At 74.0% G+C, this 57671-nt stretch carries 42 protein-coding genes and 1 tRNA gene (1 of these 43 running past the window's edge); 29 read left to right on the top strand and 14 right to left on the bottom strand.

Annotated elements, in window-relative coordinates; translation table 11 throughout:
* Window positions 1–231: 231 nt before the first annotated feature.
* From OO48_RS21145 to OO48_RS21165, 5 genes are all read left to right on the top strand, one after another.
* Window positions 232–1674 carry an FAD-dependent monooxygenase gene (locus OO48_RS21145; protein ID WP_033218642.1) on the top strand — a complete coding sequence of 481 codons (1443 nt, stop codon included), beginning with the start codon at window positions 232–234 and terminating at the stop codon, window positions 1672–1674.
* Between the two features lie 126 nt (window positions 1675–1800).
* The gene (locus OO48_RS35285; RefSeq protein ID WP_051732389.1) at window positions 1801–4098 is read left to right on the top strand and encodes an MFS transporter; all 2298 of its coding nucleotides are present in this window, start codon (window positions 1801–1803) and stop codon (window positions 4096–4098) included.
* 173 nt (window positions 4099–4271) lie between these two features.
* Window positions 4272–4709, top strand: coding sequence for an HAD family hydrolase (locus OO48_RS21155; RefSeq protein ID WP_033218645.1), 438 nt, complete (start codon window positions 4272–4274; stop codon window positions 4707–4709).
* Window positions 4710–4820: 111 nt separating this feature from the next.
* Window positions 4821–5459: a YoaK family protein gene (locus tag OO48_RS21160; RefSeq protein ID WP_033218647.1), complete on the top strand. Its 639-nt coding sequence runs from the start codon at window positions 4821–4823 to the stop codon at window positions 5457–5459.
* Between the two features lie 260 nt (window positions 5460–5719).
* Entirely contained in the window at window positions 5720–6355 is a 636-nt protein-coding gene (locus OO48_RS21165; RefSeq protein ID WP_033218649.1) for a carbonic anhydrase, read from the top strand.
* A 97-nt stretch (window positions 6356–6452) separates the two neighbouring features.
* Here OO48_RS21165 and OO48_RS21170 read toward each other — a convergent pair whose 3' ends face one another.
* The gene (locus OO48_RS21170; protein ID WP_033218651.1) at window positions 6453–9677 is read right to left on the bottom strand and encodes a glycosyl hydrolase 115 family protein; all 3225 of its coding nucleotides are present in this window, start codon (window positions 9675–9677) and stop codon (window positions 6453–6455) included.
* 351 nt (window positions 9678–10028) lie between these two features.
* On the opposite strand from OO48_RS21170, the gene OO48_RS36485 reads away from it, so the two are divergent.
* The 14 genes from OO48_RS36485 to OO48_RS21240 all read left to right on the top strand — a co-directional run bounded on the left by OO48_RS36485 (window position 10029) and on the right by OO48_RS21240 (window position 31776).
* A complete protein-coding gene (locus OO48_RS36485) occupies window positions 10029–10820 on the top strand; it encodes a PASTA domain-containing protein (protein WP_081952270.1) in 792 nt (263 codons plus the stop codon).
* Between the two features lie 194 nt (window positions 10821–11014).
* Window positions 11015–11626: an Rv1352/Rv1906c domain-containing protein gene (locus tag OO48_RS35290; protein ID WP_051732390.1), complete on the top strand. Its 612-nt coding sequence runs from the start codon at window positions 11015–11017 to the stop codon at window positions 11624–11626.
* Between the two features lie 266 nt (window positions 11627–11892).
* A complete protein-coding gene (locus OO48_RS21185) occupies window positions 11893–12660 on the top strand; it encodes a hypothetical protein (RefSeq protein ID WP_033218653.1) in 768 nt (255 codons plus the stop codon).
* A gap of 9 nt (window positions 12661–12669) precedes the next feature.
* Window positions 12670–13191: a hypothetical protein gene (locus tag OO48_RS35295; RefSeq protein WP_051732391.1), complete on the top strand. Its 522-nt coding sequence runs from the start codon at window positions 12670–12672 to the stop codon at window positions 13189–13191.
* Window positions 13192–13272: 81 nt separating this feature from the next.
* Complete coding sequence (locus tag OO48_RS35300; protein WP_051732393.1) at window positions 13273–14061, top strand: hypothetical protein; 789 nt, start codon at window positions 13273–13275, stop codon at window positions 14059–14061.
* A 212-nt stretch (window positions 14062–14273) separates the two neighbouring features.
* Window positions 14274–15437 (top strand): FAD-dependent monooxygenase, encoded by a 1164-nt coding sequence (locus OO48_RS21200; protein ID WP_033218658.1) that lies wholly within the window; start codon window positions 14274–14276, stop codon window positions 15435–15437.
* Window positions 15438–16272: 835 nt separating this feature from the next.
* Complete coding sequence (locus OO48_RS21205) at window positions 16273–16467, top strand: MbtH family protein (protein ID WP_033218659.1); 195 nt, start codon at window positions 16273–16275, stop codon at window positions 16465–16467.
* A gap of 50 nt (window positions 16468–16517) precedes the next feature.
* Window positions 16518–21572 carry a non-ribosomal peptide synthetase gene (locus OO48_RS21210; RefSeq protein ID WP_167346466.1) on the top strand — a complete coding sequence of 1685 codons (5055 nt, stop codon included), beginning with the start codon at window positions 16518–16520 and terminating at the stop codon, window positions 21570–21572.
* A complete protein-coding gene (locus OO48_RS40750) occupies window positions 21569–26005 on the top strand; it encodes a MupA/Atu3671 family FMN-dependent luciferase-like monooxygenase (RefSeq protein WP_051732397.1) in 4437 nt (1478 codons plus the stop codon). Before OO48_RS21210 ends, OO48_RS40750 begins: the two co-directional genes overlap by 4 nt.
* A gap of 73 nt (window positions 26006–26078) precedes the next feature.
* Window positions 26079–28421 (top strand): type I polyketide synthase, encoded by a 2343-nt coding sequence (locus OO48_RS21220; RefSeq protein ID WP_051732400.1) that lies wholly within the window; start codon window positions 26079–26081, stop codon window positions 28419–28421.
* The gene (locus OO48_RS21225; protein ID WP_033218661.1) at window positions 28406–29260 is read left to right on the top strand and encodes a 3-hydroxyacyl-CoA dehydrogenase family protein; all 855 of its coding nucleotides are present in this window, start codon (window positions 28406–28408) and stop codon (window positions 29258–29260) included. The genes OO48_RS21220 and OO48_RS21225 overlap by 16 nt, the downstream gene beginning before the upstream one ends.
* Entirely contained in the window at window positions 29257–29553 is a 297-nt protein-coding gene (locus tag OO48_RS21230) for an acyl carrier protein (RefSeq protein WP_033218663.1), read from the top strand. Before OO48_RS21225 ends, OO48_RS21230 begins: the two co-directional genes overlap by 4 nt.
* On the top strand, window positions 29546–30682 hold the full coding sequence (locus tag OO48_RS21235; RefSeq protein ID WP_051732401.1) for an acyl-CoA dehydrogenase family protein: 1137 nt from the start codon (window positions 29546–29548) through the stop codon (window positions 30680–30682). Before OO48_RS21230 ends, OO48_RS21235 begins: the two co-directional genes overlap by 8 nt.
* Window positions 30679–31776, top strand: a complete 1098-nt coding sequence (locus OO48_RS21240; protein ID WP_033218665.1) for an HAD-IIIC family phosphatase — start codon at window positions 30679–30681, stop codon at window positions 31774–31776. The genes OO48_RS21235 and OO48_RS21240 overlap by 4 nt, the downstream gene beginning before the upstream one ends.
* Window positions 31777–32042: 266 nt before the next feature.
* Here OO48_RS21240 and OO48_RS21245 read toward each other — a convergent pair whose 3' ends face one another.
* From OO48_RS21245 to OO48_RS21265, 5 genes are all read right to left on the bottom strand, one after another.
* Window positions 32043–32705: an O-methyltransferase gene (locus OO48_RS21245; protein WP_033218667.1), complete on the bottom strand. Its 663-nt coding sequence runs from the start codon at window positions 32703–32705 to the stop codon at window positions 32043–32045.
* A gap of 8 nt (window positions 32706–32713) precedes the next feature.
* Window positions 32714–33532, bottom strand: a complete 819-nt coding sequence (locus tag OO48_RS21250) for a class I SAM-dependent methyltransferase (protein ID WP_209439523.1) — start codon at window positions 33530–33532, stop codon at window positions 32714–32716.
* Complete coding sequence (locus OO48_RS21255; protein ID WP_157845501.1) at window positions 33529–34890, bottom strand: helix-turn-helix domain-containing protein; 1362 nt, start codon at window positions 34888–34890, stop codon at window positions 33529–33531. Before OO48_RS21255 ends, OO48_RS21250 begins: the two co-directional genes overlap by 4 nt.
* 358 nt (window positions 34891–35248) lie before the next feature.
* Window positions 35249–35920 carry an NAD(P)H-binding protein gene (locus OO48_RS21260; RefSeq protein WP_033218670.1) on the bottom strand — a complete coding sequence of 224 codons (672 nt, stop codon included), beginning with the start codon at window positions 35918–35920 and terminating at the stop codon, window positions 35249–35251.
* Window positions 35921–36147: 227 nt separating this feature from the next.
* The gene (locus OO48_RS21265; protein ID WP_033218671.1) at window positions 36148–36699 is read right to left on the bottom strand and encodes an ArsR/SmtB family transcription factor; all 552 of its coding nucleotides are present in this window, start codon (window positions 36697–36699) and stop codon (window positions 36148–36150) included.
* Window positions 36700–36781: 82 nt separating this feature from the next.
* On the opposite strand from OO48_RS21265, the gene OO48_RS21270 reads away from it, so the two are divergent.
* The 4 genes from OO48_RS21270 (at window position 36782) to OO48_RS21285 (ending at window position 42313) form a co-directional block, all read left to right on the top strand.
* Window positions 36782–38107 (top strand): M20/M25/M40 family metallo-hydrolase, encoded by a 1326-nt coding sequence (locus tag OO48_RS21270; protein ID WP_209439524.1) that lies wholly within the window; start codon window positions 36782–36784, stop codon window positions 38105–38107.
* Entirely contained in the window at window positions 38104–39849 is a 1746-nt protein-coding gene (locus OO48_RS21275) for a S9 family peptidase (RefSeq protein WP_033218673.1), read from the top strand. The genes OO48_RS21270 and OO48_RS21275 overlap by 4 nt, the downstream gene beginning before the upstream one ends.
* 237 nt (window positions 39850–40086) lie before the next feature.
* A complete protein-coding gene (locus OO48_RS21280; protein ID WP_051732403.1) occupies window positions 40087–41559 on the top strand; it encodes an MFS transporter in 1473 nt (490 codons plus the stop codon).
* A gap of 160 nt (window positions 41560–41719) precedes the next feature.
* Window positions 41720–42313 (top strand): NADPH-dependent FMN reductase, encoded by a 594-nt coding sequence (locus OO48_RS21285; RefSeq protein WP_033218677.1) that lies wholly within the window; start codon window positions 41720–41722, stop codon window positions 42311–42313.
* A gap of 145 nt (window positions 42314–42458) precedes the next feature.
* Here OO48_RS21285 and OO48_RS21290 read toward each other — a convergent pair whose 3' ends face one another.
* Both OO48_RS21290 and OO48_RS38450 read right to left on the bottom strand, forming a co-directional pair.
* Window positions 42459–43277: an MBL fold metallo-hydrolase gene (locus OO48_RS21290; RefSeq protein WP_033218679.1), complete on the bottom strand. Its 819-nt coding sequence runs from the start codon at window positions 43275–43277 to the stop codon at window positions 42459–42461.
* 493 nt (window positions 43278–43770) lie between these two features.
* Window positions 43771–43850 (bottom strand) — tRNA-Ser (locus OO48_RS38450).
* Between the two features lie 761 nt (window positions 43851–44611).
* On the opposite strand from OO48_RS38450, the gene OO48_RS38970 reads away from it, so the two are divergent.
* Entirely contained in the window at window positions 44612–44767 is a 156-nt protein-coding gene (locus OO48_RS38970) for a DUF6131 family protein (protein ID WP_167346467.1), read from the top strand.
* 347 nt (window positions 44768–45114) lie between these two features.
* Here OO48_RS38970 and OO48_RS21300 read toward each other — a convergent pair whose 3' ends face one another.
* Complete coding sequence (locus tag OO48_RS21300; RefSeq protein WP_051732405.1) at window positions 45115–45630, bottom strand: DUF5994 family protein; 516 nt, start codon at window positions 45628–45630, stop codon at window positions 45115–45117.
* On the opposite strand from OO48_RS21300, the gene OO48_RS21305 reads away from it, so the two are divergent.
* The 3 genes from OO48_RS21305 (at window position 45630) to OO48_RS21315 (ending at window position 49527) form a co-directional block, all read left to right on the top strand.
* Window positions 45630–46712 (top strand): HTTM domain-containing protein, encoded by a 1083-nt coding sequence (locus OO48_RS21305; protein ID WP_051732407.1) that lies wholly within the window; start codon window positions 45630–45632, stop codon window positions 46710–46712. The two genes, OO48_RS21300 and OO48_RS21305, sit on opposite strands and share 1 nt — an antisense overlap.
* Window positions 46709–47119, top strand: a complete 411-nt coding sequence (locus OO48_RS21310) for a thiol-disulfide oxidoreductase DCC family protein (RefSeq protein ID WP_033218682.1) — start codon at window positions 46709–46711, stop codon at window positions 47117–47119. The genes OO48_RS21305 and OO48_RS21310 overlap by 4 nt, the downstream gene beginning before the upstream one ends.
* 527 nt (window positions 47120–47646) lie before the next feature.
* A complete protein-coding gene (locus OO48_RS21315; RefSeq protein WP_033218683.1) occupies window positions 47647–49527 on the top strand; it encodes an amidohydrolase in 1881 nt (626 codons plus the stop codon).
* A gap of 222 nt (window positions 49528–49749) precedes the next feature.
* Here OO48_RS21315 and OO48_RS21320 read toward each other — a convergent pair whose 3' ends face one another.
* Both OO48_RS21320 and OO48_RS21325 read right to left on the bottom strand, forming a co-directional pair.
* Window positions 49750–50472 carry an alpha/beta fold hydrolase gene (locus OO48_RS21320; protein WP_033218684.1) on the bottom strand — a complete coding sequence of 241 codons (723 nt, stop codon included), beginning with the start codon at window positions 50470–50472 and terminating at the stop codon, window positions 49750–49752.
* A 73-nt stretch (window positions 50473–50545) separates the two neighbouring features.
* Entirely contained in the window at window positions 50546–51517 is a 972-nt protein-coding gene (locus OO48_RS21325; protein WP_106970378.1) for a hypothetical protein, read from the bottom strand.
* Window positions 51518–51884: 367 nt separating this feature from the next.
* Between OO48_RS21325 and OO48_RS21330 the strand changes: the two genes are divergently transcribed.
* On the top strand, window positions 51885–52721 hold the full coding sequence (locus OO48_RS21330) for an alpha/beta fold hydrolase (RefSeq protein ID WP_033218688.1): 837 nt from the start codon (window positions 51885–51887) through the stop codon (window positions 52719–52721).
* 168 nt (window positions 52722–52889) lie between these two features.
* The gene (locus OO48_RS21335; RefSeq protein ID WP_033218690.1) at window positions 52890–53327 is read left to right on the top strand and encodes an SsgA family sporulation/cell division regulator; all 438 of its coding nucleotides are present in this window, start codon (window positions 52890–52892) and stop codon (window positions 53325–53327) included.
* Window positions 53328–53360: 33 nt separating this feature from the next.
* Here OO48_RS21335 and OO48_RS21340 read toward each other — a convergent pair whose 3' ends face one another.
* The 3 genes from OO48_RS21340 to OO48_RS21350 all read right to left on the bottom strand — a co-directional run.
* A complete protein-coding gene (locus OO48_RS21340) occupies window positions 53361–55619 on the bottom strand; it encodes an ATP-binding protein (protein WP_033218692.1) in 2259 nt (752 codons plus the stop codon).
* A 413-nt stretch (window positions 55620–56032) separates the two neighbouring features.
* On the bottom strand, window positions 56033–56935 hold the full coding sequence (locus OO48_RS21345; protein WP_081952274.1) for an alpha/beta hydrolase: 903 nt from the start codon (window positions 56933–56935) through the stop codon (window positions 56033–56035).
* Window positions 56936–57171: 236 nt separating this feature from the next.
* On the bottom strand, window positions 57172–57671 hold the final stretch of the coding sequence (locus tag OO48_RS21350; RefSeq protein WP_081952275.1) for an AraC-like ligand-binding domain-containing protein. It continues 556 nt past the right edge of the window; the window shows 500 of its 1056 coding nt (coding positions 557–1056); its start codon lies off the right edge, out of view; its stop codon occupies window positions 57172–57174.

The following is a 57671-nucleotide window of genomic DNA, read 5'->3' on the forward strand; positions in this document are numbered from 1 at the left end:
CCTTCGTGCACGCCCTCCTGATGGAAGCGGCCACCCGCCTCGCCCCGGCCCTGTGAACCCCGCCCCCCGCCCCCTGCCCCCCCGCTCCCCCGCCACTTCCAAGGTACCGCGCACCGGGGGCCTTGCCGCAAGGCCAGGTGGGTGGCCCAGAATGTCCGGCTGGTAGGGGGAAAGCGGAGAGAAGTCCGCAAGCTGACGGAAAATCACTTGTCGGGCGATTTCGGAGGGTTGATGATCGACGTGCTGGTGGTCGGCGGCGGGCCGACCGGGCTGATGCTGGCGTGCGAGTTGCGGCTGCACGGGGTGGAGGTGGTGGTCCTCGAGCGTCTGACGGCGCCGACCGGGGAGTCCCGGGGGCAGGGGCTGCACGCGCGCAGCGTGGAGGTGATGGATCAGCGCGGGCTGCTGGAGCGGTTCCGGGCGGTGAGCGAGGAGTTCAGGGTCGGCGGGCTGTTCGCGGGCGAGGCGCGGCAGTGGCCGGAGGGGATGGACACGGCGCACCCGTACGGGCTGGCGACGCCGCAGCCGGTGACGGAGCGGCTGCTGTGGGAGCGGGCCGAGGAGTTGGGCGCGGAGCTGCGGCGCGGCCGCGAGGTGGTGGGGCTGGTCCAGGACGAGGAGGGGGTGGAGGCCGAGCTGGCGGACGGCTCGCGGTTGCGGGCGCGCTGGCTGGTGGGGTGCGACGGCGGGCGCAGTACGGTGCGCCGGTTGGCGGGCGTGGCGTTCCCGGGCGAGCCGGCGACGGTGCAGACGCTGCTGGGGCAGATGGAGGCGACGGAGTCCCCGGAGCGGATCGCCGAGGTGGTGACCGAGGTCCGGCGCACCGAGCTGCGGTTCGGGCTGCACCACGAGGGCGGCGGGGTGTACCGGGCGATCGTTCCGGCGGAGGGGGTCTCGGAGGACCGGGCGGCCCCGACGCTGGAGGAGTTCCGGGAGCGGCTGCGCGCGGTGGCGGGCACGGACTTCGGGGTGCACTCGCCGCGCTGGCTGTCCCGGTTCGGGGACGCGACGCGGCAGGCGGAGCGGTACCGGACGGGCCGGGTCCTGCTGGCGGGGGACGCGGCGCACGTCCATCCGCCGACGGGCGGCCAGGGGCTGAACCTGGGCGTGCAGGACGCGTTCAACCTGGGCTGGAAGCTGGCCGCCGAGGTCGCCGGCTGGGCTCCGCCGGGCCTGCTGGACACGTACCACGCGGAGCGCCACCCGGTGGGCGCGGCGGTGATCGCGCACACCCGGGCGCAGATGGCGCTGCTGGGCACCTCGCCGGGCGCGGTGGCGCTGCGCGGGGTGTTCGCCCGGCTGATGGACTTCCCGGACGTCAACCGGTACATCACGGGCGTGATCTCCGGGGTGGACGTCCGGTACGACTTCGGCCCCGGCCCGGCCCTGCTGGGCCGCCGGCTGCGGAGCGTGCGGCTGGTCGACGGCCCGGCGGCGGGGCGGCTGTACGAGCGGATGCACGCGGGTCGGGGGCTGCTGCTGGACCGGACGGGGCTGCTGTCCGCGGCCGGCTGGGAGAACCGGGTGGACGTGCTGGTGGACGGCTGCCCGGAGCTGGAGGCCCCGGCGGTGCTGCTGCGCCCGGACGGGCACGTGGCCTGGGTCGGCGAGGAGCCGGAGGTCCGGGAGGGGCTGTCGGAGGCGCTGGCGCGCTGGTTCGGTCCGGCGGGGTAGGTCGCCGGTCGGCGCTGTTCAGCCGGGCGCCCGAACCGAAGCTCCTGTCCCTTTTATCCGTTTTCGCCGATCCGACCTGGCACAGTGGGATGGTCCTTCCTCCCGCCGAGAAGATCGAGGTTCCCGATGGCCGCGACCCCCACGGCCTCCCCCTCCCCCGCGCCGGTGCCCGTGGGCACCCCGTCCGTACTGGGTCGGGTGGGGGTGGGGCGGTCGGTGGGGGTGCTGCTGGCGGCGGCCGCGGTCTTCTACGTGGTGTCGCCGGTGCTGCAGGGCGCGGCGCTGCCGGCGGTGCGGGCCCGCTTCGGGCTGGGCTCGCAGCAGGTGGTGGCGATGAAGGTGGGCGGCGGCGCGCTGATGGTGCTGTCGCTGTTCGCGGCGGGCCGGGCGGGGGACGCCTGGGGGCGGCGCCGGGCGCTGGCGTGGTCGCTGGGCGTGCTGGCGGCGGGGCTGCTGGTGGAGACGGCGGCGTTCTCGGACTGGTCGTACCTGCTGGGCCGGACGGTGGTGATCGTCGGGGTGTCGGCGTCCTTCGCGGGGTGCCTGGCCTCGGTGGCGGCGCTGAACCCGCCGGGCCGGATGCCGCAGGTGCTGGGCGGCTGGCTGGCGGTGATGTCGGCGGCGTTCTTCGCGGCGGCGAACCTGATCCCGCGCGCCCCGTCGATGCCGGGCCTGCGGGTGAGCGCGGGCCTGGGGGCGCTGGTCGCGGTGGGCCTGCTGGTGCTGGCGCTGCGGCGGCTGCCGGAGGCGGGCGATCCGCCGGTGCCGCTGGACCGGCTGTTCCTGGGCGCGCTGGCGGCGCTGCTGGCCGTGTCGGTGGCGACGCTGCAGGTCGGCCCGGTGTGGGGCTGGACCGATCCGCGGACGCTGGCGCTGCTGGCGCTGCTGCCGGTCGCGGCGGCAGTGGCGGGCCGGCGCCGGCGGCGGCACTGGTTCACGGTGCCGCCGCGGATCACCTCGATGGCGCTGGCGACGGGCGTGGCGGTGGGGTTCACCCAGATCGCGCTGCTGCTGGCGCTGCCGGTGCTGGCGACGGCCTCCGGCATCGGGGTGACGCCGACGGCGCTGATGGTCTCGGCGTACGGGGCGGGCGGGGTGGCGGGCTGCCTGCTGGTGCGGGAGCGGCGGATCTCGCCGGTGACGGGCTGCTCGCTGGGCCTGCCGCTGGCGGTGATCGGGCTGGCGCTGTGCCACGTGCTGCCGGCGGGCGCGGCGACGGGCCTGCCGCTGGGCCTGCTGGCGGCGCTGCTGACGGGGGTGGGCGTGATGATGGCGCAGGTGCCGCAGATGGCGTGGTTCCTGTCGGCGCTGCCGCGCGGCCGGCTGGGGACGGCGGCGGCGTTCCACCCGGTGTCGGTGCTGCTGGGGACGGCGGCGGCGCAGGCGCTGCCGTACACCTCGGCGGTGAGCGCGGGGGCGACGGGGCGACAGGCGGAGAACCTGCTGTGGGTGGCGGCGGCAGTGGCGGCGGTGGGCGCGCTGATCGCGGGGCTGCCGGCGGTGGTGCTGGGGGTGGTGGGGGCGGCGGCCGGCGAGTGGCTGCTGGTGCGGGCGCTGGCGGGTCCGGAGCTGGCGCAGCGGCCGCTGGCGCAGGCGGCGGCGCTGGCGGTGGGGGTGCTGACGGGGCTGGCGGTGTGGGGGCGGCGGCAGCAGAGCGAGCGGCTGGCGGCGAGCCGGGCCAGTGCGGCGGCGCTGCAGGAGGCGGTGCTGCACCCGATCCCGGAGCGCCTGGGCGGCCTGCGGCTGGCGTCCCACTACCAGCCGGCCCGGGCGGGAACGGGCATCGGCGGGGACTTCCTGGAGGCGGTGCGGACGCCGCACGGGACGCGGGTGCTGATCGGGGACGTCCGGGGCAAGGGCCTGCAGGCGGTGCAGACGGTGACGGACCTGCTGGGGTGCTTCCGCTCGCAGGCGCACGAGACGGCGGACCTGGGCGAGCTGGCGGCCCGGCTGGACCGCCACACGGCGCGCAGCGCGGCGGCGCGCGGCGACCAGGAGCTGTTCGCGACGGCGCTGCTGCTGCAGCACCGGGCGTCGGACGGGTACGTGGAGGTGGTGAACTGCGGGCACCTGGCGCCGCTGGCGCTGGACCGGTCGGGGGTGCGGGAGGTGTCGGCGCCGGCGCTGCTGCCGCTGGGTTTCGGCGCGCTGGGCGAGGACGTGCCGGCGCCCCGGCGGCTGCCGCTGCCCGCCGGGGAGGTGCTGCTGCTGTACACGGACGGGCTGACCGAGGCGCGCAACGCCTCCCGGGAGTTCTATCCGGCGTCCGAGCGGCTGTCCGCGGCGTTCGGCCCGGACGGTGCCGACGACCCGGACGGCGCCGCCGGCCCGGCGGAGGTGCTGGCGTTCCTGGAGCGGGACGTGCGGGACTGGAGCCACCACCTGGCCGACGACATCGCGCTGATCGCGCTCACCCCGGAGTGACGTCCGCCGCCCGGCCCCGGCCCCGCTCCCGCCCCGGCCACCGGTCATCACCCCATGGAGTTAATCGATCACCGAACGTGGCGCAACCGGGTAAGCGTGCCGGCCCGGCCGACTCCTCCCGTGCGAACCCGCCGGAGAACCGGCCCGACCGCACCCGAAGGAGACCCGGTCCCATGACCGTCGTTCCGCTCGACCCCGCCTCGCCCGCCTCGCACGCCGTCGGCATCGACTTCGACCAGACGCTGGTCGCCCACGACGACGGCTGGCAGGACGGCCGGATCTACGGCAAGCCGATCCCGGGGGCGATCGAGTCGCTGCGCGCGCTGAAGCAGGTCCGCTCGGTGTTCGTCATGACCGCCCGCCCGCGCCGCTTCCACCCCGCCGTGGCGGGCTGGCTGCGCGAGCACTCCGGCCTGGAGGCGCTCGTCGACGAGGATCCGGAACGCGCCTACTGGCAGGGCGACTGCCTGCTGGTCACCAACAAGAAGCTCGGCGCCGCCGTGTACATCGACGACCGCGCCGTCCGCTTCACCGGCGACTGGGACGCCGCGCTCGCCCAGGTCCGCCACGCCATCGGCCTCCCGGCGGCACCCGTCCCGCACCGCTGCTGACGGCCGCAGGCGGCTGCCGGCGGCCACGCCCGGAAGTGCCGGACCCGCCGTCCCCCCGGCGGGTCCGGCACACTGCTGACCAGTCGTCGGCAGCCGTGCGGGAGGAGCGACGTGAGCACACCGAAGGCCGTCGGGGCGGGCACCGGGGACGGTGATCCGCTGGCGCTGGCGCTGTTCGGGCTGACGGTGGTCAGCGGGCTGATCGACGCCGTCAGCTACCTCGGGCTCGGGCACGTCTTCGCCGCCAACATGACGGGCAACGTCGTCGTCATCGGCTTCGCCCTGGCCGGCGCGCCCGGCTTCTCCGTCCTGGGGTCGGTCACCTCGCTGGCGGCGTTCCTGCTCGGCGCGAACCTCGCCGGACGGTCGACCGCCGGGCGGCTGCGGCCGGCGCTGGCCGCCGAGACGGCGCTGCACCTCGCGGCGGCGGTGGTGGTATTCGCGGCCGGCACCGGCGGAGCCGTCCAGTACCCGGTGATCGCGCTGCTCGCCCTGGCCATGGGCCTGCGCAACGCGACGGTCCGCGCGCTGGGCGTCCCCGACCTGACCACCACGGTGCTGACCATGACGCTCACCGGCCTCGCCGCCGAACCCGGCTCGCCCCGCCGACGGCGCCGCGTCCTGGCGGCGCTCACCATGCTGGCGGGGGTCGTCCCGGGCTCCGTGCTCGTCCTGCACGGGATGGCCGGCTGGGCGCTGGTGGCCTCGGCCGCGATCACGGCCGCCACCGGGGCGCTCTACCGGGAGTGAGCGGGCGGGCGGGGCCGGGTCCCGGCACCGGCCCCGCCTCGGCGACCATGTCGGCGTCCGCGTCGACGCCGACCGGCGCCGACCGGCACCGGCCGGCACCGGCCGTCCGGGACGGATGCGATTATCGCCCTCGCGGTACCGGTATCCGGACGGTTTCGGCCGCTATCCACCATTTGATCATGGGTTGCTCCCCGGGCCGGGTAGTCCGGAAGGTGACCCGGGCGCGACCTGCGGCCCGCCGGGGACGTAGTCTGCGGGACATGACTGACGTCGCGCACCTCACTCCCCAGGCCGCCTTCGAGATGCTGCTGGCGGGCAACGACAGGTTCGTCGCCGGTACTCCGCAACACCCGAACCAGGACGCCGCCCGCCGCGCCCAGACCGCCCCCTCCCAGGCCCCGTTCGCAGTGCTGTTCGGCTGCTCCGACTCCCGCCTGGCCGCCGAGATCATCTTCGACCGGGGCCTCGGCGACCTGTTCGTGGTCCGCACCGCCGGCCACGTGCTCGGCCCCGAGGTGCTCGGCAGCATCGAGTACGGCGTGAGCGTGCTCGGCGCCCCGCTGGTGGTCGTCCTGGGCCACGACTCCTGCGGCGCCGTCGGCGCCACCCGCGAGGCGGTGGCGGCCGGTTCCAGCGGCGACGGTTTCGTCCGTGACGTCATCGAGCGGGTCACCCCCAGCGTGCTGGCCGCCAACGCGGCCGGTTACACCGACAACGCCGACTTCATCGACGAGCACATACGGCACACCGCCGCCCTGCTGCTCGACCGCTCGCACACCCTCGCCGCCGCGGTCGCCGCGGGCACCACCGCCGTCGTCGGCCTCTCCTACCGGCTCGTCGACGGCACCGCCCGCCTGGTCACCACCCGCGGCCTCGACCTCCCCGCCGCCGCCTGAACCCGTCGTCCGACCCGCTGCCACCGTCCCGCGGCCCCGCTCCGGTACCGACCGGAGCGGGGCCGCGGGCGTTCACCGCCGGGCCGGGGCCCGGGGCTCAGTCGGCGCGGTGGCTCTCGGGCGGACCCAGCAGGCTGGGGCGCAGGCCGCCGGTGTCGATCACCAGGCGCTGGAGCACCACGGTCGGGTCGACCATCCAGAAGGTGAGGCGGTGCACGCCGGGTTCGGTGACGGTGTGCACGGTGGCGCTGCGGCGGACGTTGTCCGAAGTGCCCAGGGCCCACTGGACGTTCATGGTGCCGGAGTCGGCGCCGCTCTGCGCCTCGGTCCGGACGGTCTGCGGCGGCTGGCCGTCGAAGGAGACGGCGTAGGCCGGTCCGCCGGTGGCGAGAGTGTCGTTGCGCGGGGAGAGGTACGCCCAGACGGTGACGCGTCCGGTGGTGAACAGGGTCACCTGGTACTCCAGTCGCGGGCCGGTCCCGCCGGGAGTCCGCGGGGACGCGGTGACGGGGACGGGGGTCAGTCCGGCGGTGGTGCGGCCGATGCCGGGGATCAGCCGCCAGGAGACGCCGTCCGCCGCGACGGCCCGGGTGTGGTGCTCGGCGTCGATGGCGACGTAGCCGTTGGCCTCGACGTGCCCGGCCGGCCTGTTCCTCGAAAGTTCCGGACGGTTCACCACCGCCCTGACGACGACGCTCGCGCCGCCCGGCCCGCTGACGGTGACGGGCACCTCGGTGGTGCCGTACGGGGCCCGCGCCCAGTCGACGGTGAGGACGACCCGCTGCTGCTTGTCGACCCGTCCGGCGGGCCGGTCGGCGGTGAGCCAGGGCGCGCCGGTGTCGACGCGGTAGTCGAAGGGGCGCCTGCCGCGGTTGAACACCTCGACGTACTGGGCGGGTTGGCTCTGGTAGGGGCTGAACTCGGGCAGGACGGCGGGGGTCCGCTCGTGGGGCCACCAGGCGGCGGAGCCGTCGACCGCGACGCCCATCTCGGCGGTGTCGGGCAGCTCGATCCGGGCGACGGCGGGGAACAGCACGTCGGGGAGGGCGACGTTGTCGCGTTCCGGCTGCTGCCAGGGCGCGTTGGGGCCGTACCGGTCGACGTCGCCGTAGTCGATGTGCGGCTGGGTCTGGAACCCCTGCCACTTGCCGCCCGCGACCCGGGTGTTGAAGCGTTCGGCGAGCTCGAAGTCGTCGGCGAGCCTGGCCTCGGCGGTGGCGGCGAGGTCGTTGGTCAGGGCCCTGCCCTGCGGCGCGTAGTGCAGGTTGGTGAACTGCGCGGCGCGCAGCGCGTACAGGTTGGCGGTGGCGGCGACCTCGTAGCCGACGAGTTCGTACCAGGCGTCCTGGACGGCGGCGGGCAGGCGGCGCCCGATCCGTTCGGCGTCCTCGGCGAGCGCCTGCCAGCGGGCGGTGACGGTCTCCAGTTCGCGGTAGTCGGTGAGCGAGAAGGGGGTGGCCCGGTCGTCGTAGACGATGGCGGACGGGTCGGTGGCCGGGTCCTTCGCCGGATCGACGGTGATCCGCCGGTTGAGCAGTTCGGGCTTGCGGATCGACTGCAACTGCCCGTACGCGGAGAGCACTTCGGCGATCTTCCGGGCCTGGGCCTCGCCGAAGTGCTGCCGGGCGTAGCCGGTCTCCCACTCGGTCAGCCGCTCCAGCGGCCAGCGTTCGGGCCGCCAGGCGTAGTCGAGGAAGAACTGGGTGGGCAGTTCGTTGCCCTTGAGGTCGCCGACGTTGGCGACCCAGAGCGTGCGGTTGCCGTGCGCGTAGGACTGGTCGAGCTGCTCCCACATGTTGGGCAGGCACGTGGTGTCGACCCACTTGTAGTTGCGGCCGACGCCGACGTAGTCGAAGTGGTAGTAGAGGCCGTAGCCGCCGGCCCGGGCGCCCTCGGCGGGGTCGGGGAGCTTGCGGACGTTGCCCCAGTTGTCGTCGGTGAGCACGACGGTGACGTCGTCCGGCACCCGCAGGCCGCGGTCCCAGTACCGCTGGACCTCCTTGTAGAGCGTCCAGACCTGCGGGATCGCGGCCGGGTCGCGGCCGGTGACCTCGGCGAGGATCTCCCGCTGGGCGGCGATGATCTCCGTCATCAGCTCGATGCCGTCGCCGTCGGGCAGGCTGACGTCGCCGTTGCCGCGCATGCCCAGGGTGACCACGCCCTCGATCCCCTGCTCGACCATCCGCCGCACGCCGTCGGTCCAGTACGCCTTCACCGCCTCGGCGTTGCGGCGGAACGACCACTCGCCGGTGCCGCCGTACGGATCGTGGCCGGGGGTGGTGACGTTGCCCGCCGAGTCGCGGACGGCGGGGGTGGCGTGCCGGTTCCACTCCTCGATGCCGCGCATCATCGGGGCCTCGTGCGAGGTGCCCATGACGATGCCGTACGCGGTGGCGGTGGCGTGGTTGAGCGGGTCGTCCTCGGCGAAGGCGCGGCCCCAGACGGCGGGCCACAGGTAGTTGGCGCGCAGCCGCAGCAGCGCCTCGAAGACCTTGGCGTAGAAGTCGGCGTTGAAGCCGCCGGGGAAGCCGGGCGCCTTGCCGGGGCCGAAGAACGCGGGCGCCCAGGTGCCGAGCGCCGGGTTCTCGTCGTTGATGAAGACGCCGCGGTACTTCACGGCGGGGGTGCCCTGGGTGTGCCGGCCGGGCCGCGCGTACACCGCGTCGCGGCGCTGCGGGGGGACGTCGTCCCACCAGTACCAGGGCGAGACGCCCATGCCCCGGGAGGCGTCGTACACGCCGTAGATCGTGCCGCGCTGGTCGCTGCCGGCGATCACCAGGGCGCGGTCGACGCCGGGCAGCGGGTGCTCCACGACGGCCTGCAGGGAGGTCTCCCAGCGGCCCGCGATGCCGCTCACGTCGAGCCGTCCGGCGGCCACCAGCTGGTCGACCAGCGGGCTGCGGCCGACGGTGCCGACGATCACCGCCGTGCGGCCGCGCGGGACGCTGTCGCGCACGACCCCGGGCCGGACGCCGGTGACGCGCTCCAGGTCGGCCGCCAGGTCGCCGGCGACCCGGACCACGCCCGGGTGGTCCGCCCCGCTGACCACGATCGGGGCGGCCCGGCCGTCCTCGACCAGCGGGAGGGAGCCGGCGCTCGGGGTGAAGGCGATCCAGTTGCCCGGATCGGTCGGCCGGGCGCCGCCGCCTCCGTTGCCGTTGCCGTTCCCGTCTCCCGGCCCGCTGTCGCCGCCCGCGGCGGCCCAGGCGTCGGCGCTCAGGCCGAGGACCTGGCCGAGCGGGGTGGCGGCGAGGCCCAGCCCCAGGCCCAGCCCGAGGGCGGCCCGGCGTCCGGTGGTGGACTGCGGTGCTGGTCGATCCATGGCAGCTCTCCCGGCGGCAAAGGGTTTCGAAAATTTCGAAACAAGATCTTTATATTTCGGAGCCACCTTTGGGTACGACTCGGCCGGGGGTCAACCCCCCTGCACCGGGAATCTGCGGAAGGGGACCACGCCCGAAGGCCCGCACGTCACCACCCCAAGGACATCTTCCGGGCCCGCCAACAAGATTGACGCATCATCAGGCAAGGCCGAACGCGGTACGGACGCTCGGCCGACGTCCAGACACCCTCGCCCCCGATTTCGAAACGTGAATAACGGCTTCGCAACTCCCCCATCGTTCCTCCACGCCCCCTGCAAGTGTGTCCGGGCCACCACACCCGCAAGGAGCAGCACATGAGTCGGCAGCACTTCACCACCCCCCAACCGCCCGAGTGGGGCGGCCCGAAGCCGTCGAAGCGGTCGTTCGTCGACCGGGTGAAGCAGCATCCGAAGCTGTCCGCAGCAGCTGCCGGCGTCGCGGTGCTGATCGTCGCCGCCGTCCTCACCGGTGGAACCGACCAGCGTCCCGGTGCCGGCCCGGCCGGGGCCCCCGGGCCGGCACCGACCGCATCCGCGGCAGAACCGCCCGCGGCGTCGTCCCCGGCAACGCCGCCCGCGGCCCTGCCTCCGGCAGAAGCAGCGCCGACGCCCGCACCGGTGAAGGCGGGCACCGCAGACCTGCCGGACTTCGTCGGCATGGGCCTGCAGTCCGCGCAGGACAGGGCGCAGGCCGCCGGCTTCTACCTACTGACCAGCCACGACGCACTCGGCCGGTCCCGCACGCAGATCGACGACCGGAACTGGAAGGTCTGCGCCCAGAACCCGGCCGCCGGCCCGCAGGAGACCGGCACGAAGATCGACATGGGTGCGGTCAAGCTCGACGAGGCCTGCCCCGCCGCCGATCAGGGCTCCGCGACCCCGAAGGCCGGTCCGACGATGCCCGACTTCAAGGGCAGGGCCGCCGCCTCGGTCCGGGACGCCCTGAGCCGGTCGACGAGCCTCTCCACGAAGGACCTGCTGCGGGGCCGTGCGGTGATCGTCGAGTCGAACTGGCAGGTGTGCACCCAGGATCCGGCACCGGGCACCGCGTTGGACGGCCGGCCGGTGGCACTGGGCGTCGTCAAGTTCGAGGAGAAGTGCCCGTAGCCGCAGACGACTTCGCCCCGCTGCCGCGTGCGCGACAGGACGGCTCGCGGCGGGCGAGACAGCGGCGCCCCCTGGACAGCGAAGGTCTCGGACGGCAGCCGACGGATCGGTAACGATTCCCGACATGACCGACTTACCGTCAAGTACCTCTGTAGACCTGCCACCTGCACACGATCACTCCACAGAGGACACCCATGAGCACCCAGGACCGGCAATCCACTGCGCCCGACCCCGCGTGGGCCCCGCCCCGCCCGACCGCGGCGCCCGACACCCAGCAGTCCGACCCGCAGCGGTCCGGCTCCGGCGAGCGGGGTGTCCCGAAGGCCGTGAAGATCGCGCTCGGCGTCCTGGGCGGTCTGCTCCTGGTGGGCTTCGGCGCCGCGGTCGGCAGGGGAAGGGACGACACCGACCGGACCGGCGCGAGTGCCGGGCCCACCGTGACCGCGACCGTGACCGCGAGCCCCGTCCAGGCCCCGGCCACCGTGACCGCCACCGTGACCGCCGTGGTCACCGAGACCGCGACGGTCACGGCCGAGCCGCCGGCGGCTCCGGCTGCGGAACCCGGTGGCACCGTTCCCGGCAGCGGGACCTTCCTGGTCGGCGACGACGTCGAACCCGGCACGTACAAGACGGCCGGGCCCGGTTCCCTCGGGATGTGCTACTGGGAGCGGGCCAAGGACAGCAGCGGGGACTTCGAGTCGATCATCACCAACGAGACCCTGACCGGCCAGGGCGTGGTCACCATCAAGAAGACCGACAAGGTGTTCAAGACCCAGGGCTGCCAGGAATGGGTGAAGACCGGCTGAGCCCCGCGCGGCGGCCGTGGTGTGCCTGGTGGAGGCGCTGCCGGTGCGGGCCCTGGTCCGGACGGCCCCGGACGTGACGGCGCGGAGGCGCGGGACGCGGGGGCGCTCGGCGGAGGCGTGACCGCTCGGCCGGCGGGGTGACCCTCCGTCACCAGGGCCGCGCGGCGCGGCGGTGTCCCGCCGACGGGGGCCGACGATGGAACGGGAGTCGACGGTGGGGAGCCGGCGATGGACCTCCGGGAACCCCTGAGAACGGAATTCGCCGTATGGACAAGTCAACTCTCCTGCAGCTCGCCGCCGACGAGCTGGAGACGCGGGAGCTCCGAACGAGCCGCATCGAGATCATCGACTACGCGCCCAGCGACCGAGGTCTGCGCGTCCTGACCCCGCCGGGGTCGGTCGTGGTGTTCCTGGACCACGCCGGCGAGCCGATGCTCGACCGCATCCGGGAGACCGTCCTGAGCGGCAGCGGTGAGGACGTCCGGCTCGCGCAGGAGATCCAGGAGCTGTTCCGGGCCCGTACGAGGGTGAGCGAGTACCGCGCCTACCGCCTGCTGTGCGAGGCGGAGAGCTTCGCCACGATCCGCTACGGCGCCCGCACGCTCGCCACGCACGTCTTCCCGCCGCCCGGGCCCGGTCTGGTGGCGATCGAGAACCCCTACAACGGGGGCCGCCTGGCACCCGACGAGCTGACGCTGGTGGAGCACCTGGTCCCGGGCACCGACGCCGGGCTGGCCGCCGTCGCGGTCCGCCACATGCCTTCCCTCACCGAGGCGGAGCGGGCCGCCGTCGAGCAGGTTCCCGAGGACCAGTTGGAGATGAACCTCACCCTCCGGGCCGACTGCTGCGACAACTGGACGCACGTCGCGGAGGTGATCTGCCAGATCACGTACGCGAACTACCTGGCGATGGAGGCTCCCGTCCAGGACGCGGTCTCCCTCTCGCCCGAGCAGATCGCCCGGCTGGGGCCGGCCGCGTCCGCGCGCAAACTGCTCGACCTGCGGCGCGAGCTGCTCGGCCACGACCACCGCTGAGGTGCCGGGGTGCGCGAGCTCGCCGAATTCGCCTTCGCGGCGGTGTGCTGCCTGTGGATCGTGCTGACGGTGGTGTGCCAGGTCCCGTCGCGGGCGGCGGGCAGGATCCGCGGGCGCGACGTCTTCGCCCTGGTCCCGCAGTGGTCCTTCTTCGCTCCGACGCCCGGCATGCAGGACATCGTCGTGGTCCACCGGTACCGCACGGTGGACGGCGGTCTTTCGCGGTGGCGCGAAGTGGCGGCCGGCGCTCCCAGCGGACAGCCGCTGTGCGCGGTGTGGAACCCGCACCGCCGGCACGCCAAGGCCGTGCTCGACGCGACCAAGAACCTCATGCAACTGGCCGCCGAGGGACGCCGGCCGGAGGAGATCCAGCTGTCCGTGCCCTACCTGGCGCTGCTCACGTACGTCTCGGCGCAGCTCTGCCCGCAGGAGCGGCGTGCCACCCAGTTCGCCCTCGTGGTGCAGCGGAGTTCGGCGTTCCAGGACCCCCCGTCGGTGGCCTTCGTCTCGGCCCTGCACGCGATCGACTGAGCGGCCGGCAGCACCGGCGGCACCGGTAGCCGTGCCCCGTTCGCAACGGGGCACGGCCGGAAAGGACTTGGAGCGGACCTCGTGGATGCCGACCTGGCCGTGCGCCTCACCGTTTCGATCGCCGGTGTCGGCGTCGCCGTCTCCGCCTGGGAGTACCTGACGCGCCCCGCCCTGCTGGCCGACCGCTCGCTCGCCAGTTGGCCGGTGGGCCGCTCCAGCCGGCCCTGGCGGCTTCCCCGGCCGGTGGACCGGGCCGTCGATCTGCTGTTCCGGTACCCGAACGTCCTCGTGCTGGTGCTGCTGAGGTTCGTCGCGGCGGTGGCGACCGTGATCGGCGACCTGGCCCCGGCCGTCCTCTGCCTGGGCGTGATCGCCGCGACCTCCGTCCTCCTCGGTCTGCGCTCCCCGTACGGGACCGACGGGGCGGACCAGCTCTCGACGATCATCTTCGTCGTCGCCTTCTTCGCCACGGCGGTCGGCACCGAGGGGGCGCGGCACGTCTTCCTCTGGTTCGTGGCGGCGCAGGCGTGCTGCGCGTACTTCACCGCGGGCTTCGCCAAACTGGTCTCGCCGGTGTGGCGCAGCGGCCGGGCCCTCGGCGGCATCCTCGGAACGGCCTCCTACGGGTACCGCGGGCTGGGCCCCGTCGTCGCGTCGCACGCCCGGTCGGCGCGGCTCGCCGGGTGGTGGGTGATCGCGCTCGAATGCGCCTTCCCCCTCGTCCTCGTGGGCGTGCCCCGGGTGACCTACCTGCTGCTGGCCCTCGCGTTCTCGCTGCACCTCGGCGCCCTGGTGTTCATGCGGCTGAACACCTTCCTGTGGGCGTTCTCCGCCACCTATCCGAGCATCCTCTTCTGCACCCTCCAGTAGGGCGGAGCCCGTGCGGACGGGCCGGAGCGCCGGCCGGCGACCGGGGTGTCCGGGCGTTCGCGGCTTTCCTGACGGGCGTCAAGTCGCCTGCCGGTCAACGGGGTCGGGTGGTTCCCGTCCGGGAGATCGTTCGCCGTCCGGCGGGTCCGGGCCGCCCGCTCTGCGAGGATGGAACCGTCGGTGACGGCACGGGCACGACAGGGGAGCGGCTCATGGCTCGGATCGTGGTGGTGGGCGGCGGGATCGCCGGAACGGCGGCCGCGCTGGCCCTGCACAAGGCCGGCCACGAGCCGACCGTCCACGAGGCGCACCCCGGAACCGACGAGGACATCGGCGCGTTCATGACCCTGGCCAGCAACGGCATGCGCGCCCTGGCCGGGTTCGACGCCGCCCGGGCTGTGGCCGGTGTCGGCTTCGACGTCACCCGGATGAACGCCCTCGACGCGGCCGGGACCGAACTGGCGTCGATGCCGCTCGGCGAGCACGACCGGCCGCTCGCCCGTTACCGCTGTCTGCGCCGGGCCGAACTCGCCGCCGTGCTCCGGGCCGAGGCCCGCCGACGCGGGATCGGTCTGCGGCACGCCGCCCGGCTCACCGGGGTCACGGAGACCGACGGCGACGTCACCGCCCGCTTCGCCGACGGCACCCACGCCACCGGAGACCTGCTGGTCGGCGCCGACGGCCTGCGCTCCGCGGTACGGGCCTGGCTCGACCCGCACGGCCCCGGCCCCGCCTACGCCGGGCAACGCGTCTTCTACGGCTACAGCGACACCGCACCGCGACCCGCCGCCGAGCCCGGCCTGATCACCATGGTCCGCGGCAGCGCGGCCGCCTTCGGTTACCTGGTCCCGCCCGCCGGCCGGACCCACTGGTTCGCCCGCGTCCCGGGCCCGCCCCTCGACGCGGAGGAACGCGCCCGCACCGCCCCCGCCCAGTGGCGCGCCCGGCTGGAAGCGCTGCTGCGCCCCGACCGCACCCCCTGCGCCGACATCGTGGCGGGCACCGGCGACGACCTCATGGTCACCGACGCCCTCCACCTGCCGCCCGGGGGCCGCTGGCGCGGCCGCCGCGCGGTACTGATCGGCGACGCCGCGCACGCCGCCTCCCCGGCCACCGGGCAGGGCGCCTCGATGGCGCTGGAGGACGCCCTCGTCCTCGCCAAGGCCCTCCGGGACACCCCCTCCCTCGAAGCCGCGCTCGCCCGCTACGAACACCACCGCCGCCCCCGGGCCGAGCAGAACACCGCGGCCAGCGCCCGTCTCACCGCCGCCCGCCCGTCCGAGGACACCCGGCGCGGCGCGGACACCCGGCGCGCCGCGGACGGCGGGGCGGACGAGGCGCTGCTGCGCCTGCTCGACTGGGACACCCCGCTCTGAGCCCCGGCCCTTCCGGGGACTGGACTCCGGTGACGGTGCCGTCGGAGTCGACGTTCCACTGCTGGTTGGTACCGCCGTGGCAGTCCCACGACTGGGCCTGGGTTGTGAACAGGGGACTGCGTTTCACGGGCTCTTCCTTCACTGTGGGTGGACAGGAGCTCAGGGCGCCGGCCGGCGGAACCTCGGTGCCGTGCGCGGGTGGGAGCCGCCTGGTGCGCGCGAAGGCGGGCCGGGGACGGGGTTGGGGGCCACCGTCGTGTTAGCGCTAACAATCGCGGGCGGACTTCCTCCTCCGAAGTGGAGGTGTTTTGAAGGCGACGTCCGCAGCGCGCATCACTCCGTACACGCAGTCAACCCTTTTCGCACCGGCCCGGCACCGGCTGTCTTCCCTGTGGCGCCCGGGGCGGGTGTGGTGAGTGTGATGGGTGTGACGGTTGTGATGCGGGGTGATGACTGGTCTGTTTTCGGGGGCGGTTTTTTGTGGTGTTCCGGTTCAATTCTCGTTTTAACGGGCGGGGGGAGTAATCGCTTTACTCTATCGGCGGGTGGGGCGGCGATCCATGCTGACGGAGTGGAACGCGTGGGGACGGCGGTTCGCCGGCGGTCGTGGTTCCCGGGGGTCCGCGTGTGGCCGGTACGTGCCGGTTGCCGGAACCGTTCGGGGGTCGGGACGGTGTCCGGGCGGGCGGCTGCTCGCACGTGCTCTTCGGCCTGCCCGATGCCGGCCGTGCCCGTCCTTCGTACCCGCCGTGCCGGTTCGGCACGCGGTTCGGCGGACGTGCGGGCGTGCGGGTGGTGGGTGTCGTCGCGTCGTTCGCATACCCGGAGGAACCCCATGGACGATTCTCCCCAGTCGTACACCGTCGTGTTCAACGACGAGGAGCAGTACTCGATCTGGCCCGCCGACCGGGAGCTGCCCGCCGGTTGGCAGCCCGCCGGTGTCACCGGCACGAAGACCGACTGTCTGACCCACATCGGCACCGTGTGGACGGACATGCGCCCCCTGAGCCTGCGTCGGATCTCGGAGTAATCCCCGTTCCAGCCACCCACTTATCCCGGCAGTGAAGGATGACGCGCGACATGGTCCTCAAAGAATTCCACGCCCGAGTGATCGAAGCACCCGACACCATCGCCGTACAGGACGGTGAGCTGGAACTGACCTACCGGGCGCTGGCCGCGCACGCCTACGCCTTGGCGGCCGACCTCACCGAACGGGGCGTGGGCCCCGACAGCGTCGTGGCCGTGTACGCCGACCGGTCGGCGCACCTGGTGGTCGCGGAAGTGGCGGTCCTGCTCGCGGGCGGGGCGTACCTGCCGCTGGACCCGGCCCATCCGGCGGCGCGGGTGCGTCAACTCCTGGACGCCTCCGGCGCGGTGGCGGTGCTGACCACCGCCGCCCTGGCCGCCACCGAGGCGCCGCTCGGCGAGGACGTCATCCTGGTGGACCTGGAACGCGAGGTTCCCGACAGCTCCACGCCCGCGTCGCCGCCCGCGGTCGAGGGCGCCTCGCTGGCCTACGTGATCTACACCTCCGGTTCCACCGGCCGGCCCAAGGGCGTGGCCGTCAGCCACGCGAGCCTGGCGAACTTGATGCACTGGCACCACGCGACGTACGGCACCCGCGCCGACGACCGCATCACGCTGCTGGCCAGCCCCGGTTTCGACGTGTCGGTCCAGGACATCTGGTTCACCCTGACCGCGGGCGCGACGCTGGTCGTGCCGCCCGCGCGGGTGCGGACCTCCCCGCCGGAGCTGACCGCGTGGTTGGCCGAGGAGCGCATCACCGTCACGTTCCTGCCCACGCCGCTGGCCGAGGCCGTCCTGGAGGAGTCCTGGCCCGCCCACACCGTGTTGCGGACCCTGCACACCGGCGGGTCGGCGATGCAGCGCGGCGTGCCCGAGGGCCTGCCGTTCGCGGTGGTGAACCTGTACGGGCCCACCGAGGCGACGGTGAAGGTGACGGCGGGCGAGGTGCTGCCCGGCGGGCCGGTGCCCCCGCCGATCGGCGTGCCGGTGGACGGGGTGCGCTGCTACGTCCTGGACGGCCTGGACCCCGTCCCCGACGGCGAGGCCGGCGAGTTGTGCCTGGCGGGCGCGTGCGTGGCCCGCGGCTACCTGCACGAGCCGGCGGCCACCGCCGCGGCGTTCGTTCCGGACATCGCCGTGCCCGGCGAGCGCATGTACCGCACCGGTGACAAGGTCCGCCGCCGCGCGGACGGCGTGTTCGAGTACATCGGCCGCTACGACGACCAGGCCAAGATCCGCGGGTTTCGCATCGAGCCCGGCGAGGTGGCGACCGTCCTCAAGCAGCACCCCGGCGTCCGGGACGCCTTCGTGGCGGTCGAGCACTCGGGGCAGCCGAACGCGCGCCTGGTGGGATACGTGGTCAGCGCCGTTCCCACCGCCGAGCTGGTCGAGTTCGTGGCCTCCCGGCTGCCGGCCTACATGGTGCCGGGGGCCGTGGTCGCGCTGTCCGCACTGCCGCTGACGCCCAACGGGAAGGTCGACCGGGCCGCGCTGCCCGCGCCGGACCGCTCGGCGTCGGGGCTGGCCGCCGACGCGGCGGCGCCGGGCACGGCGACCGAGGCGGCCCTGGCGCGCATCGTCTCCGGGCTGCTGGGCGGCGCCGAGGTCGGAGTGCACGACGACTTCTTCGCCCTGGGCGGCAACTCGCTGCTGGTGGCGGGCCTGGCGGCCAGGATCACCGCGGAGCTGCACGTGGTGGTGACCGTGCCGGAGCTGTTCGGCGCGCCGACCATCGCCACGCTCGGGGAGATCGTCGACCGCCGCCGCGCCGACGGCACCGGCGCGGGCCCGGGTGCGGCCGGGGCCCTGGCCCCCACCCCGCCGCCGCTGCGCCGCGCCGCGCGCAACCGCCCCGTCCCGCTGTCCCTGCCCCAGGAACGGGTCTGGTTCTTCGAACAGCTCTCCCCGGGCAACCTCGCCTACAACTTCCAGGCGACCGTGTCCCTGCGGGGCGAGGTCGACGTCGAGGCCCTGCACGCCGCCCTCGACGAGATCGTCCGCCGCCACGAGGTCCTGCGCACCGCGTTCGTCTCCGTCGACGGCGTGGGCTACCAGCGCCCCCTGGCCGAGGCCAAGGCCTCGCTGCTGGTCCTGGACGTCCCCGCGGAGCAGGCCGACGAGGTCGTGGCCGCACAGCTGCGCGAGCCCTTCGACCTGACCGAACCCCCGCTGGCCCGCTGGGCGCTGCTGCGCCACGGCAACGGCGACAACACCTTCCTGCACGTGGAGCACCACTTCGTCCACGACGGCTGGTCGCTGTCGATGTTCCTGTCCGAACTGCGCGCCCTCTACCCGGCCTTCGCCGCCCACCAGCCCTCCCCGCTGCCCGAACTGCCCGTCCAGTACGCCGACTACGCCATCTGGCAGCGCGACTGGATGAGCGGCGAGGTGCTGCGCGCGCACGTCGACCACTGGACCGCCCGCCTGGCCGGCGCCCCCGACACCCTGGAGCTGCCCGCCGACCGGCCGCGCCCCCCGGTGATGACCTTCCGCGGCCGCGCGCCCCGCATCCTCGTCCCCGCCCCCCTGGCCCGCCGCCTGCGCGCCTTCAGCCGCGAGAACCGCATCTCGCTGTTCACCACCATGTACGCGGGCTTCGCCGCGCTGCTGTACCGCTACACCGGGCAGCAGGACATGCTGGTGGGCACCGGCGCCGCCAACCGCAACCTCCCGGAGCTGGAACCGCTGCTGGGCATGCTCGTCAACACGCTGGTCCTGCGGACGGAGGTCTCGGGCGACCAGCCCTTCAACGACCTGCTCGCGCAGGTGCGCCAGAGCGTGGCCGAGACGCTGGCCTGGTCGGACACCCCGGTGGACGCGGTCATCGACGCGATCGACCCGGCCCGTGACCCCTCGCGCACCCCGCTGTTCCAGGTCATGTTCAGCTTCCACGACTCCGCGGTGCCCGACATCGACTTCGGCGGGCTGACCGGCAAGGTCACCGAGCGCTCGAACAACTCCGCCAAGGCCGACCTCAACGTGATCGTGATCCCGCGCGCCGAGCAGCGCATGGGCCGGGCCCCGCGTCCCGAGGACGACGACCTGGCGATGATCTGGGAGCACTCCTCGGACCTGTTCGACGCGGCCACGATGGATCGCATGATCGCGCACTACCTGACCCTGCTCTCCGACGCGATGGAGCGTCCGGACAGCACGGTGGGCAGCTTGCGCCTGCTCTCGGACGCCGAGTCGGACCAGCTCCGGAACTGGACCCACGGCCCCGCCCAGGACGCCCCGGACACCCGGGCCGCCGAGACCGCCGTGCCGGTGACCGAACTGATCGCCCGCCAGGTCGAGCGGCGCCCGCACGCCGACGCGGTGCGCTGGAGCGGCGGACAGCTCAGCTACGCGCAGCTGTGGCAGCGCGCCGGCGCCCTGGCCGCCGAGCTGCGCGCCGCGGACCTGGCCGCCGAGGAACCGGTGGCGGTGTACGCCGAGCGCTCGGCGGAGCTGGTGGTCGGCGAGCTCGCGGTCCTGATGGCCGGCGGCTGCTACCTGCCCGTGGACCCGAGCTACCCCGCCGAGCGGGTGGCCTTCATCCTGCAGGACGCCGGCGCGCGCACGGTCCTCGCCACCGCCCGCACCCGCCCGCAGTTGCCGCGGACCGAGCGGGACCTGCGCGTCCTGGTCCTCGACGCGGACGCCCCCGCCGACGGGACCGGCACGGCGGACACGGAGGCCGCCGGGGCGGTGCGCGCCGACGCGCTCGCTCCCGACCGCCTGGCCTACCTCATCTACACCTCCGGCTCCACCGGCCGCCCCAAGGGCGTCGCCCTCGAGCACCGCGGCCTGAGCAACCTCGTCGCCTGGCACACCGCCCAGTACGCGCTCGACCCCGCCCACCGCACCACCCTGTTCGCCAGCCCCGGCTTCGACGCCTCCACGTGGGAGATCTGGCCCACCCTGGCCGCCGGCGCCACCTTGAACGTCGTCCCCGACGACCTGCGCGCCGACCCGGCGTCCCTGGTCCGCTGGCTCGCCCAGGAGGAGATCACCACCTCGTTCCTGCCGACCCCCGTCGCCGCGGCCGTCCTGAACGAGACCTGGCCCGCCGACACCGCCCTGCGCAGCCTGCTCACCGGCGGCGACGTGCTGCCCGCCGCGCCCCCCCAGGGTCTGCCCTTCGACCTGTACAACCACTACGGGCCCACCGAGACCACCGTCGTCGCCACCGCCGCCCTGGTGCCCCCGCACACCCACGCCCCGCGGCCGCCCATCGGCCGCCCCATCGCCGGCACCACCGCCCACGTCCTGGACGCCCACGGCCGGCCCGTGCCCACCGGCGTGCGCGGCGCCCTGCACATCGGCGGCGCCGGCGTGGCCCGCGGCTACGTCAACCGTCCCGACCTGACCGAGCAGAGCTTCGTCCCCGACCCGTTCTCCCGCACGCCCGGCGCCCGCCTCTACCGCACCGGCGACCTGGTCCGCTGGCTGCCCGACGGCCAGCTGGAGTTCCTGGGCCGCGCGGACGAGCAGGTCAAGATCCGCGGCTTCCGCATCGAACCCGGCGAAGTGGCCGCCACCTTGCGGGAGCACCCCGACGTCAAGGACGCCGCCGTCCTGGCCCGCACCCCGGCCCCCGGCGCCGATCCCACCCTGGTGGCCTACGCCTGCACCCACGGCCGCGGCGAGAACACCTCCGAGGACAAGCTCACCACCTTCCTCCAGGACCGCCTGCCCGTCTACATGGTCCCCGAGCGCGTGCTGCTGCTGGAGAAGCTGCCGCTGACCGGGCACGGCAAGGTCGACCACGACGCCCTGGCCGCCCTCGTGCCCACCGCCCCGGCCCCCGCCCGGGAGCAGCAGGCACCGCAGGGCCCCACCGAGGAGCGCATCGCCCAGATCGCCTCCGCGCTGCTGCGCGGGCAGCCGCTGGGACGCACCGACGACTTCTTCCGCGCCGGCGGCCACTCCCTGCTCGCCGCCCGCCTCATCGCCCAGGTCAACGACGCCTTCGCCACCGCGGTCCCCATCTCGGTGTTCCTGCGGCGGCCCAGCGTCGCCGACCTCGCCGAAGCCGTCGGCGCCGCCGCGGCCGGTGGCTCCGGCCCCATCCTCCCGCGCGCCCGCCGCACCGCCGCGCCGAAGGAAGACGGGGGGCAGCAGTGAGCACCCCCCTGGAAACCGGCACCGGTGAGGACGACCGCGCCCCCCTGTCCTACGCCCAGCAGCGCCTGTGGTTCCTCGACCAGCTCCAGCCCGGCAGTTCGGTCTACAACGTCCCCCTGGGCTACGACATCACCGGCCCCCTGGACACCGACGCCCTCCAGCAGGCGCTGACCGAGACCGCGCGCCGCCATGAGATCCTGCGCACCGCCTTCCGCTCCGCCGGCGGCACCCCCCACCAGGTGGTCCTGCCGCCCGCCCCCCTGGCCGTCCCCGTCACCGACCTCACCGGTCCCGGCCGCAGCCCGGAGCAGGTCGCGGCCCGGGCCGCGGCCCTGGCCGACGAGGAAGCCGCCGTCCCCTTCGACCTGGTCGCCGGGCGCGTCATCCGCGCCCGCCTGCTGCGCCTGGGCCCCGAGCACCACCGCCTGCTGCTGACCGTCCACCACCTGGCCTGCGACGCCCCCGCGATCGGCACCCTCGGCAAGGAGATCGAGACCCACTACCGCGCCGCCCTCGGCGCGGGAGGCCCGCGGCCCGACGAACTGCCCATGCAGTACGCCGACTTCGCGTACTGGCAGCAGGAGACCCTGGCGGGACCCGAGCTCGGCCGCCTGCTGGACCACTGGAAGCGGCACCTGGAGGGCATGCCCGCCCAGAACCTGCCCACCGACCACCCCCGTCCGCCCGTGCAGAGCTACCGCGGTGCCGCGCTCACCTTCCCCCTGCCCCCCGAGGCCGTCCAGCGCCTCGAGGAGCTGGGCCGCGGCGAAGGCGCGACCCTCTACAGCGTCCTGCTCGCCGCGTTCGCGGTCCTGCTGCGCGCCCACGTGGGCCAGGACGAAGTCGTCGTCGGCACCCCCGTCTCGGGGCGCGAGCGCCCCGAACTGGCCCCCCTGATCGGCTTCTTCACCAACACCCTGGTCCTGCGCTGCGACCTCGCCGCCCGTCCCACCTTCCGCAGGCTCGTCCAGCGCGTGTGGGAGGAGGTCAAGGGCGCCCTCGCCCACCAGGACCTGCCCTTCGAGAAACTCGTCGAAGAGCTCCACCCCGACCGCGACCTCGCCCAGAACCCGCTCTTCCAGGTCCTGTTCAGCTACCGCCACGAGGACGAGGGCAGCGGGCTGCGCCTGCAGGGCTGCCAGGTGAGCCCGGTCATGGGCGACGCCGGCGCCGCCCGCTTCGACCTCACCCTGAGCCTCACCCGCACCCCCGACGGCGTCACCGGCCGGCTCGAGTACAGCACCGACCTGTTCGAAGCCGCCACCGCCGAGCGCCTGGCCGAGCGTTACGCCCAGGTCGTGGCCGCCGCCGCACAGGACCCCGACCGGGCGGTGGACGAACTGGCCGTCCTGCCGCCCGGCGAACTGGACACCCTCGCCCGGTGGCACGCCGGCCCCCGGGCGAGCACCTCCCAGGCCCTGGTGCACCGGCTCCTGGCCCAGCGCGTGGCCGCCACCCCCGACGCCACCGCGCTGATCGCCTCCGACGCCACCCTGACCTACCGCGAACTCGACGCCCGCGCCGAGCACTTCGCCGCCCGGCTGCGCCGCCTGGGCGTGGCGGCGGACGAGCCGGTGGGCGTCCACCTGCACCGCACCTCCCTGCTGATGGTGGCCCTGCTGGGCATCCTCAAGGCCGGTGCGGCCTACCTCCCGCTGGACCCCGACTACCCCGCCGGCCGCCTGGCGTTCATGGTCGCCGACGCGGGCGTGCGCCTGGTGGTCGCCGACCCGGCCAACGCCGCCTCCGCCGGACGCCTGGGCGCCGCCCGCGTCGTGGTCCCCGGCGAGCACACCGACGACGAGCACACCGACGACCGGACCGGCGAGCACACCGGCGGCCGGGGAAGCGGCTCCACCGCCGCCCCGGAGGTGACACCCGACAACCTCGCCTACGTGATCTACACCTCCGGCTCCACCGGCCGGCCCAAGGGGGTCATGGTCACCCACCGCAACGTCGCCAACCTCTTCGCCGGCATGAGCGAGGCCTTCGGCGAGGACGAACCCAGCACCTGGCTCGCCCTCACCAGCGTCTCCTTCGACATCTCCGTCGTCGAACTGCTGTGGGCCCTCACCCACGGCCACCGCATCGTGCTGCGCCGCGAACCGCCCCTGCGCGCCGCCCCCGCCGACGGCCAGGGCCCCGACGCCCAGGCCCGCTCCCGTCCCATCGACTTCAGCCTCCTCTACTTCGGCAGCGACAGCGAAGCCAGCCCCGAGGACCGCTACCGCCTGCTCCTGGAAGGCGCGAAGTTCGCCGACCGCAACAACTTCACCGCCGTGTGGACCCCCGAGCGCCACTTCCACCGGTTCGGCGGCCTCTACCCCAACCCCTCCCTGATGGCCGCCGCCGTCGCCGCCGTCACCGAGCGCGTCCACGTCCGCGCGGGCAGCGTCGTCATGCCCCTGCACGACCCCCTGCGCGTGGCCGAGGAGTGGTCGGCCGTCGACAACCTCTCCGGCGGCCGCGTCGGCATCTCCCTCGCCTCCGGCTGGCACGCCAACGACTTCGTCCTCGCCCCCGACAACTACGCCGCCCGCAAGCAGCTGATGATGGACGGCCTCGCCGAGGTCCGCAGCCTGTGGAGCGGACACGGGACCACCCGCCGCAACGGCGTGGGCGCCCAGGTCGACGTCGGCATCTACCCCAAGCCCGTCCAGAGCCGGCTGCCGGTGTGGCTCACCAGTGCCAAGCACCCCGAGACCTTCCGCATGGCCGGCGAAGCCGGCACCGGCGTCCTGACCCACCTCCTGGGGCACAGCCTCGACGAACTCGCCGAGAAGATCGCCCTCTACCGCAAGACCTGGCGCGAACACGGCCACGGACCCGGCGACGGCCACGTGGCGGTCATGGTCCACACCTTCGTCGGCACCGACCTCGAAGAGGTCCGTGAACTGGTGCGCGAGCCCATGAGCCGCTACCTGGAGACCTCCTTCGACCTCATCGCCTCCCTGGGTGCCACCACCGGCAGCGCCGAGGACTTCAAGGCCCTGCCGCCCGGGGAACTGCGCGCACTCGTCGACCGGGCCTTCGAGCGGTTCTTCGCCACCGCCAGCCTCCTGGGCACCCCCCAGGTCTGCGCCGACATGGTCGACCGCATGAAGGCCGCCGGGGCCGACGAAGTCGCCTGCCTCATCGACTTCGGCGTCGAGGACAAAGCCGCCCTCGACGCCCTGGCGCACCTCGTCACCGTCCGCGACATCAGCGAGGAACGCCGGAACGCCGCCCTGGCCGAAACCGAGGAACCCCTCGCCGAGCAGCTGCGCGCCCACCGGGTCACCCACCTGCAGTGCACCCCCTCCCTGGCCCGCGCCCTGCTCGCCGACCAGGACGCCCGCGCCGAGCTGCCCCGGCTCACCCGTCTGCTGGTCGGCGGCGAAGCACTGCCCACCGACCTCGCCCACGCCCTCGCCGACACCGTCGCGGGCACCGTCCACAACATGTACGGGCCCACCGAGGCCGCCGTGTGGGCCACCACCGCCCACATCCCCTCCCACGGCCCCGCCACCATCGGACGGCCCCTGGCCGGCGTCCGCGCCTACATCGCCGACCAGGACCTGCGCCTGTGCCCCGTCGGCGTCCCCGGGGAACTGCTCCTGGCCGGCGACGGCATCGTCCGCGGCTACCTCGGCCGCAACAGCACCACCGCCGAACGCTTCCAGCCCGACCCCTTCACCGGCACACCCGGCGCCCGCCTCTACCGCACCGGCGACCTGGCCCGCTGGACCCCCCAGGGCACCCTCGAGTTCCTCGGCCGCCTCGACGACCAGGTCAAGTTCCACGGCCACCGCATCGAACTCGGCGAGATCGAAGCCGCCCTGGCCCAGCACCCCGCCGTGCGCTCCGCCGTCGCCGTCATCCGCGGCACCGGCGCCGAAGGACGCCTGATCGCCTACTACGTGCCCGCTCCCGGGCGCACCGCCACCGGCACCGAGCTGCGCGCCCACCTCGCCACCCGGCTGCCCGGCTACATGCTGCCCGGCGCCGTCCACGCCATCGACGCCGTCCCGCTGACCCCGAACAAGAAGGTCGACCGCAACGCCCTGCCCGACCTGACCGAGAGCCGCTCCGAGGGCACCACCGCCTACGCCGCGCCCACCAGCGACACCGAGCGCCTGGTCACCGAAGTGTGGCGGGACGTCCTGGGCGTCGAACGCGTCGGGCTGGACGACAACTTCTTCGCCCTGGGCGGCAACTCCCTGCTCGTCGTCGTCGCCCGCGCCCGTCTGCTCGAACAGCGCGACAGCGCCCTGTCCCTGGTCGACATGTTCCGCTACCCCTCCGCCCGCGCGCTGGCCCAGGCCATCGACCGCGCACCCGGATCCGACGACGACGACGACCCGGCCGCCGGCGCCGCCGCCGCCAGCCGCGCCGCCGCCCGGCGCGGCGCCAAGCACTCCGCCGCACGCCGCGCGGGCAGGACAGGAGCGTGAGCGTGCCCACCACCACACCGACACGGCAACGATCACAAGGGGGCCTCGGGTGAGTACCGAGACGGAAGACAGCATGGAACCGATCGCGGTCGTCGGGCTCACCGCGCGGCTGCCCGGCGCCCCCACCATCGACGCGTTCTGGCGCAACCAGCGCGACGGAGTGGAATCCATCTCCCGCTTCAGCGCCGAGCAACTGACCGACGTCGGCTGGCCCAAGGAGATGATCACCCACCCCGACTACGTCCCCGCCGCCGGCGTCATCGAGGACGCCGACCGCTTCGACGCCGACTTCTTCGGCTACACCCGTGAACAGGCCGAGATCAGCGACCCCCAGCAGCGGATCTTCGCCGAATCCGTCTGGCACGCCCTCGAGGACACCGGCCACGACCCCGCCCGCTTCGACGGCTCCATCGGCGTCTACGCGGGCTGCTTCGCCAACAAGTACCTCCCCCTCAACCTCCTGGCCAACGCCCGCTTCCGCGGCTCCCTGGCGGCCTTCTCCGCCCGCCCGTACAACGACAAGGACTTCCTCGCCACCAGGGCCGCCTACCTGTGCGACCTGCGCGGCCCCGCGATGACCGTCCAGTCCGCGTGCTCCACCTCCCTGGTCGCCATCCACCTGGCCTGCCAGGCCCTGCTGGGCCACGAGTGCGACATGGCCCTGGCCGGAGGAGTGGCCCTGCCCATCCCCCTGATCGGCGGCTACCCCGTCGTCGCCGGCGGCATCTTCGCCCGCGACGGCCACTGCCGCCCCTTCGACGCCTCCTCCAGCGGAACCGTTCCCGGGTACGGCGTCGCCGTCGTGGCGCTGCGCCGTCTCAGCGACGCGCTCGCCGACAACGACAACATCCGCGCCCTGATCCTCGGCAGCGCCCTCAACAACGACGGCTCCTCGAAGTTCGGCTTCAACGCCCCGAGCATGCAGGCCCAGGCCGAGGTCATCGCCACCGCCCAGGCCGTCGCCGGGGTCAGCGCCGAAAGCATCGGCTACGTCGAAGCCCACGGCACCGGCACCCCCCTGGGCGACCCCATCGAACTCGCCGGCCTCACCCAGGCCTTCGGCACCAAGGAACGCGGGTACTGCGCCATCGGCTCCGCCAAGGCGAACATCGGCCACCTGGACGCCGCCGCCGGAGCCGCCGGCTTCGCCCGCGCCGTCCTGGCCCTCCAGCACGCCGAGATCCCGCCCAGCATCAACTACGACGCGCCCAACCCCGCCCTGCTGCTGGAGCGCACCCCCTTCTACGTCCCCACCACCGCCCGTCCCTGGCCCCGCGGCGCCACCCCGCGCCGCGCCGGCGTCAGCGCCTTCGCCGTCGGCGGCACCAACGCCCACATCGTCCTGGAGGAAGCGCCCGCGCCCGGCCCCGCCGCGCCCGGCCCGCGCGAGCACCACCTGCTCCTGCTGTCCGCCCGCACCCCCCAGGCCCTGGACGACGCCGCCGCCGCCCTCGCCCGGCGGCTGGAGAGCGACGACGACCTGCACCTCGCCGACGTCGCCCACACCCTCCAGGTCGGCCGCCGCGCCTTCGCGCACCGCCGCCACCTGGTGTGCCGCGACCGCGCCGAAGCCGTCGCCGCCCTGCGCGCCCCGGCCGCCCCCGGCGCCGCCGGGCCCCGTCGCAGCGTCTTCGTCTTCCCCGGCGCCTCCGCCCACCGCCCCGGGGCCGCCGAGGAGGTCTACCGCAGCGAGGCCGCCTTCGCGCGCGAGGTCGACCACTGCGCCGACCTGGCGCGCCCCCTGCTCGGCGACGACCTGCGCGCCCTGCTCCTCCCGACCACCTGGAACGGCTCCCGCACCGCGCCGGGCCGCGGCGACGGCTCGACCGGCACCGACCCGCGCGCCACCGCCCTCGCCGCCTTCACCCTCCAGTGGGCCCTGGCCCGCCTGTGGCAGTCCTGGGGCGTCCAACCCGCCGCCGTGGTCGGCGACGGCGACGGCGAGTACGTGGCGAAGTGCCTGGCCGGCGTCCTCGACCTCCCCGACGCCCTCGCCGCCCTCGCGCGCGCCCGCACCTCCGCCGACCCCTCCCCCGCCGGCACCGGGGCCGGCGCCTTCGCCGACGTCCTGCGCGAAGCGGCCGCCCGGCCCGACCACGTCCTGCTGGTCATGGGACCCGCCGACCGCCTCGCCCGGGCCCTCACCCGCCAGGAGGACACCCGGCACCTCACGGCGCTGCCCTCGCTCGGCTCCGCCGACACCGACCGAGCCGACCTCGCCACCCTGCTCGACACCCTCGGCACCCTGTGGCAGGTCGGCACCGACATCGACTGGGACGCCGTCCGCGGCACCGCACGACCGCGGCGCGTGTCCCTCCCGGGCTACCCCTTCCAGCGCTCCCGCTACTGGATCGGCCCCGACACCGGAAGCTACGAACCCCTGGGTCTGGAGGAAGCGTCATGGACGAGCCGCTGATCGCCATCGTGGGCGCGGGCGTCATGGGCACCGGAATCTCGACGCTCGTCGTCGGACACGGGCTGCCCGTCGTACTGGTGGACATCGACCGCGGCGTCCTCGACCGCGCCACCACCGCGATCCAGCACGGCCTGCGCCACGCCCAGCTCACCGGCGCGCTGCCCCCCGGCACCGCCCCGGGCCGCCTGCGCACCACCCTGCACCTGCAGGACGCCGCCGAGGCCGCCGTGGTCATCGAGGCCGTCACCGAGGCGCCCGACCGCAAAGCCGAGGTCCTCGCCGCCGTCTCGGCGCTCGTCGGCCCCGCGACCCCCCTCGTCTCCAACACCTCCGGCATCCCCATCGACGAGATGGCCGCCTGGGTGAAGGACCCCGGCACCCTCATCGGCACCCACTTCATGAACCCCGCCTACCTCATCCCCATGGTCGAGGTCATCCGCGGCCCGCGGACCACCGACCGGACCGTCCAGCAGGTCCTGTCCACCCTCACCCGCATCGGCCGCCGCCCCGTCGTCGTGCGCGACGCGCCCGGCTTCGTCACCAGCCGGCTCCTGCACCCCATGATCAACGACGCCGCCCGCATCGTCAGCGAGGGCACCGCCACCGCCGAAGACGTCGACACCCTCATGCAGGGCTGCCTCGGCCACCCCACGGGCCCGCTGCGCACCGCGGACCTGATCGGCATCGACAACCTGGTCGACGCCCTGGAAGAACTCCACGCCCGGACCGGCGACGAGCGGTGCCGCCCCAGCGAGCTGCTCCTCGAGAAGGTCCGGCGGGGCGAGCTCGGCCGAAAGAGCGGCCGCGGCTTCTACTCCTACAGTGAGGCACAGTCATGACCCACGAGCAGCACACCTCCCAGGCGCCCCTCGACACCGACGCCGTCATCGACCGGATCACCCGCTTCGTAGCCGAGGAGACCCGCACCACCCCCGACAGCGACCAGGACCTGTTCACCACCGGCCTGGCCAACTCCATGTTCGCCATGCAGCTGGTCGTCTTCCTCGAACAGACCTACGACGTCACCGTCGCCGGCCCCGACCTGCAGCTGTCCAACTTCCGCACCATCAAGAGCATGGCCGCCCTCGTCGACCGGCTCCGGGCGCAGTCCGCCACCGGCACCGATGTCTGACGCGTCGGCCCCGGGACGGCAGGACACCTGGGACCTCGTACGGCGGGACGCCGGCGCCTGGGACACCGCCGGCGAGATCCCCCGCACCGTCCTGAGCGAGCTGGGAGCCGCCGGCCTGCTGTGCGCCGAGGTGCACAAGCAGTACGGCGGCCTCGGCCTCACCAGCCGCGACAGCGGCGAGCTCACCGCCCACGCCGGGAGCCTGTGCAGCTCCCTGCGCAGCGTCATGACCTCCCAGGGCATGGCCGCCTGGACCATCCAGCGCCTGGGCACCGCCGAGCAGCGCGCCGCCTTCCTGCCCCGGCTGACCGGCGGCCGCCTCGCCGCCGTCGCCTTCAGCGAACCCGACGCCGGCAGCGACCTGGGCGCCATGAGCACCCGGGTGCGCCACGACGGCGACGGCGTGGTCCTCGACGGCAGCAAGACGTGGATCACCGCCGCCGCCTACGCCGACCTGATCGTCGTCGTCGCCAGGAGCGGGGACGGTGCCGCCGCCGTCGTCGTCCCCGCCGACACCCCGGGCGTCCGGATCGAGAAGGTCGCCCACCCGATGGGCTGTCGCGCGGCGGGCCACGCCCAGGTCCACCTGGAGGGCGTGCGCCTGCCCGCCGCCAACGTCCTGGGCGGCGGCGCGCTCGCCCTGCCCTTCCTGATCACCACCGCCCTCGCCTACGGCCGCATGTCCGTGGCCTGGGGCTGCGTCGGCATCCTGCGCGGCTGCCTGGCCGCCGTCACCGAACACGCGGCCACCCGGCACCAGTTCGGCAGGCCGATCGGCGAGCACCAGCTCGTCGCCCGCCGCATCGCCGAACTCTACGCCGCCGAACGCGTCGCCACCGGCGTGTGCCGCGAGGCCGCCGAGCACTGGGAGGCCGGCTCACCGAGCCTGGTCATCTCCACCGTCCTGGCCAAGCACGTCAGCGCGACCCAGGCCGTCCAGGGCAGCGCCTCGGCCCTGCAGGCCATGGCCTCCGCCGCCGCCGTCGACGGCCACGTCGTCGCCCGCGCCTACCGCGACGCGAAACTGATGGAGATCATCGAAGGCAGTAGCGAGATCTGCCAACTCGAACTCGCCAGGCACGCCCTGGCCACCAGGAGAACCACCGCGCGAAAGGAGTCGGCGCAGTGAGCGGACCGCAGTCACCCGACCAGCCGCCCCCCACCGTCAAGTGCGTCGTCTGGGACCTCGACAACACCCTGTGGAAGGGCACCCTCCTCGAAGGCGACGACGTCGCCGTCGACACCCGCGTCCGCGAGACCGTCCTCGGCCTCGACGCCCGCGGCATCCTGCAGGCCGTCGCCAGCAAGAACGACCACCGGCCGGCCTGGCAGCGCCTGGAGGACCTCGGCCTCGCCGAGTACTTCGTCCACGCCAGGATCGGCTGGGGCCCCAAGTCGGCATCCGTCCAGGAGATCGCCGACGAGCTGAAGTTCGCCCCCCACACGATCGCCTTCATCGACGACCAGCCCGCCGAGCGCGCCGAAGTGGCCTTCCACCTCCCGCAGGTGCGCTGCTACCCGGCCGAGGCCGTGCCCGGGCTGCTGGACCTGCCCGAGTTCACCCCGGCCACGGTCACCGTCGACTCGCGCCGCCGCCGCCAGATGTACCAGGCCAACGCGCGCCGCCAGGCCGAGCAGGAGTCCTTCGAGGGACCCTCGCAGGAGTTCCTGCGCTCCCTGGACCTCGTCATGGAGATCCGCCGGGCCACCCACGAGGACCTCTCCCGCCTGGAGGAACTCACGCTGCGCACCAGCCAGATGAACGCCACCGGCGTCCACTACTCCGACGCCGACCTGCGCGCGCTCCTGGGCGACGCCCACCACGAGGTCCTCGCCGTCACGATGAGCGACCGCTTCGGCTCGCACGGCGCCGTCGGCGTCACCCTGGTCGAACGCGGTCCCTCGGTCTGGCACCTCAAACTCCTGGCCACCTCCTGCCGCGTCGTCTCCTTCGGCGCCGGCGCCACCGTCCTGAACTGGCTCATCGGCGAAGCGGCCGCGGCCGGTGCCCACCTGATCGCCGACTTCCGCCCCACCCCGCGCAACCGGGTCATGGAAGTCGCCTACCGCTTCGCCGGGTTCACCGACGAAGCCTGCGCCTGCGTGGCCGGGCTGGCCCCGCCCGAGGACGGGCGGACGCGGCGGCTGCACATCACACCGGCCTCCAGGCCGGCACCCGAGACCCTGCGCCTGACCGCTGTCGCCCTGGCCGCCGCGCCCTGACCCGCCGCTCCCCCTCCGGCGCGCCTTGCGGGCGCGCACCGGGCGGCGGCGCCCGCGCCCGTCCGTCCCCCGCCGACCCGCGGGGGCGGGCGGGCGCAGGCGCGTGCGGGGCCGCGCGGGCGGGGCCCCGACCCCGGCACACCGCCTCCCGCACCCCGCCTGCGGCCACCCGCCCGTCCTCGCCGGGGCCGCGGCACGCGGAGGAGTCCCCCGACAGGCTGTCGGGGGACTCCCTGGTCGCCGGGCCCGTCTCCGGGCCCGCGGTGTCAGCGCTTGCGGGCCAGCGTGATGCCGTCGGCCATGGTGAGCATGGAGACGTCCACGCGGGGATCGTCCCGCAGCGCCGTGTTGAGGGCCCGGACCGCGACGGTGTCCGGGTCGTGGCTGTCGGGGTCGACGACCCGGCCGAAGAAGAGCGTGTTGTCGATGACGACCAGCCCCTGCGGACGGGTGAGGCCGAGCGCGGCCTCGTAGTAGGTGCCGTAGTTCGCCTTGTCGGCGTCGATGAACACGAGGTCGAAGCTCTCCTTGCCCCGCTCGTCCAGGAGGGCGGCCAGGGTCTGCGCCGCGTCGCCGATGCGGACGTCGATGCGGTCGGCGACGCCGGCCCGCCGCCAGTAGTCCGCGCCGATGGCCGGCCACCGCCCGTTGAGGTCGAGGGTGACGAGCGTGCCCCCCGGCGGCAGCGCGCGGGCCATACACAGCGTGCTGTAGCCGGTGAAGGTACCGATCTCCAGGACCGACCGGGCGCCGGCCAGGCCCACCAGGAGCGCCAGCAGTTGGCCCTCCTCGGCCATCACCTGCATGGCCTGGCCGCCGGGCAGCCCGGCGGTCTGCTCCCGCAGTTCGGCCAGCAGGGGGTCATCGCGCAGGGAGACGGCGCGGACGTACTCGCGGATTTGCGGGGTGGCCACGATCTGCTCTGCCATCGCGCGGTTCACCGCCGCCTGGCGGTGCAGGAGAAGGACAGCGGGATCGGGTCGCCGGGGATGCGCCAGTTGTGCTCGCCGTCGGGCACCATCAGCGGGAGCCGCTGGCGGGCGTCGTAGGGGACCTCCCGGACGCGCTCGATGGTCAGACCGGCGTTGATGAGGGCGTTGAGGACCTCCTCCACGCTCCAGCGCCAGCCGTAGATGCTGTGGGTCTCGACCTCCACCTCGTCGGCGATCTTGTCGGCGTAGCTGGAGGACATCTCGTGGTGCACGTGCCGGGACTGGAACAGCGAGCGGGCGAGCCGCAGTTCGCCGTCGACGTCGCTGAAGAGGGTGAGCATGGGGTGGATCTCGACGACGGTGAGGGTGCCGCCCGGCTTGACGTACTGTGCCGCGGTCTTGGCCCAGCCGTCGATGTCGGGCAGGAAGGACAGGGTGCCGTACCCGGTGAAGACCATGTCGAACTGGGCGTCGAGGACGTCGGGCAGGTCGTAGAGGTTGGCCTGGACGAAGGTGGCGTCGAGGTCGAGTTCGGCGGCGAGTCCGCGGGCGATGTCGATGGCCTCGTCGGAGATGTCGGTGCCGGTGACCTTCGCGCCCAGGCGGGCGAGCGAGAGCGAGTTGACGCCGATGTGGCACTGGAGTTCGAGCAGGGACTTGCCGCTGACGTCGCCGAGCTCCTCCTGCTCCAGCTTGCGCAGCATGTTGTGGCCCTGCTTGAACCTCTCCACGTTGTAGTAGGAGGACTGCATGTGCGCCCGTGCTCGCAGGTTGAAGCCTTCCCGGTTGGCCGATATCTTCTCGAGGTCACTCATGGAGGTCATCGCTGTTTCCCTTCGGCGTGGATGGGCGGTTGGGTGCGGTCGCCGACGACCAGCGGGCCCAGCTCGCGGCGGTTGGCCACCCCGAGCTTCTGGTAGGCGCGGCCCAGGTAGTTGTCGACGGTGCGGGCGGACAGTGCCAGCCGGTGTCCGATGACGGGGCTGGTGAAGCCGCCGGCGGCCAGGAGCACGACGTCCCGTTCGCGGCTGGTGAGGTCGACCAGTGGCGCGGTCAGTTGCAGCAGCGGGGTCGTCGCGGTGGGACAGGCGAGGGTTCTGGGGGGTGCGCAGGTGCGGCGCAGGGCGGCCGCGGCGGTGACCGCCTCCGCGGCGAGCAGGTCCATGCCCAGCTCGGTGAACTTCTCGGCGACGAGGTCCAGGGCCGCGGGGTCGGAGCGGGCCAGTGCGGCCGCCGCGGCGGCCAGGGTCGGCACGACCGGTCCGGGGACCAGGTCGGCGAGCGCGGCCAGGCGGTGGCGGACGGCGTGGGGGTTGCCCAGGCGGGCCGCGTCGTAGCTCGCGGTCGCTTCGACGGCGTACTGGCCCAGGGCCATGGCGGTGTCGGCGGCGGCCAGGGCCTGGCGGGCGGCCAGGGTGGTGTTCCCGCCGGCCGCGGTGGCCCAGGCCCGGCTGAGGGTCGACCAGGGCAGGAAGAGGCGGTTCTCGTGCCGCCGGTCCTGGTCGGCGCCCCGGTCCCCGAAGACGGCGAGTGCGGCGGGGCGCGGTGCCAGCATGAGGCGGGGAGCGGGGCCCTCGAACGGGTGCGGGGCGCCGACCGTGTCGGCGACCCTGCCGCGCATCGCCAGCCAGCCGTCGGCCAACGCGGTGTTCCCGGCGGCCAGTTCGTGGCGGTAGCCGTTCTCGGCGATGCGGCACGCGTGGCGCACCTGACCCGCCATCAGCAGCGCGAAGCAGTGCACGTAGCCGATCTCGGCGAACCAGGGCCGGCCCGGCCCGGGCGGGTCGGCGGGCACCGGGTCGAACCAGTGGGGCGCCCGGGCCGCGACGACCAGGGTGGTGACCGCCGACCGGATCGCCGGGTCGAGCACGTGCCGCTCGGCCGGGGACGGTTCGGGGACGGCGCCCTCGGCGGCGCAGCGGTCCAGGAGCAGCAGGTCGGCCCAGTGGTCCCGGGCCGGGTGGCCCCCGGCGTCGTCCTCCGCTCCCGGGCGGGCGGCCGCGCCGACGCCCGTCGCCTCCCAGGAGGAGACGGCGGCCGCGGTCACCGCCCAGTGGGTGCAGCCGACCGGGGCGTCCGGCGGACAGTGGGGCGGCGGCTCGGCCACCGCGGGGGAGACTAATCGGTGCGCGGCGGATTCGTTCGCCAATGCCGCTTTCGCGATGCCGTTGCTGGTGATCACGCTGCCGACCCGATGCGTCGGCCTTGCTTCGGCAATTGACTGCACGGCAAACAACCCCCCGGTGCGCTGAAAGGAGACATTTCATGTGGCAATCCGCGTCCGGAAAGGGACCGGACGGGAAGCGAGCGGTATTCCGCCGTCCGCTTTTCCGGCAGGGCGCGGTGCGTCGCCGTTCGCGCGGCGTTCCGCACCGCTCCCACCGGGGCCTGCGGCCGGCCCGTGGTTCCCGGACCGCGCCGGCGGGCATTCGCGGATTCCCGGTGCCGGTGCCCGCGCCGGGAATCCGCTCCGGGCCGTGCCGCGCCGCCCCGGCGCCCCGGCGCGGGGGGTGGCGCGGACGCGGTCCGCGGAGTACGGCCTAGGCGTCGACCGCCTTCTCGATGGGGGTCGACCCGCCGACCACCACGTAGATGCGGCCGGCGGTCCCGGGCCGGTCGACGAGCGCCTCCAGGACGCCGGCGACGTCCTCCCGGGCGACCTGGTCGAACCTGGCGTGCCGGGGCGCGACCTTGGCGCCGACGGTGAGTTCGACGGTGCCCTCGCCACCGCCGTCGGTGAGCACGCCGGGCCTCAGGACCGTCCAGTCCAGCTCGGTGCGGGCGAAGATGTGCTGCTCGGCGGCGTGCTTGGCCCGCAGGTAGACGGCGTAGCCCTCGCCGATGCCGCGCTCTTCGGCGCAGCCGACGTTGATGGAGCTGACGTGCAGGAACCGGCGCACGCCGGCCTTCTCGGCCGCGTCCATGACGAGCACGACGGCGGCGCGGTCCATCTTGTCGCGGCGTGCGGCGGTGGCGCTGTTGCCCGAGCCGGCGGAGAAGACGACGGCGTCCGCCCCGGCCACGACCGCGGCCACCTCGTCCACCGTCGCGCGCTCGAGGTCGAGCAGGGCGGCGTCCCCGCCGATCTTCCTGATGTCCTCGACGTGACGGGGGTTGCGCACGATGCCCACGACGGAGTCGCCCCGTCGCGCGAGCCGCCGGGTCAACCGCATGGCGATCTTCCCGTGGCCACCGGCAATGACAATCTTCATTCGTTAACCTTTTCCGGATTCAGTGCTTCGGGTCTCCCCGGATTCAGTACCGAGGGTGTGCGGAACCACCACGCCGAGCCCGTGCCGCGCCAACGGCCCGCACCGGCGGGTTGCCCGGCCCGGACGCCGACTTGCACGTTCGAAAAAGCGGAACCGTGCCGTCGCCCCTCCGGTCGCCGTGGCGGCTCCGGGCGTTCCGCTCGAATAATGAATGAGTCAAGCATTGGTCACGGCGATCGGTCAATCGTGTCTGTCCCGTTGTTTTCACGGGGGTCGGGGTCCAACGGCGGGCGGGCGACCAACGACCACAGGTAGCTCAGCGGCTCGCCGTCGGCCTCGTCGGCGTACTCGGCGATCAGCGCCTCGATCCGGCGGTGCAGCGCGTCCACCGACTCGGGGCGCAGCCGCAGCACCCCGCGCTTGGCGCCGCGTCCGGAGTCCTTGCCCGCGGCTATCAACTCGGTGCGGTGGGCGCCCAGTACGGCGAGATCGACCTGCTGGGCCAGGCCGGAGTCGTCGGGCGGGATGATCAGACCCCGGGTGCGCGCGGTGGCCCGGTAGGGCCGCTGCAGCGCGCCGTGCTCGCCGGTGCACACCGGTTCCGCCACCAGGAAGTCGGTCTTCACCAGGGCGCGGACGTGGCGCAGGGTGGTGGCGGGAGCGAGGTCGAGCTCGACCGACAGCTCCTTGTTGGTGAAGGCGCGGTCCAGGCACAGCCGGAGGATGCGCCAGCGTACCGGGTGTCCGAGCGCTTTGAGGTCTTCGATGGTCGCTTCCACACCTGGACTCTACCTTGCCAACACGCCGTCAGTTTGCTTGACTGCGTATCGATTTCATTCTGTGCAATCGGTTGGAGGGTCTGTGATCAAGCAGCTCCAGGAGTGGGTCGAGGCCCGCGATCTGGACGGTGAGCTGGCGGACTGGATCTCCCGGCCGAGCATCAGCCGCACCGGTGAGGGCATGGTCGAAGCCGCCGCCCACGGTCTTCGCCTCTTACGGGCCTCGGGCCTGCGGGCCCGCGAGGTCGACACGGGCGGCTGGCCCGCGCTCGTGGGCACCGCCGACGGCCCCGGACCGCACGTCCTGATCTACGGGCACTACGACGTCCAGCCCGCCGGACCGCTGGAACTGTGGACCTCTCCCCCCTTCGTCCCCTCCATCCGCGACGGCCGCATGTACGGCCGCGGCACCGGGGACAACAAGGGACAGCACCTCGCACAACTCCTGGGACTGCGCGCCCTGCGGGAACTGACCGGCGGGTTCCCCTGCCGCGTCACGGTCCTGCTCGACGGCGAGGAGGAGATCGGCAGCCCCAACCTCGCCGCGGCCGTGCGCCAGGTCGGCCGGCCCGATCTGGTGATCTGGAGCGACGGCCCCGTCCACGACTCCGGCAGGGCCAGCGTGGTCCTCGGCGTCCGCGGCATCCTGATGTTCGAACTGCGCGCCCGGGGCGCCAACCGGCCCCTGCACTCGGGCAACTGGGGCGGAATCGCCCCCAACCCGGCCTGGACCCTGGTGCAGTTGCTGGCCACCATGCGCACGGCCGACGGAACCGTCACCGTCCCCGGCTTCGCCGACCACGTCGCCCCGCTGACCGGCGGACAACTCGCCGCCCTGGCCGACCTCCCCGTCGACGTCGCCACGACGCTCCGGGCGATCGGCGCGACCGGCATGGAACCGCCCACCGCCATGGGGTTCCACGAACGCCTGACCCGGCCCACCCTGACCGTCAACTCCCTCAGCTGCGAGGACTCCGGCGACCACCGCGCGGTGATCCCCGACGTCGCCATCGCCCGCTGCGAGGCCCGCCTGGTCGGCGGCCAGAACCCCGACCAGGTCGCCGACGCCATCCGGCGCCACGTCGCCGAGCACGCCCCCGGCGTCGAATTCGTCCCCGGCGCCGCCATGGCGCCCTCCACCACGCTGCCCGAGACCCCCTACACCGCCACCATCCTCCAGGCGGTCGAGGACGTCCTGGGCCAACGGCCCCTGCTGGTGCCCTCACTCGGCGGGAGCCTGCCCATGGCCGTCCTCAGCGACGAACTCGCCTGCCCCTGCTACGGCGTGCCGCTGGCCAACGCCGACGAAGCCAACCACGCGCCCGACGAGAACTTCGACCTCGACCGGTTCCGCCGCGGGATCGTCGCCGCCGCCAGCATCCAACTCGCCCTGGCGGCGAGCTCGTGACGCTCTGGGGAGCCTGGCCCGCCAAGGACGGCTTCGCGTACGTCGGGGACGACTCCGGGCGCCCGCAGCCGTGGTTCCAGACCTGGGCCGGCGAACGGCGCGTCCTCCCGGTCGACGGCGCGGTCACCCGCCTGGCGTGGCGGCCCGACGAGAGCCGCCTGCTCGCCGTGGTCGACGTCACCGGCGGCCAGGACTACCGTCTGGCCGAGATCGACCCCGCCACCGGCGACGTGGAGTGGATAGCCCGGGAGCCCGGCGTCCGACGCGAGATAGGCGTGCCGTACTCCACCGCGAGCACCCCCTACAGCCCCGACGGCCGCCTGCTCGCCTACGCCACCAGCGCACGCGACGCCACCTGTCTCGACGTGTACGTGCGCGACCTGGCCACCGGCGTCTGCACGATGGTCCTGCAGGGCGACGACCGCTACGTGCCCGTCTGCTTCTCCCCCGACTCCCGCCGGCTGCTCGTCCTGAAGTTCCACCAGAACACCGACCAGGACCTGTACGAGTGCGACCTCGCCACCGGCCGCACCCGGCACCTCACCCCGCACGAAGGCCCCGCCAAGTACCAGCCCGGCGGCTGGAACGAGGACGGCATCCACCTGTGCACCACCGAGGGCCGCGACCACCTCGGCGTCGCCCTGCTCGTACCCGGCCACCCCCTGCGGTGGATCGCCACACCGGACGCCGACATCGAGAACGTCATCGTCGGCCCCGACCGGGTCCTGTGGGCCGTGCCCGAGGACCAGCGCACCGTCCTGTGCGCCCCCGGCACCCGCATCGAGCTGCCGGGATTCGCCTCCCAGCCCTTCGGCTACGACGGCTTCGTCCCCCGCTTCAGCGCCGCGGGAGACCTCCTCGCCCAGGTCGGCGCCCCCGACCGGGCCACCCAGTTCTTCTCCGTCGACCCGGACACCGGCCGCACGCACCAGCTCACCCACTTCGGCGAGGACCTGCCCGACGGCCTCGTCGCCCCGCGGACGGTCCACTTCACCTCGGCCGACGGGCTGGAGATATCCGGCCTGCTCTACCGCCCGCCCACCGCGACCGGCCCCGTCCCCGCGGTACTGACCATCCACGGCGGCCCCGAATGGGCGGCGCTGCCCGTCCACGACCCCCTGATCCAGCGCCTGGTCCGCGCCGGCATCGCCGTCCTGGCGCCCAACGTGCGCGGATCCACCGGCCGGGGACTGGCCTACCAACGCCTGATCTACCGCGACTGGGGCGGCGGCGACCTCGCCGACTTCGACGCCGCCGCGCAGTACCTGCGCAGCCTGCCCTGGGTGGACGGCGACCGCCTCGGCGTCCACGGCATGTCCTACGGAGGCTTCGCCGCACTCAGCTGCCTGGCCCGACTGCCCCACCACTGGCGCGCCGGCATCGCCATCTGCGGACCCGCCGACCTCGAAACCGACATCCGCGCCCTGCCGCCCACCTGGAGCCGCCGCGTCACCGAATGGATCGGCGACGTCGACGACCCGCAGGACCTGGCCAGGCTCAGACAGGCCAGCCCCCTCACCCACGCGGCCGCCATCCGGGCCCCCCTGCTGCTCGCCCACGCCGAAGGCGACACCACCGTCGCCATCAACGCCACCGAGCAACTCCACAGGAAGCTCGTCGACTTGGGCAAGACCGTGCGCTTCATCCGCCTCTCGCGCGGCCACCTCCCCGACGACCGGGACGAACGCGACGAACTCGACGCCGCCTTCACGCAGTGGTTCCAGGACCACCTCGAGCCGTGACGGGACAGGCACGACCACGGCCGGCGGACACCGCCGCCCGCCCGGGGGGCCACGCGCCCCCACCGCACACGACCGAAAGCACACCCATGAGACGCACCGCGCACACCGCACCGGCCGCCCCCCGACCCGGCCCGACCGGCCGGGACGCCCTCGCGGCCCCTGCGACCGGCACCGGCCCGTCGCACCCCCCGCACCACTGACCAGCATCCGAAAAACCCGGAAGGGACAGGCACACCCATGCCTTCTGCAGTCGCCGGCGCCGAAGCGCCACCTCGCCGACGCCTCGGCTTGATCCTGGCACTGCTGGCTTTCGCCCAGTGCATCTACGCTGTTGACTACAGCATCGTCTTCGTCGCGCTGCCCGAGATCCGCACCGGTGTCGGCTTCTCCGCACAGACCCTCCAGTGGGTCGTCAGCGCCTACGCCGTCGCCTTCGGCGGCTTCCTGCTGCTCGGCGGCCGCGCCGCCGACCTCTTCGGCCGCCGCCGGATGTTCACCTTCGGCCTGTTCCTCTACGCGGCCTCCTCGCTCGCCGGAGCACTCGCCGGCGACCCCACCACCCTGATCGTGGCCCGCGCGGTCCAGGGCATCGGCGGCGCCTTCCTCGCCCCCGCGACCCTCTCGCTGGTCACCACCACGTTCGCCGAAGGCCCCGAGCGCAACCGCGCCCTGGCCATCTGGGGCGGGGCCGGCGGCAGCGGCATGATCCTCGGCTCCCTCCTCGGCGGCGTCCTGACCGGAGCCTTCGGCTGGGCGTCGATCTTCTTCGCCAACGTCCCCCTGGCCGGCGGCGCCATGCTGCTCGCCTTCGCCATCATCCCCAAGGACGCCCCCCGCCAGAGCACCGACGCACGCAAGTTCGACCTCCCCGGTGCCCTCACCGCCACCGTCGGATCGACCCTGCTGGTCTTCACCCTCGTCCAGGGCCCCGAATCCGGCTGGACCTCCCCGACCATCCTGGTCACCGCCGCCGTCGCCGTGCTCATCCTCGCGGTCTTCTTCACCATCGAGGGCCGCGGCCCCGACCCGCTGCTGCCGCTGCGGCTGTTCCGCAACCGCAACCTGAGCACCGGCACCGTGGTCACCTTCATCTTCATGGGGACCTTCGGCGCACTGCCCTACTTCTTCACCCTCTACTTCCAGAGCGTGCACGGCTACTCGGCCACCAAGAGCGGCATCGCCTTCCTCCTTCCCTGCGTCGGGGTGCTCATCGGCAACCTGTCCGGCGGGAAACTGGCCACCCGCTTCGGCGTGCGCGCCACCCTGACCGGCGCCCTGCTGCTGGGCCTGGTCGGCACCATCGCCTTCGCCTTCTCCGTCTCGCCCAACGGCACCTACCTGCAACTGGTGCCGGGCGTCCTCGTCCTCAGCCTCGGCCAGGGCACCATCTTCACCGCCATGTACGCCGCGGCGACCACGGGCGTCGCGGCCGAGGACCAGGGCATCGCCTCGGGCGTCGCCTCCACCGGCCAGCAGGTCGGCGCCGCGGTCGGCCTCGCCGTCCTGGTGGCGATCGCCAACTCCGGCCACGAGGGACTGACCGGCGAGGCGCTGCGCGTGGCCACCTCCGACGGGGTGCGCACCGCCATGTGGGCCACCGTCGTCGGCATCGTGCTGATCATGCTCGTCGTCCTGAACTTCAGGCGCACCCCCGCGGCCCCGGCCGTCGAGGAGCCCGAGCACCAGGACGGCGTGGCCTCCGCCGTGTGACCCGAACGAGCGGACGGTGGTCCCACTCCGTGCTCACCGAGCGCGGGTGGGATCACCGTCTGCTTCCGCCCGACGCCCCGCCCCGACACCCCGCCCACCCCACTACCGCAACCCGCACCGCGAACACCCCAGATCCCCGAAAGAGAAGGAGGCGCAACCAGTGCACCGGATCGTGAACGTGGTCGGTGTCGGCGGTTCGAGCCGGCCCGGATCCACCGCCGAACAGGCCCTTCGGATCGTCCTGGACGCGGCAGAGAGACGCGGCGCGTCGGTGCAGCTGATCGCGGGCCCCGCGCTGGCCATGCCGCTGTACGACCCCCGGCAGCGCACCACCACCCCGCAGGCCGCCCGACTCCTGGCCGCCATCTCCGGCGCGGACGGCCTCGTCCTGGCCAGCCCCGCCTACCACGGCGGCATCTCCGGCCTGGTCAAGAACGCCCTCGACCACGTCGAGGAACTGCGCGAGGGCGCCCGGCCCTACTTCAGCGAACGGGCCGTCGGATGCGTGGCCGTCGCCCACGGCTGGCAGGGCGCGGTCTCCACCCTGGCCGCCCTGCGCGACGTCACCCACGCCTTGCGCGGCTGGCCCACGCCCCTGGGCGCCGCCATCAACACCTCGACGGCGCGCTTCTCACCCGCCGGCGAGTGCAAGGACGACCACGTCCAAGCACAACTGGAGGAGATCGCCGCCCAGGTCGTCGAGTTCGCCACCCTGCGCGCCCTCGCCGAGACCCCGACCGAAAGCCTCCGCTGAGCACCGGCCACCGGCACCGCCCCCTCGCCGCGACGGGCCCGCCGCGGTCGGGGACGGGCCGCCCCGGAGACTCACCGCTCCCCGGGGCCGCCCGTCCCCGGCCGCCCGCGCCGGGCCGCCGTGCGCCCTCGCGCACCCGGCCGGGTCAGCCGATCGGCGCCGCGAGGTACTCCAGCGCGTAACCACCGCCGGCCGGACTCACCCGGGCGATGCCCGGGGAGTCCAGGTGCGCCCCGGCCACGAAGTGGTCCGGCCGCGCGAGCCGTTCGAGCAGGGCCGCCCGCGCGGCCCGGGCCCGGGGCTGGTCTCCGTCGAGCTCCCAGGACACCTCCGGCCGGTCGAACTGCAGCGTCGGGACGTGGACGGTGTCGCCCCACACCAGCAGGTGCCCGCCACCGCTGCTGATGTCGTAGACGGTGTGCCCGGGCGTGTGGCCGGGCGCGGGGAGCGCGGTCGCCCAGCCGTTGATCGCGACCTCCTCCGTCACGGGCACGACCCGGTCGCGGATCGGCTCCAGCCGCCCCGTGAACACGGACGCGTCGGCCGCACCGATCCACACCCGCTCGAGCTTGCCGAACGCTTCCGAACCGTCCGGCGCGATCAGACCGCTCACGTGGTCCTCGTGCCGGTGGGTGATGGCCACGTCGGTGATGTACCCCCGGTCGACCTCCGCCTCCTCGAGGGCCTCGTAGATCAGCCCCATCGTCGGGTCGTGCCAGACGTTCGACGCACCGGTGTCGATCAGGAGCGACGACGTGCCGTCGGTGACGAAGAAGGCGTTCACCGACAGGCGCAGGTTCTCGCCCGCCAGCGGAACGGCGGCCGGCAGCACGTCGAGCGCGCGCCCGTCCTCCCCGCGCAGCCGTGTCGGCGGCATGTCGATGTACCCGTCCCGCAGCGACACCACCTGCAGATCACCGAACTCGAACGTGGCGTGGAGCCGGCCACCAGAGACCAAACGCATGGAACCTCCATCGTGCTGAGCGTCTTCTACACACGGACCACCCCCGCCCTCCGCCCCCGCGGTCGCGCCCGAACAGCCCGACCACCGCCGTCCGGCACCCGTGCCGGAGCCGGCGTCCTCCCCGGGGAACACTCCCGATGCTGGCCCACCACCCACCCCGGCACCGGCCGAACCCCCCGACATCACCCGTTCGTGGCCCACCACTCCCGACCGCCCCCGCCCCGCCCACGCAGGCGCAGACGGGACCGCCTGGATCCTCGACAACGCCGACCGCGAAGAACTCGGCACCCCCGTCCGCCGCGCCCGCCGCTTCGCACGCCGGCGCCCGCGCCCCCACCGGCCGCGACACGCCCACCGCACCCCGTGCACCGACGGCCCCACCGAGCAGTGCCCGTGTGGCCCGGCGACCACCATGCGGCCACCAGCCGACGCGGCAACAGGGAGATCCGGCACCCGGTCTCCCGAGCACCGGCTCCCACAACCGACTCCACAGCCGGGACGACAGGATTCGAACCTGCGATCCCCCGCCCCCAGCGGGGGTCTTCCTCCCGAAGTCGCAGCAGGTGCGACCCGCGGTGCCCGTCGCTGGCCGCGGCTCCGGAGCCCTGCGGCATCGGGCCGGTCCGGGTGCCCGCGGTCTGCTCCCGGGCGTGGTCGGGCCCTTGGCCGGGGCCCCGCGCTGCTGGGCGGACTCGTCGCGGTAGCCCGCGGCCGTCGCCGCGTCGTCGGGGGCGGCGACCAGGAGGAGGCGTCCGCGAAGGATGATCACGGCGCGCTTCCAGCGGGTCTACGCCGCATGCCTACGGTCCACGCCGGGGCTACACTGGCGCCTACACCGTAGGACTACGAACTTTGCGTCCCCGGTGCTCACCTCCAGCACGACCCCGGCACGACGGAGGAGGCGTCGACATGGCCGCCACCCCCGTTCACACGACCGACCGGGGCGCCGGACCGCCACCCGCGGAACGGCTCGGCCTGGAGCGCACGCCGGCCTGTGCACTGGAGACCGTCGACCGCGAAGGCGTCGAGAAGCCGTCCACGCGGCGTCCGGCCCGCGCCTCGGGCCACGACCCGATGAGTCCGTACCGCCTCCCGCTCCGCGAGTTCCCCCTCCCGCGCGGCCTCGCCGCCGAACTCGCCTCCCACGACGGGGCCGCCGAACTCGAACGCGGCCTCGACATCACCCCTCACCCTCGGAACCCCCTGGCCCGCCGCGAGCACCGGCCCCGGCCCGGTCTCCGGCCACCACAGCAGCGACACCACCGGAAGGAGCAGCACCGACTCCGTCCCGCGGAGCACCGCACCACCCGGGGGGAACAGCAACGAAGGTCATCATGATCATTCTCGGAGTCATCCTCCTCGTCATCGGCTTCCTCGCCGGCATCCCGGTCCTGTGGACCATCGGCATCATCCTCGCCGTCGTGGGCCTCGCCCTGGTGCTTGCGGGCGCCCTCGGCCACGAGGTCGCCGGACGCCGCCACTACTGGTGACACGGCACCAACTCGCCTGCACCGACGGGGCGCCCGACCCGCTGCGGCCGGGCGCCCCGCACCCGAACGGCCCGCACCCACGAGGTCTGCGCCGCACCCCACCGGACGCGCTCCGTCTCCACCGGCACCGGGCACCGGCCACGGGGAAGATCACCGGGGAGAGGTCTGCGGCCCCCGCGCGGTCGCGGCCGGTCCGCACGGCGCCACCGGTGGACGACGAGCCGCGTCCGCCCCGGCGGCGCTCACCGTCCGAACACGCGTGCCGCTCCAGCCTCTTGGGGGAAGCCGGAGCGGTCGACGGCCCCGGGCGGTCGCACCGAGCCGTCCGCCGACGGGTCGCCCGCCGACTACTGGGGCGCGGGCCAGGAGGCGGCCCGGCTCCTGGCGGCGCCCGCCCGCCGGTCGGCCGCGTCGGCGCCGCCGGGAGGCGCGACGGACGACGGCAGGAAGCCGGAACCGGGTGCCGGCCGCGCCCCGCCGCCCGCGGCGTCCGCGGCGTCCGCAGCGAGCAACTCGCTCGCGGTCCTGGTGTTCGCCGGGTCGGCGGCCTCGGCCATCAGCCGCGCGGCGTCGGCGCTGTCCGTCCGCGGCGGGACGACCAGCAGCTCCAGCCGGCGCGGGGCGTACGAGCACACCATGATCATGTGCTCGTCCTGCTCGGTGGTGTACCAGCCCGCGTGGACGGTGTGCCCGGTGACCGGGATGCGCCGGGGGATGACGGGCCACTGGGCGGGGTTGACGGTGATCCGGGTGATCCGGCCCCACCGCCCGTCGATCTCGGCGGCCAGGGAGGGGAGTTCGAGGAGGAGATCGCGCGAGCGGGGCCACCAGGCTCCGTCCAGGGCTCCGCCACGTCGGGGCACTGGGCGGCGCCGTCACCGATCGGCCGGTCTCCCTCCGCACGACGGCGGTGCTGCGCATCGGGTACGGCTTCCTCTACCTCGTCTTCCTGTTGCGGGAGTTCCCGCACCGCGACGAGATCTGGGGCCCCGGTTCGCCGTGGACGCCCGCCCTGGCGAGACAGCTCTTCGACCAGACCGGCTGGTTCAGCCTCCTCACCCTGTCCGACAGCCGGGTGTACTTCGAGCTCTGCTACGCGACGGCCCTCGTCGTGTCCGCGCTGTTCATGATCGGCTGGCGGACCAGGGTGGTGTCGATCCTGTTCGCCGTCCTGGTGGCCTCGTTCCACGCGCGGGCCATCTTCATGACGGACGGAGGGGACAACCTCATCCTCCTCATGGCCCTGTACCTCTGCTTCACGGCGTGCGGCCGACGCTGGTCGCTCGACGCGCGCAGAACCCGGCCGCGGCCCTCCCCGGTGCGGACCGGCAGCCCGCCGCCCCGCACCGGACCGTCCGGGCTCTGGCAGCAACTCCTGGCGGCCCAAAGGGTCTTGAGTACGGTGCTGCACAACTGCGCCGTGGTCGTCATCGCCGTCCAGGTCTGCATCGTCTACGGCTCCGCAGGCCTGTACAAGGTGCAGGGCGGCTCCTGGGAGAACGGGACCGCCCTCCACTACGTCGTGAACCTCGATCTCTTCCGGCCGTGGCCCGCGCTGTCGCTCCTGGTGGACAGCCACCCCCTGCTGATCGCCGTTGCCACGTACATGACCGTGCTGCTGCAAGTGGCCTTCCCGTTCGTCCTGTTCAGCAGGCTGAAGTACGTCGTCCTGGTGATGCTGCTCGGCATGCACCTGGGCATCGCGATCCTCATGGGGCTTCCGCTCTTCTCCGGAGCCATGATCGTCGCGGACGCCGTGTTCCTTCCCGACCGCTTCTACGCGTTCCTGGGAGAGCTGTGGCGCCGCACGTTCCGGCCCGCGGTCGCCGGGGACACAGAGGACCCGCACCGCGCCGGGAGTTCGGCCGTACCCCCGCAGCCGGGCTCGCCGACCGATGCCACAGCGCATCAGGAGCTCTCTCGACAGCGGGCGGAGGAGCGATGAGCGGCGCCCCCGACACCTCCGAACCGCTGCTGGCGTACGACGGGGACTGCGCCTTCTGCCAGGCCGCGATCGACCGGATCCGCCGGAAGGCGGCGCCACGGATCGACGCCGTGCCGTGGCAGGCCCTGCCGGAACGGCTCACCGCCCCGCACCTGTCGCGGCTGGACCGGGAGGTGCTCCTCTTCCACAACGAGGCGGTCCACGCGAGCGGAGCCGACGCGCTGGCCCGCTTCGTCGGCTCCTCGCCGGCCCGCGGGTACCGACTGGCCGCTGCCGCGCTGAGCCTGCCCGGCATGCGGACCTGCGCCCGTCGGGTCTACGCCCTGGTGGCGAGGAACAGGCAACACCTGCCCGGCGGAGCGGCCTCCTGCGCCCTGCCCGGTTGCACTGACCGCGGAGGTTGGTGATGGGGGCCGCGGACGGGTGATCTTGAAATGAGCTGCGCTGACCTTCGTGGAGTCCTCGAAGCCTGGATCGCGACCCAGGCTTCGAGGAGAACCAGGAGCTGTGCCACCACCACGCAAGCACCCACCCCGATGAACTCCGCGACCAGGAACTGGTTCCGCTGGTCACAGCCGCGTGGGAGGACTCCGGCCGCACCTGCGGTACCCGGGGCGGCTCAGACGATTTCGGCATGACGCCGAGACTGGCGCCGTGTTCGACGACGGCGTTCTTGTAGGCCGTGCCGGCCCGGGAGGCGCCGGGGCCCTCCCGCCGCCGCGCCCCGGGGACCCGGTGCGTTCGCAGGCCGAAAGGGTGCGCTGCCGGACAACGCGCGAAGGAACGGAAGTCCTAACGTCGTTCCCCGGCGGTCGGCGGGACCGGGGCGGGTGGACCGCCACCCGGCCGTCGCACGCCCTCCCTGTTCCGTGCCGGACGGCATGTCAGCTTCGCCGTTCGGAATCACCGTTTGGAGTCCTCCCAGGTGCCTACGATGCCAGTCGGCGGAATGGTGCCCCGCGCCGCCGCCGACGACGCCGCGGACGTGATCGTCCGCAACGCCCGGATCCACACCGGCGACCACCGCCACCCCCACGCGACAGCGCTGGCCATCCGCGACGGCCGGGTGCGGGCGGTGGGTGACGACGCCGAGGTGGTCCCCCTGGTCGGCCCCGGCACGACGGTGGTCGACGCGCTCGGCCGACGTGTCGTGCCGGGCCTCAACGACTCGCACCTGCACGTGATCCGCGGGGGCCTGAACTACGTCCTGGAACTGCGGTGGGACGGTGTCACCTCGCTGCGCCAGGGCCTGTCCATGCTGCGGGAGCAGGCGGCCCGGACCCCCAGGGGGCAGTGGGTGCGCGTGGTGGGCGGCTGGTCGGCCGAGCAGTTCGCCGAGCGGCGGCTGCCCACTCCGGCCGAGCTGAACGCCGCCGCGCCGGACACTCCGGTGTTCGTCCTGCACCTGTACCAGGCGGCGATCATGAACAAGGCGGCGCTGAAGGCCGTCGGGTACACCAGGGACACCCCCGACCCCCGGGGCGGGCACATCGTCCGGGGCCGCAACGGCGAGCCCAACGGCATGCTGCTGGCCGCCCCCGGCGCGCTGGTCCTCTACTCCACGCTCGCCAAGGCCCCGGTGCTGGAGGGCGAGGACCGGAAGACCTCCACCCTGCACTTCCTGCGCGAGCTGAACCGCTTCGGACTGACCTCCGCGATCGACGCCGCCGGAGGCTTCCAGAACTTCCCGGACAACTACGGCACGGTGGCCGAGCTGGCCGAGGAGGGGCGGCTGTCACTGCGGATCGCCTACCACCTGTTCCCGCAGACCGCGGGCCAGGAACTCGACGACCTGACCCGCTGGGTCGGGTCGGTCCGCCCCGAGGACGGCGACGAGTGGCTGCGACTCAACGGCGCCGGCGAGAACCTGACCTGGGCCGCCGCCGACTTCGAGAACTTCGCCGAACCCCGCCCGGAGCTGGCGGGCGACTACGAGGGCGAGTTCGAGAGGGCGGTGCGCCTGCTGCTGGAGAACGGCTGGGGCTTCCGGCTGCACGCCACCTACGACGAGACCATCCGGCGCGACCTGGCGGTGTTCGAGAAGCTCGCCGCGGAAGGGCTCTTCCCGGGCGGCAACCGGTGGCTGTTCGATCACGCGGAGACCGTCTCCCCCGACAGCCTGGACCGGATAGCGGCCCTGGGCGGCGCGATGTCCGTACAGAACCGGATGTCGTTCCAGGGCGAGGCCTTCGCCCGGCGGTACGGCCCGGGCACGGCCGCCGACGCCCCGCCGGTGCGGGCCATGCTGGAGCGCGGCCTGACCGTCGGCGCCGGTACGGACGCCACCCGGGTGTCCAGCTACAACCCCTGGGTCGCCCTGCACTGGCTGGTCTCCGGCCGAACGGCGGGCGGCCTGTCCCTGCGTCCGCCGCAGAACCGCGTCGACCGGGAGACCGCACTCGCCATGTTCACCCGCGCCGGCGCCGAGCTGACCGGCGAGGAGGACGTCAAGGGCATCCTGGCCCCCGGTTTCTACGGCGACCTGGCGGTGCTGTCCGACGACTTCTTCACCGTGCCGGAGGAGGAGATCCCGCACATCGAGTCCGTGCTGACCGTGGTCGGTGGACGGATCGTGCACGCGGAGGCCGAGTACGAGGGGATGGCCGAGGAGCTTCCGCCGGTCAGCCCCGGGTGGAGCCCGGTCAACCGCTTCGGCGGGTACCAGGCCGCCGGAAGGCGCCGGGGCTCCGGTGTCCGGCAGGCGGAGCTGCTGGGACAGGCCGCCGCCGAGTCGGAGGAGCACCGGCAGTGGCGCGCCCGGCGCCGCCCGGGCCCGGAGGCCGGCACCGAACTGTTCGATCCCTGCTTCATGTGACCGACCCCGGAGCCCGCGCGCGGCACAGCCCGGTGCCCCCGGCGAACTACTCGTTCGCCGGGGGCACCGGGCTGTGCCCGGACACCGGGCTGTGCCCGGACACCGGGCTGTGCCCGGACACCGGGACGCAACGACGCCGGGGCTCCCACGGCGGACGGTGACTCGTTCGAGTCGTCCGCCGCAGGAGCCCCGGCGCGGTGGCGAGGGTGGCCCGGCGGCCGGTCAGCGGACGGCGCGGACGGCCTCCTCGATCAGGTCGGCGACGCGTTCGGGGTGGGAGAGCATCACCAGGTGCGAGGAGTCGACCTCGACGGTGGTCATGCCGGCCCGGCGGTAGCCGTGGCGTTCCACTTCGGGGTTGATCGTGCGGTCCGCCGCGGCGACCAGGCCCCAGGACGGCTTGGTCCGCCAGGCCGCGGCCGGGGCCTTCTCGCCGAAGGCCTGGGCGGCCAGCGGACGCTGGGACACAGCGAGGACGGCAGTGAGGGCGGGGTCGACGTCCGCGGCGAAGACCCCGTGGAACTCGTCGACCCGGACCGAGACGTCCGTGCCCTCCGCCGGCGAACCCTCCAGCGGGAAGGGGGTGTAGACCAGCGCCCGGGCCAGGTCGGAGTCGGGGAACCCGCCCTGCAGCTCGCCCAGGCTCTCGCCCTCCTCCAGGGCGTAGCCCGCCAGGTAGACCAGCGCCTTGACGTTCTCCTCCGTCCCGGCGACGGTGATCACCGCGCCACCGTAGGAGTGGCCGACCAGGACGACCGGTCCGGGGATCTGGCGGACGACGGAGGCGAGGTAGGCGGAGTCGCCCAGCAGGCTGCGATTGGGCACGGCCGGGGCCACCACCTTCAGGCCGCGGTCGAGCAGTTCGGGGACGACGCGGGCGAAGCTGGACGCGTCGGCGAACGCGCCGTGGACCAGGACGACGGTCGGGCTGTCGGTACGTGACATGGCGGAACATCCTTTCGGGGAAGGGCGGGAAGGGCGGAGGGGCCTGCGGACCGGCGGGCCGCCTCCGGCGGCGTCATCGGCCGGGGGCGATCCGGGCGGCGAGGACGTCGGGGTCGTGGTCGGTGAAGTAGGCGGCGCTCGCGATGTACGCCGTGTCACCGCGTACGGCCACGGAGGTCGGACCCTCCAGTCCGTCGGCGGCCGTCAGCACGACGAGGTGGGTGCCGTCCGGCTGGACCAGCGCGACCTCGTTGTCCGCGTTGATCGCGGCCAGCAGGGTGTCGCCGGGGCCGGTGAAGTCGAAGTCGTCGATGTTCACCAGGCCGGTGGCCCGGATCCGGACGGGGCCGGCGGCGCCCCCGGGGCCGATCGGGACGCGGAGCACGGTCCCCCGGTCCAGGTTGGTCACCCAGACCGCGCCGTTGTGGACCTTGACGCCGTTGGCCCCCAGGAACCCGGCGGGCTCCAGCTCCGGCCCGGTGGCCCACGGGACGGGCGCGCCTCCGGTGGTGGGAACGCGCCAGACGACGCCGAGGACCGAGTCGGCCGCGTACAGCGCGTCGCCGCGCGGGTCGAGGGCCAGGCCGTTGGGCAGGCCGTCGGCCGGGAGCGCGGCGACGCGCTCCGGCGTGCCCCCGGGGCTCAGGCGCCACAGCCCGGTCAGGTCGCCGGTGCCGGTGGCGTACAGGAAGTACAGCGTTCCGTCCTGGGCTCGGACGATGCCGCCGAGGAAGGGCGCGGTCAGGGCCGGGGTGACGGCGTCGGCGGGGGGAGCCGGCAGGGTCGCGAGGACGTCCACCCGGCCGTCGCGGGTGATGCGGGCGACCTGACGGCCGTAGGCGAAGGTGACGTCGGCACTCCCGTCCGGCTCCAGGGCGATGTTCTCCGGGCGCTGTCCGGCGGCGAGGTCGAGGTGCGCCACGAAACGCACCCGCGCCGCCGGAGCGCCGGTCGCGGGGGCGGCGGCCGTCATGGCGAGGGCGGCCACCGCCAGTGCGGCGGCCGCGCCCAGGACGCCGGTGGGCGTCGCCGTCTTGGTCTTCATCATCGGTTCCTTCTGTCGGTTGGTCGGTCCCCCGTCGGACCGCGCCGGCGCTCGGTCGGCGGCCGCACCTCGTCGGCGCGGTCGGTGGACTCCGCCCGCCGGCGGGGAAGTCGGGCGGGGACGGGCCCGGAGAAGGACGCTAGGTGCGGTCCGGAGCGCCGCCTTGTCCGCGGGTGCCCCGCCGCTGGCCTGCCCGTGCCCGGCCCCGGCCCGGCGGTGACGCCTGGGCGGCCTGCGCTCCGGGCCGACGGCGGCCGGACCCTCACGGGCAAGGGGCGGTGCGCGCAGAGCACAGGGGGGTTCCGGCGCCCGGCCTAGCGTGGGCAGCCGTGCCACCGGGCACGTACCGACGAAGGAGCAGACACCCATGCCGTACATCACCGTGGGCCAGGAGAACACCACCCCCATCGACCTCTACTACGAGGACCACGGAGCCGGCCAGCCGGTCGTGCTCATCCACGGGTACCCGCTCGACGGCAGCTCCTGGGAGCGGCAGAGCGCCGCGCTGCTCGACGCGGGCTACCGCGTGGTCACGTACGACCGCCGGGGCTTCGGCCGCTCCAGCCAGCCGACCACCGGCTACGACTACGACACCTTCGCGGCCGACCTCCACGTGGTGCTGGAGACCCTCGACCTGCGGGACGCCGTGCTCGTCGGATTCTCGATGGGCACCGGCGAGGTCGCCCGTTACGCGTCCGCCCACGGCACCGCCCGGGTGGCCAAGGCCGTCTTCCTGGCCTCGCTGGAGCCCTACCTGCTCCAGACCGACGACCACCCGGAGGGGGCCGCCCCGCAGGCGTTCTTCGACGGCATCGTCGCCGCCGTGAAGGCGGACCGCTACGCCTTCTACACCGCCTTCCTGACGGACTTCTACAACCTCGACGAGAACCTCGGCACCAGGATCAGCGAGGAAGCCGTCCGCAAGAGCTGGAACGTCGCCGCGAGCGGCGGCTTCTTCGCCGCCGCCGCCGCGCCGTCGACCTGGTACACCGACTTCCGGTCCGACATCCCAGCCGTCGACGTACCGACCCTGATCGTGCACGGCACGGCCGACCGGACGCTGCCCATCGACCAGACCGGGCGGCTGTTCCACGAGGCGCTCCCGTCCGCCGACTACGTGGAGATCGAGGGCGCCCCGCACGGCCTGCTGTGGACCCACGCCGAGGAGGTCAACGCGGCCCTCCTCGCCTTCCTGGCGAAGTGACCCCCGCCCGGCGGTGCGCCCCCGGCCGGTTCCGGCGGGCGCACCGCCGGGGATGCCCTCGCGGGCAACGCCCCGTGCGTCCCCCGGCAAACCCCGTCCGGACGCGGCCCTAGGGTCGTTCGCAGAGGCTGTCGCCTCCTCCACGAACTTGCCGAACGGGTTTACGACATGACTCAGCAGTTTTCCGGCGCAGCCGCCATCTCGGTCACCCACGAGGTGGTGGCGCGCGTCGTCGTCGCGGACGAACCGCCGTTGTCCATGCCCGTCTCGTTGCGCTACGACAGGTCGGACCCGTACGCGGTGTGCCTCTCCGTCGGGGCGGCCCCCCGCGCGGTCGACTGGGTCTTCGCGCGCAGCCTCCTCGCCGCGGGACTGCTCCGGCCGACGGGGCTCGGCAACGTCCTGGTGACGCCCCGGTGCCACGGCGAGCGGGACTCGGTCGGGATCGTCTTCAGGTCCCCGGACGGGGAGGCGGTGCTGAGCATCGCGGCCCCGGCGGTCGCCGCCTTCCTCGGGCAGACCCGCTCGGTCGTTCCGCCGGGCACGGAGGGGCGCTACGTCGACCTCGACCGGGTGGTGGCCGAACTCCTGGCGGGCGGTGAGTGACCGGCCGGGGCGCGGGCGCCCCGGCGGCCGGTCTCACCGGGCGGGGAGCGAGTCCAGCAGGCGTTGCGCGATCGTCAGGTCGTTGCCGTCCACCGCGTCCCCGAAGGCGAGGAGGCGGCGGAAGCAGGAACGGGCCTCCTCGGTCTCCCCCAGTTCGATCAGGGCCCTGCCCAGCTCGATCAGCGTCTCGGCCTCCATCCCGGGGACCCCGATCCGTTGCAGTCCGAGCAGTCCGCTGCGCAGGTGGTCGGCGGCCTCCCGCCACCGCCCCAGAGCGGCGTAGTCGCGGCCGAGTCCGCCGATCGCCCGGGCGCGGTGGATGTCGGCGACGTACCCCGCCACCCGGCAGCCGGGCGCGTCCAGGAACGCCACGATGCGCTCGTGCAGGGCCATGGACTCCTCGGCCCGTCCGAGTTCGCGCAGGCACGACCGGTAGCCCATCGTGGCCTCGACCCAGCCGTCGTGGTCGCCGGCGGCCTCGTAGAGGTCGGCGGCGGCACGGAGCCGGTCGATGCGCTCCTGCGTCTCGCCGAGCCGGCCGTGCGGCCAGGACGCGTGGTACAGCGCCCGGGCCTGCTGGGCGACGTCCTGGGCGCGGCGGGCGCACTCCAGCGCCGCGTCGGCCTGGTCGACGGCCTCCCGGTACCGGTGGGCGAAGGACAGCGCCCAGGAGTACTGGTTGAGGTGGAACGCCTGCAGACGGGGGTCGTCGAGCGCGGCGGCGGCCAGGCTGGACAGGCGGTAGACCTCCGCCCAGTGCCCCCAGAAGGCGGACAGGTCGGCGAAACGCCTCAGGGCCTCCACGGTCCCCACGACCCGGGTGTGCTCGCCGCGGGCGGCGGCTCCGCGCAGGGCGGCGAACCAGGCGGGGGCCTCGGCTTCGAGCCAGCTGCGGGCCTGCTCGGGGCCGTCCGGCTGGGCCTGGGCCCGGTCCCGGAGGTGCGGCGGCGCGCCGGTGCCGGGTTCGAACCAGCGGCCGGCGCCCGTGGCGGTGTCGAGCAGCCAGGTGCACAGCCGGTCCTCGGCGGCGGCGCGCTCGTCGGGCGGGTCCTCGTCGGTCATCCGGTTGCGGGCGAAGAGCCGTATCAGGTCGTGGAGTTGGTAGCGGCCGGTGAAGGCGGCCTGGAGCAGTCCGGCTTCGACGAGTTCCTCCAGGACGTCCTCGGCGTCGAAGAGGCCGGTGGCGATGAGGGCGGCGCCGTAGGCCGCGGTGAAGTCGGGTGCCGGGACGAGGCTGAGCAGGCGCAGCACGCGGGCGGCCTGCGGGGTGAGCTGACGGTAGGAGAGTTCGAAGGCGGCTTCGACGCGGACGTCGCCGGCGGTGAGCGCGCCCAGGCGGCGTTCCTCGTCGGCGAGGCGGCGGGCGAGGTGGTCGACGCTCCAACCGGTGCGGACGGTAAGCCAGTTGGCGGCGACGCGCAGGGCGAGGGGGAGGTACCCGCAGAGTTCGGCGACGCGGGCGACGGCTTCGGGTTCGGTGTCGGCGCGCTCGGGGCCGAGGATCCGGCGCAGCAGGTGGACCGCGTCGTCGCGGGTCATCTCGATGAGCGCGAGCCGGTCCACGTCCTCCAGGCCGGTCAGCGGGCGGCGGCTGGTGACCAGGACCAGGCCGGCGCCGCCCGTGGGCAGCAGCGGACGGACCTGTCCCTCGTCGCGGGCGTTGTCCAGGACCACCAGGCAGCGGCGCTCGCCGAGCAGGGCGCGCAGCAGTCCGGCCTGGCCCTGCGGATCCTCCTGGGCCAGGCGGCGCTCCGACACGCCCAGCGCCTTCAGCAGCTTCAGCACCGCCTCACCGGCGTCGACGGGGCCGTCCACTCCGTGGAGGTCGACCATGAAGCGGCCGTCGGGGAACTCCCCGGCCAGGTCCGCCGCCGCCTTGACCGCCAGCGTGGTCTTCCCGCACCCCGGGGGGCCCGAGACGACCACCACCGACGTCCCGGCACCGGCGCGCGCCTTCCCGGCGGCCTCGCGCAGCCGGGCCAGTTCCGTCCCGCGTCCGGTGAAGTCCCCGACCGAGCGCGGCGGCACGGCCGTTCCGGTCACCGCGGTCGCACGGGTGGGGCGTGCGGCCCGCACGGTCGCCAGCAGCGACTCCCGTTCCGCGGCCGTCAGCCCCAGCCCTTCGGCCAGCGCCGCCACCGTGCGCCGCTGCGGAACGCGGCTGCGGCCGCGCTCCATGTCGCCGATCGCCCGGACGCTCACCCCGGACGCCTCGGCCAACTCCTCGATCGTCAGACGGCACCGCTGCCGCAGACCGCGCAGCACCGCGCCGAACGGCTCTTCCTCGGACACAAGTTCTCCCTGCTCTCCCCGACGGGGCGCGTGACGCGGTCCCCGCGCGGGCGAAGGGTGCGTCCCGCCGCCCGTCCGCTCTCCGCCCGACGTTTCCCGTGCCGCTCCGGACGGCCGCAGCACCATCGGTTCGCGTGCAAACCGAAAGGCCGGTCGACGATCCCGGAGAAGAGCGAACTCGCCCGAGGACCGTGCGGCGGCCGTGGGCTACAGCGTAGACGGTGATCGGCGGACGGCATCCACCCAGCTCACGGGCCGGACCGCGGGCCACCGCCCGGGGCCGTCGCACCCGGCGCGGGACGGAACCGTCGCACCCGGCGCGGGACGGGGCCCGGTCGCGGCGGCGGGCGCGCCCGGCCCGACGGCCCGTCAGCCGCCGCCCGCAGGAGGTCCGGTGCGCCGCGCCCGTCGGCTCAGCCCCGGTGCCGGTGCAGGGCGACGTGCACCGTGTCGAGGACCTGGACGAGGGCCGCGCGGGCGGCGTCCGTGCCGCGCAGCGGGTCGAGCAGCATGAAGTCGTGGATCGTCCCGTGGTAGCGCACCGAGACCACCGCCACGCCGGCCGCCCGGAGCTTCGCGGCGTACGCCTCGCCCTCGTCGCGCACCACGTCGGCCTCGCTGGTGACCACCAGCGCCGGCGGGAGTCCGGCGAGTTGCTCCAGGGAGGCCCGCAGCGGCGCCGCGGTGGCCTCGCCGCGCTGCCGCACGTCGGGCAGGTACTGGTCCCAGAACCAGCGCATGGCGTCCCGGTCGAGGAAGTAGCCCTGGGCGAACTCCCGGTACGAGGGGGTGTCGAAGTCCGCGTCGGTGACCGGACAGAGCAGTACCTGGTGCACGAACCGCACCCCGCCGCGCTCCTTGGCGAGCAGGGTCAGCGCCGCCACCAGGGTGCCGCCCGCCGAGTCGCCCACGGCGGCCACCCGGCTCCCGTCCAGGCCGATCTCGCCGCCGCGTTCGCAGATCCACTTCGCGACCGCGTAACACTGCTCGACGGCGACCGGGTACTGCGCTTCGGGCGCCCGCTCGTACTCGACGAAGACCACGGCCGCGTCGGTGCCGAGGGCGAACTCGCGCACCACCCGCTCGTGGGTGCCGGCGTCGCCCAGGACCCAGCCCAGCCCGTGCAGGAACAGCACCACCGGGACCTCGCCGGCGCTGTCGACGGGCTTGACCACCTGGACCCGGACGTGGCCGGTCGGTCCGCCCGGCACCGCGTACCACTCCGTGGAGGTGGCGTTCCGGTCGAGGGGGTCGACCTCCCCGTCCTGCAGGCGGGCCAGGTCGAGCCGGGCCTGTTCCGGATCCGGGTCGTGCATCGGCGGAGGGCAGGAGTGCCGGGCCACGAACGCTCGGCTGAGGCGATCCAGTGCCGGGTGCCGAACGGGCGGGGGAACGAAGTCGGACACACGGTCTCCTGCCGAGAGGACTGAGCGGGGGTGGCGTGAAAGGGGCGGCGCCGGTGTGCCGGGCGTCGGAACACGGACTCCGTCCCCTCCCGGGCCGGGGCGGGCTTCCGTGGGCGCGGGGCGTCCCGTACGGCTTCGAGCGGACCCTACCCGTTGAAGGGCGGGAGGTCAGCCTCCCGCCCGCCCGGCGCCGGGGAAGGAGCGCGCCCGGGCCCGGGTGCGTGCGCCGGGGGCCGCCCGGCGGACTCCTGCGCGGTGCGCAGATCGCGCCACTCGCGGGGGGAGAGGCCGAAGGCGGCCCGGAACGCCCGGCTGAAGTGGGCCGGGCTGACGAACCCCCAGCGCTGGGCGACGGCGGACACGGTCGGGGCCGACCTGCCGCGGCGGGCCAGTTCACGGCCGCACTCCTCCAGGCGGCGCTGTTGGACGAGTCTGCCCACGGTGATGCCCTCGCCCTCGAACAGCCGGTGCAGGTACCGGACGGAGATCAGGTGCGCCCGGGCGATGCTCTCCGGTGACAGTCCGGGGTCGCCCAGGTTCCGGTTGATGTGGTCGCGGATCCGCAGCAGCAGGTGGCTGCGGGCGGTGTCCCCGTCCGTGCCGTCCGGGCGGGCCTGTTCGGTGATCAGGGTGGCGAACAGGTCGA

The sequence above is a fragment of the Kitasatospora phosalacinea genome (assembly GCF_000716545.1).
Lineage (GTDB): Bacteria > Actinomycetota > Actinomycetes > Streptomycetales > Streptomycetaceae > Kitasatospora > Kitasatospora phosalacinea.

Bases quoted from the DNA above. Each gene is read 5' to 3' on its own strand.
- OO48_RS21220 (WP_051732400.1), top strand. From the start codon at position 26,079: ATGGAACCGATCGCGGTCGTCGGGCTCACCGCGCGGCTGCCCGGCGCC.
- OO48_RS35290 (WP_051732390.1), top strand. From the start codon at position 11,015: ATGAGCACCCAGGACCGGCAATCCACTGCGCCCGACCCCGCGTGGGCC.
- OO48_RS21145 (WP_033218642.1), top strand. From the start codon at position 232: ATGATCGACGTGCTGGTGGTCGGCGGCGGGCCGACCGGGCTGATGCTG.
- OO48_RS21155 (WP_033218645.1), top strand. From the start codon at position 4,272: ATGACCGTCGTTCCGCTCGACCCCGCCTCGCCCGCCTCGCACGCCGTC.
- OO48_RS21345 (WP_081952274.1), bottom strand. From the start codon at position 56,935: ATGCACGACCCGGATCCGGAACAGGCCCGGCTCGACCTGGCCCGCCTG.
- OO48_RS35285 (WP_051732389.1), top strand. From the start codon at position 1,801: ATGGCCGCGACCCCCACGGCCTCCCCCTCCCCCGCGCCGGTGCCCGTG.
- OO48_RS21170 (WP_033218651.1), bottom strand. From the start codon at position 9,677: ATGGATCGACCAGCACCGCAGTCCACCACCGGACGCCGGGCCGCCCTC.
- OO48_RS21165 (WP_033218649.1), top strand. From the start codon at position 5,720: ATGACTGACGTCGCGCACCTCACTCCCCAGGCCGCCTTCGAGATGCTG.
- OO48_RS21205 (WP_033218659.1), top strand. From the start codon at position 16,273: ATGGACGATTCTCCCCAGTCGTACACCGTCGTGTTCAACGACGAGGAG.
- OO48_RS21320 (WP_033218684.1), bottom strand. From the start codon at position 50,472: ATGTCACGTACCGACAGCCCGACCGTCGTCCTGGTCCACGGCGCGTTC.
- OO48_RS21200 (WP_033218658.1), top strand. From the start codon at position 14,274: ATGGCTCGGATCGTGGTGGTGGGCGGCGGGATCGCCGGAACGGCGGCC.
- OO48_RS38970 (WP_167346467.1), top strand. From the start codon at position 44,612: ATGATCATTCTCGGAGTCATCCTCCTCGTCATCGGCTTCCTCGCCGGC.
- OO48_RS21210 (WP_167346466.1), top strand. From the start codon at position 16,518: ATGGTCCTCAAAGAATTCCACGCCCGAGTGATCGAAGCACCCGACACC.
- OO48_RS36485 (WP_081952270.1), top strand. From the start codon at position 10,029: ATGAGTCGGCAGCACTTCACCACCCCCCAACCGCCCGAGTGGGGCGGC.
- OO48_RS21330 (WP_033218688.1), top strand. From the start codon at position 51,885: ATGCCGTACATCACCGTGGGCCAGGAGAACACCACCCCCATCGACCTC.
- OO48_RS21230 (WP_033218663.1), top strand. From the start codon at position 29,257: ATGACCCACGAGCAGCACACCTCCCAGGCGCCCCTCGACACCGACGCC.
- OO48_RS21185 (WP_033218653.1), top strand. From the start codon at position 11,893: ATGGACAAGTCAACTCTCCTGCAGCTCGCCGCCGACGAGCTGGAGACG.
- OO48_RS21280 (WP_051732403.1), top strand. From the start codon at position 40,087: ATGCCTTCTGCAGTCGCCGGCGCCGAAGCGCCACCTCGCCGACGCCTC.
- OO48_RS21325 (WP_106970378.1), bottom strand. From the start codon at position 51,517: ATGAAGACCAAGACGGCGACGCCCACCGGCGTCCTGGGCGCGGCCGCC.
- OO48_RS21290 (WP_033218679.1), bottom strand. From the start codon at position 43,277: ATGCGTTTGGTCTCTGGTGGCCGGCTCCACGCCACGTTCGAGTTCGGT.
- OO48_RS21315 (WP_033218683.1), top strand. From the start codon at position 47,647: ATGCCAGTCGGCGGAATGGTGCCCCGCGCCGCCGCCGACGACGCCGCG.
- OO48_RS21335 (WP_033218690.1), top strand. From the start codon at position 52,890: ATGACTCAGCAGTTTTCCGGCGCAGCCGCCATCTCGGTCACCCACGAG.
- OO48_RS21235 (WP_051732401.1), top strand. From the start codon at position 29,546: ATGTCTGACGCGTCGGCCCCGGGACGGCAGGACACCTGGGACCTCGTA.
- OO48_RS21245 (WP_033218667.1), bottom strand. From the start codon at position 32,705: ATGGCAGAGCAGATCGTGGCCACCCCGCAAATCCGCGAGTACGTCCGC.
- OO48_RS21310 (WP_033218682.1), top strand. From the start codon at position 46,709: ATGAGCGGCGCCCCCGACACCTCCGAACCGCTGCTGGCGTACGACGGG.
- OO48_RS21250 (WP_209439523.1), bottom strand. From the start codon at position 33,532: ATGACCTCCATGAGTGACCTCGAGAAGATATCGGCCAACCGGGAAGGC.
- OO48_RS21260 (WP_033218670.1), bottom strand. From the start codon at position 35,920: ATGAAGATTGTCATTGCCGGTGGCCACGGGAAGATCGCCATGCGGTTG.
- OO48_RS21225 (WP_033218661.1), top strand. From the start codon at position 28,406: ATGGACGAGCCGCTGATCGCCATCGTGGGCGCGGGCGTCATGGGCACC.